The organism is Arthrobacter gengyunqii (assembly GCF_023022985.1).
GTDB lineage: Bacteria > Actinomycetota > Actinomycetes > Actinomycetales > Micrococcaceae > Arthrobacter_B > Arthrobacter_B gengyunqii.
The window spans coordinates 3,631,854-3,689,524 of sequence record NZ_CP095461.1; the positions used below are offsets into that span (position 1 = coordinate 3,631,854).

The following is a 57,671-nucleotide window of genomic DNA, read 5'->3' on the forward strand; positions in this document are numbered from 1 at the left end:
GCGATGCCGGCAGCCGTGAGGCCCAGGTCAACCCGCAGTTCCTTCTCTGCGCCGCCGGTGGCAAAGATCATGGTGGCAACACCCGCAATCACAGCCAGCACGGCAGAGAAAATGAGTGGGGCCTTCACGGAGTTCCGCTTCTGCGGCCTTCCGGATGAGCTGTTCGCCACTGTTTTTCCTCCTGCTGCGTTGATGTCCTTCGTTCTACAGTTTGTAGAACCGGAGTTGTCTAGTTTACGGCTTCTGCCGGACGGCCGGCGACGGGCGGGACTGGCTACCCTGTGACCGGGCGTCCCAGCGGGCACCGAGTCCGGACGTGGCCAGCATTACGGCGATGATGATGGCTGAACCGCCGGTTACCCCGAGCATTGCATGGGCCCCGAGATCCATGAGCTGAACGGCAAGCAGGATGACGGCTGTTCCCAGGCTGACCACACCGGTGATCAGCCAGTCCCGTGCCGGCAGGAACGTCTTGCGGGACGTGGTCCAGAGATAGAGTTCCACGGCGCCGCCCACCACCAGGGCAAGTCCTGCTGCAACCAGGAACCCTTCGACCGACCGCAGTGCCAGGACGGCGATTCCGGCAAGCGCGTAGGCTGCCGCTTCCAGCAGCTGGAGGCTACGGATTCGCTGTTCGCCATCGGTGCCCGCGAGGACGGCCATCCGCCAGACGGACACCGCCGTCAGCAGCAGGTACAGACCGCCGGCAACGGACAGTACGCCGACTCCGGGGGACTGCCAGAAAACCGTCAGGATGCCGAAGGCCGCCGCCGTGGCGGACCGTAGGAGGATGGGTACCCACGGGGTGCCGTGGTTGGAATCGCCCACTGCCGAGCCTCCGCTTTCGTATCTGCGCGTCATGTGGCCGGTTGGCCACCCACCAGCTTAGTCGCTCGCGGTGCCCGGTGCCGCCCCGGTGACCATCCATGCGTCCCGGCGTACGCGCCAGGTCAGCGTCACCGCCCGGGCGCTCATGTATCCCAGGGCAAAAGCGGCCCACAGCCAGGCAATGCCTCCGGGACCGTCCAACCCGGCGAGATGCACCCACCAGAGCAACGGCAGATAGGCCACCAGATTCAGCATGCCCGTCAAGGCCAGGTACCGTGCGTCGCCCGCGCCGATGAGCACGCCGTCGAGCACAAACACCAGCCCACAGATCGGCTGGGACGCGGCCAGCACCCACAATCCCGCGGTGAGTGCGGACTGCACTCCGGCGTCCGGCGTGAAGATCCAGCCGGCGAAGGGTGCGGCGGCGGCCAGCAGCACTCCGGTGATCACCCCGAAGCCCACCCCCCAGCGGATCATCCGGCGGGTCAGCTCCCGGGCCATGGTCCGGTTGCCGGCGCCGAGTTCCTTGCCGATGAGTGCCTGCGCGGCAATGGCCAGGGCGTCCAGGGCAAAGGCCAGGAAAGTGAAGACGGTCATGACCAGCTGGTGGGCAGCCAGGGACTGCGGTCCCTGCGCGGTGGCCACGAACACGGCGGCCAGCACGGCCAGGCGCAGGCTGAGGGTGCGCAGCATCAGCCAGGAGCCCACGTGCGCGGTGGCGCGGATCCCGGCGGCGGCGGGACGCAGCGGAACTCCGGCACGGCGCGCCATCCGGCCCACCAGCACCAGATAGACGGCGGCCATCCCCCACTGGGTGATGCTGGTGCCCAGCGCGGATCCGGCAACGGAGAGGTTGAAACCGTACACCAGCAGATAGTTCAGGCCGATGTTCACTGCGCAGCCGACGCCGGCCACCATCAGCGGCGTGCGGGTGTCCTGCAGTCCGCGCAGCACTCCGGTGGCGGCCAGGACCACGAGCATGGCGGTTAGGCCCGGCATTGAATACTGCAGGTAGTCCACGGCGAAGGCGTGCACGTCACCGGTGGCGCCCAAGGCCGTGGCGAGAGCGGGTGCGGCGAGAATGCCGGCGGTGGAGAGCAGCACCCCCAGAATCAGGGCCAGGCCGATCCCGTCCCTGCCGGCGGCCACGGCCTCCCGGTGGCGGTTGCCGCCCAGATGGCGCGCCACGGTGCCGGTGGTGGAGTAGGCCAGGAACACCATGAGGCCGACGGCGGTCTGCAGCACCGTGGATGCCAGACCCACGCCGGCCAGCTCGTTGACGCCCAGGTGGCCCACGATGGCCGAATCCGCGATCAGGAACAGCGGCTCGGCGATCAGCGCACCGAGTGCGGGTATGGCCAGGGCGAGGATGCGCCGGCCGAGGTTCGAGCTGGAGATTTGTGCTGAAGTGCCCACCTTCACAGCTTACGGTCCCGGTTGCGCCCCGGCCGCCCCGGGACCTGCGGCGGGATCTGCGGCGGACCCGGCGCCTGGGTCCGCCGTGAGCACCGCGGCAGCTGTTCCTGCGGCGAGCGCCATCAGTACACCCACATAGGCGCTGAGTCCGGCCCATCCGAAGGCCTGGAAGAAGATGCCGCCGATCCAGCCCAGCAGGCTCGACCCGGCGTAGTAAAAGAGGTTGTACAGCGACGAGGACTGCGCCCGTCCCTCAGTGGCGAGGAACGGGGCCCAGCCGGAGGCAATGGAATGGGCGGCGAAGAACCCGCCAGTGAACACCACCAGCCCGGCAATCACTGCGGGCAGCCATGCCGCAAGCGTGAGGGCCAGCCCGGCAGCCATGACGGCGGTGGAACCCAGGAGCACGGTTTTGCGTCCGCCGCGGGTCTCAAGCCGGCCGGCGAGTGCTCCGGCGGACCTGGAGGACCAGGTACCGGCGAGGTAGGCCAGGAACAGGAAGCTGGCCACGCTCTGCGGCAGCGAAAACGGCGCAGCACCCAGCCGGAAGCCCAGATAGTTGTAGACCGCCACAAAGCCGCCCATCAGCAGGAACCCCTGCATGTACAGGGTGAGCTGCCGCGGGTTGCGCAGGTTGGCCAGCAGCCGCCCGCCCAGTCCCGGACCCGGATCCGACCGGCGCAGCGGAACAAATCCCTGCTGTTTCGGTGCGGTCAGCATGAACACGATTCCGGCTCCGGCGGCGAGGAGGCTGACGACGCCGACGCCGACGCGCCAGTCCGCAGCATCGGCCACGGGGGCGGCCACCAGGCGTCCGGCCAGCCCGCCGATCGTGGTGCCGGAGACGTAGCTTCCGGCAGCGACGGCGGCGTGGACACGTGACACTTCCTCGTTGAGGTAGGCCAGGGCGACCGCGGGAATCCCGCCCATGGCGGCACCTTCGGCGAACCGCAGAGCCAGAAGCACCGGAAGGTCGGGGCTGAACGGAACCAGCAGCCCCAGCACCACCGCCGCGACGATCGCCAGCCGCATCACCGGCAGCCGGCCGAACCTGTCGGCGGCGGCGGCCCAGGGGATAACTGCTGCGGCCAGGCCCAGGGTGGCGGCCGAGACCGTGAGGGCGGCCGAGGACGCCGTGATGTCCAGGTCCCGGGCCATTCCGGGCAGGACGCCCTGCACCGAATACAGCTGGGCAAACGTGGCCATGCCGGCCGCGGCCAATCCAATGAGCACGCCCCGGTACCCGTGGCTGCCTTTTGCATGTCCGGTCCACGGCTCATCCCTGCGGTTCCCCGCCCCTGCTGCTGTCTCCTTGCGCACGATCAAACTCTAGGCCTTCGGGCTCCGGGCCCGCACCGCCGTCAGACCCGTCAGGCCCGCTGCGGCAGTTCCAATTCGGACATCAGATTGGCCCGCGCCCGTTCTTCCCACCGGTCGCGGGCCTGCGGCGTGGAAAAGATCGGATCGAGATTCAGCAGGCCGGCCACCACGCGGCGGCGGCCCGTGCCGAAGACTGCATCATCCACATTTGGATACTCCCGCCGGACCTCGGCCACGTACCGGCGGTAAGCCTCCGGGCTTCGGCCCAGAACGGACAGGTCCGCGTCGCAGAGCAGTGCTCCGGCTGCATCCCCGGGTTCCGGCCGGTGCCCCGCAGTCAGCCGGACCAGGCGCTGGACCTCGCGGATCTCGTGGCCCGGACTTTCGGTTTCCGCGAGCAGGGCCGCGGCGAGGGAAGCTGAGTCCTCCTCGTCGTCGGCGGTTCCGCGGTACACGGCGTCGTGAAACCAGGCCGCCAGCAGCACGGTCCGAGGCGGCGGCCCGTCCGAGAGCTGCTCCGCGGCTTCCACCACCGCCAGCAGGTGCCGGCGGTCGTGGTAGCGGCGGTGCGGTTCGCCCCATCGGTTGAGCAGTTCCGCCCCCACCTCGCGGCAACCCGGGACCAGTGCGTCCCAGCGGGCAAGAAGCGGATGCACGAGCGAGGAATTCCGCTCCCGTGCCCTGATCCGCAACCCGCTGCGGATGAGCAGTCGCACCAGCGTCCCCCCGTCAACTTCGACAGCACCCCTGGCCACCAGGTCCCGGTAGCGGTGCCGCGGTACGTCGTAGTGGTCCAGATCGAAGGCACGGGAGCTGATTCCGGCGGCAGCGGCAAAGCCATGCAGCTCGGCCAGTGACGTGTCCGAAACCAGATGCGAAAACACCGTGCCGTGGGCCGGCCACCGGGGCGGGTCAATGTAGATCATCCGACGGCAGGCCGGGACGAAGACGGGAAAGGCATAGTCCATACCTACCGGACGCCGGCCGGGATTTCCACGCAAACCTTTTTCGGCACACCCTTGTCCGTGCTCCGTGCCCGTGGTCCAATACCTGCATGAATGAAGGGGACACTGCTGTCCTGGCCATCGGAACACGCAAGGGCCTGTGGCTGGCGACCAGCAACGACAGACAAAACTGGACCCTGTCCGGCCCGCACTTCCTGATGGATGAAGTGGCGTCTGTGGCCATTGACACCCGTCCCGAGGTTCCCCGGATCCTCGCGGGGATCATGAACTGGCACTGGGGCCCGTGCGTCGTCCACTCCGATGACCTCGGCCGCACCTGGAGCGAACCGGAAGACGGCGCCGTCCGATTCCCTTCAGACACCGGAGAGGCGCTCACCAGGGTCTGGCAGGTGCAGCCGGACAGCGCGGGCCGCCCGGGCGTGGTGTGGGCCGGGGCCGAACCCATTTCCGTGTGGAAGTCCACCGACGGCGGTGAGCACTTCGAGATGAACCAGCCCTTCTGGGAGCATCCGCACCGCAGCGGGTGGGGTGCCGGTTTCGGCGGCGCAGCGGCGCACACGGTCCTGCCCAGCCCGGAGGATGACACCGTGCACGTGGCGATCAGTGTCGCCGGCGTCTACCGGACCGACGACGGCGGAGCGTCCTGGATGCCGCGCAACACCGGCATCAGCGCCTATTTCCTGCCGGACCCCAATCCGGAGTTCGGCCAGTGCGTCCATAAAGTGGCGCGGGACGCCGGCGATCCGCGGCGCCTGTACGCCCAGAACCATCACGGCGTGTACCGCACTGACAACTCCGGTGATTCATGGCAGTCCATTGCCGACGGGCTGCCGGCGGATTTTGGCTTCGTCATGCTGGCGCATCCCACCCGTCCCGACACCATCTGGACCATCCCGTTAAAGGCCGACGGCGAGCGCATCGCCCCCGACGGACATTTGGCGGTCTACCGGAGCACGGACGCCGGGGACTCCTGGACGCGGCTTGACGAGGGCCTCCCGGACACGGATTTCAACGCAGTGCTGCGTGATGCCGCTGCCGTGGACAGCGCCGATCCTGCCGGCGTGTACTTCGGCACCCGGGGCGGGCAGGTCTTCGGCAGCGCGGACGAAGGGAACACTTTTTCGCTGGTCGCCGGCAATCTTCCCGATGTGCTGTGCGTGCGGGCGGGCATCGTGCCGGCGGGATCTTTCGGATGAGCGCGGCCCCGGTGCGGCTGGTCCTGCCGGCGGCATTGTCAGCAGATGCCGGGGGTGTCCGCGAACTGGTACGCGACTCCCGCCCGGACCTGACAGCAGCCGGGCTGCTGGACGGACTGGCCGCCGAGTATCCGCGGCTGGAGCGCCGGATCCGGGATGAGGCCGGTCAGCTGCGCCGCTACGTAAACGTGTATCTCGACGGAGAAGAACTGCGTGCCCTCAACGGCCTGGCCAGCCTGGTACCCCCGGGGTCCGAGGTTTTGATCCTGGCGTCAGTGGCCGGCGGCTGAACTGAAAAACTGAAAACGACCAACGCAGCGGTTTAAAGGCTGCAGGCGCCCCGCCGGTGGCGGAGCGCCTGCACTATGTGGTTTTCCGGTTCCGCAGCTTTGCCGGGAATTCGGATTAGACCTTCATTAGGCCGGCAGCTGCAGGACCTGGCCGGTGAAGATCAGGTCATGGTGGATGATCGAGTCGGCGTTGGCGTTGTACAGCGCCTGCCATCCACCTTCGATACCCAGCTTCTCGGCGATGGTGGAGAGCGTGTCGCCGGGCTGGATGATGTAGGTCTCACCGCTCACCGCAGGAGCAGGGGTCTGCACCGGTGCGAGCTCCTGGACCTGGGCTTCCGGCAGCACCGGAGTCTCAGGCACGACAGCCTCGGGGGCAACCTGGACTTCAGGCTGAACCGGAGCCTCCGCCACGTATTCCTGCGTGGGCTGCGGAGCGGTGTACTGCTGGGTCTGCTCCGGAGCGGTGTACTGCTGGGTCTGCTCCGGAACCGTGGTCTGGCTCTGGGTGCTCACAGAACCGGTGGCACCGCCGGACAGGCCAAGCTTGGCGGAGCAGGCGGGCCATGCACCCCAGCCCTGGCCGGCGAGGACGCGCTCGGCCACTGCGATCTGCTGTTCGCGGCTGGCGGAGGCGGGGTCGCCCGTGCCGCCGTAGGCTGCCCAGGTGCTCGGAAGGAACTGCAGGCCACCGGAGAATCCGTTGCCCGTGTTGATGCCCCAGTTGCCGCCGCTCTCACACTGTGCCAGTGCATCCCATGTACTTGTGTCGGCAGCCTGGGACGGTGCTGCGGTCAGTGCTACTCCTGCACCCGAGATGGCGGCTACTGCGAGTCCCCGGCGCACGATTCGGCTGATCTTAGACTTGGTCATTGGTATTGGCTGCTCCTAGGGTCCACCTGCGTTCCACCCTTCCCAGGGCTTCGTTACGCCGTCGCCAACCCCTTTGACGTATCGAGGTCATGGTGCGGTGCCTGACGATGTGGCGACGTGAGGTGGCTCGAGGCACCGAGCGCTTTGCGGCGGCACCTGGAACGGCGCCCGCCTGATGCCGGGACTTGGATGCCCGGCGGGGTTCGTTTTTCGAACCGTTAACCACGGTAAGGGAAGCTCCAGCAGATAACAAACGGATATCGATCACACAAGTCTGTGACCCGGGACGCGCCGTAGCCGAGCGTGTTTGCCACTCCCCGGCCGGGCCAGCTGCGAATTCTAGACAGCGCACCGGCGGCAGGTCTAGGGTTTGACCTCGTGCTGACATTCTTCAATGCGCTCAAACGCATTCTGGTCGGGCGCCCCTACGGCAACGAACGGCTGGCGCACACCCTTCTGCCTAAGCGCATTGCGCTGCCGGTCTACGCCTCCGACGCGCTCTCATCCGCAGCCTACGCTCCGGACGAAATCCTCCTGACCCTTGCCCTTGCCGGTGTCACTGCGGTGACCCTGTCGCCCTGGGCCGGGCTCGCTGTGATCATCGTCCTGCTGACGGTTGTGGCGTCCTACCGGCAGAACGTCCATGCCTATCCCTCCGGCGGCGGTGACTACGAGATTGCCAGCACCAACCTGGGCAAACCCGCCGGGCTGACGGTGGCCTCGGCGCTCCTCGTGGATTATGTGCTGACGGTCGCCGTTTCCATGTCTTCCGCCTCCCACTATCTGATAACGGCGGTGCCGGGCCTGAACGGCCTGCAGGCGCCCATTGCCGCCGTCGGCGTAGCTGTTCTGGTCCTGGTCAACCTGCGCGGCATCCGGGAGGCCGGGGCGGTGTTCGCGGTGCCCACCTACGTTTTCATGGCCTCAGTGCTGGGCATGTGCGCCATTGGTGCCTTCCAGGCAGCGACCGGCAATCTGGCCCAGGCGCCGTCGTCCGGCTTTGACCTGGTGCCGGAATCGGGTCTGGACAGCGGCCTGGTGGGATTGGCAGGCGCGTTCCTGCTGCTGCGGGCCTTCTCCTCGGGGGCTGCGGCGCTGACCGGTGTGGAAGCCATCAGCAACGGGGTTCCCACCTTCCGCAAGCCCAAGAGCACAAACGCGGCCAGCACGCTGCTGCTCCTGGGCGGAATATCGGCGGCAATGCTGGCGGGCATCCTGGTGCTGGCCAATGCAACCAATGTCCGCGTCGTTCAGGATCCCGCCACCCAGCTGACCGTCAACGGCAGCCCCGTCGGACCCGAGTATGTGCAGCATCCGGTGATCAGCCAGCTCGCGGAAACCATCTTCGGTGACGGCAGCCTCGCCTTCTACATCGTGATTGCCGCCACCGGACTGATCCTGGTCTTCGCCTCCAACACTGCCTTCAACGGCTTTCCGGTGCTGGCGTCCATCCTTGCCAAGGACGGCTTCCTGCCGCGTCAGATGCGCACCCGCGGTGACCGACTGGCCTTCAGCAACGGAATCGTCGCCTTGGGCGTGGGCGCGCTGGTCCTGATCCTGCTTTTTGACGCCGATGTCACCCGCCTGATCCAGCTCTACATTGTCGGGGTGTTCGTCTCGTTCACCGCCAGCCAGCTCGGCATGATCCGGCACTGGACGGCGCGGCTGCGCACGGAACGAAGCCGCGACGCGCGGCTGCGAATGAAACGCTCGCGGGTCATCAACGCCGTGGGATTCGGCATGACGGCTCTGGTTCTGGCTATTGTCCTGGTCACGAAGTTCACCCACGGCGCCTGGATTGCCCTGCTGGCGATGGGCGTCCTGTACCTGCTGATGTTCCTGATCCGGTCGCACTACGATTCGGTGGCCCGGGAACTTGCGGTGGATGACAACGTGCAGGGCCTTTCCCTGCCGTCGCGGGTCAACGCCGTGATCCTGGTGTCCAAGGTCCACAAACCGGCTCTGCGGGCACTGGCCTACGCCCGGGCTTCGCGCCCTTCCAGCCTGAACGCCATCATCGTGGACATCGATCCCGAAGACACCAAGCGCGTCATGGAGCAATGGGACCGAATGCAGATCCCGGTGCCGCTGACCGTTCTCTCGTCGCCCTATCGCGAGACCGTCTCCCCCGTGCTCACGTATCTGCGTGAGGCCCGGCGGAACGCCCCCCGCGAACTGTTTGTGGTCTACATCCCGGAGTACGTCGTCGGGCGCTGGTGGGAGCAGCTCGTGCATAACCAGACCGCACTGCGCATGAAGGCCCGGCTGCACTTTGAGCCGGGCATCATGGTGGCCAGCGTCCCCTGGCAGCTGGCGTCCAGCCGGGATCGGGGCGCCACGCCGACGCCGGGTTCGGGACTGTAGACCAAGGGTCCTGGGGAAACCCCTGCCGGATCAGGCGTCCGGGTTAGCCCGTGGGTCGGTGGTCTCTGCGGGAGCGGACAGTCCCCTGCCGGCCAGGACGGACTGGTACGCGTAATCCGTGAGCCTGCCCTCGGCGTGGGCCTGCACCACGGTCTCAAAGGACCGCGGACCCGATTCCTCGCTGTACGGGAAGTGGATCAACTCTGCAATCAGTTCCCAGTCTTCGGCAATGGTGTCGATAAGGTCCCCTGGGGTTTCCTCCGGGCCGGGACCGCCGCCCAGGACAGTCCAGGTTTCCTTCGGCACACGGTAGGCCTCCAGCCGGTCAAGGTCGGCAACGAGTTCTTCCAAGGACCCGTATTCGGTCTGGGCTTCGGGCGGAACGGAGCCGTCCGGCGTCGCCAGCTGGCTCACGAATCCGGTTTCCAGCGGGAAGACGGACGTCGGCACGGGCTCGCCCTCCTCCAGGTAGGCGGGCAGCTGTGACGGCATCCAGTACCAGGCGTCGCCGTCGAGCGCCCCGCCGGGCTGGTTCCGCTCGCTGATCCAGCCGCGGGACGTCAGCAGAGCCTCACCCTCGTCACTGGTAAAGGATTCGGTGTTGCCGAAAATCCGGTTGGTTTCATGCTCGGCGCGGCGGGCCTGCTTCTTCTTGGCGACTGCCTTCTTGCGGGGCTTTGACTTAGGCACGGAACTCCTTGGATACGGCTGGTCGGGGATGGCACCGTGAGCGGCCATGGCGCCGACCGGCAGCACCAATTCTAGTCGGCGGGCGGCTAGAAGCCGGAGCCGCCCTCCACTGCCATGTTGGAGAAGCGGGAGTAGTGGCCCTGGAAGCCCACCACGATGGTTTTGGTGGGACCGTTACGGTGCTTGGCAACAATGACGTCCGCTTCGCCGGCACGCGGGGATTCTTTGTCATAGATGTCTTCGCGGTGCAGCAGGATGACCATGTCGGCGTCCTGCTCAATGGAGCCGGATTCACGAAGGTCGGACACCATGGGCTTTTTGTCGGTGCGCTGTTCAGAGCCTCGGTTCAGCTGCGAGAGGGCAATCACCGGCACCTCGAGCTCCTTGGCCAGCAGCTTCAGCGCACGGGAGAACTCCGAAACTTCCTGCTGCCGGGACTCCACCTTTTTGCCCGAGGACATCAGCTGCAGGTAATCCAGCACCACGAGCTTGAGATCGTGGCGCTGCTTCAGCCGCCGACACTTGGCCCGTATTTCCATCAGGGACATGTTCGGGCTGTCATCGATGAAGAGCGGGGCGTCATTCATCCGGCCCATGGTGGTGGCGATCTTGCCCCACTGCTCGTCCTTAATGGTTCCCTTTCGCAGGTCCTGCAGCCCGATGGTTGCCTCCGCGGAAAGCAGGCGCATGGCAATCTCGTTGCGGCCCATTTCCAGCGAGAAGAAGACGGTGGTCATGTTGTTCTTGATCGCCGCGGAGCGGGCGAAGTCCAGCGCGAACGTGGACTTACCGACGGCGGGACGGGCAGCAATGACGATCATCTGTCCGGGGTGCAGGCCCTGGGTGAGTTCGTCGAGTTCGTAGAACCCGGTGGGCACACCGGTCATGCCTTCGCCCCGGTGGCCGGCGGACTCGATCTCGTCCACCGTTCCTTCGATGATGTCCTTGAGCGGAACGTAGTCCTCGGCAGTGCGGCGCTCCGCCACGGCGTACACCTCGGCCTGGGCCGCATTGACGATGTCATCGACTTCCATGCCGTCGCTCGAGTAACCGAGCTGGACAATCTTGGTACCGGCGTCCACGAGGCGGCGCAGGACGGCGCGTTCCCGGACAATCTCTGCATAAAAACCTGCATTGGCAGCGGTGGGAACCGACTGGATCAGGGCGTGCAGGTAGGCGGGGCCGCCGATGCGGCCGATTTCACCGCGCTTGGTGAGCTCATCAGAGACCGTGACGGCGTCCGCAGGCTCGCCGCGGCCGTACAGGTCAATAATGGCTTCGAAAATTGACTCGTGCGCGGGGCGGTAGAAGTCGATGCCGCGCAGGACCTCGACGACGTCGGCGATGGCGTCCTTGGAAAGCATCATGCCGCCCAGGACCGACTGCTCGGCAACCAGGTCCTGCGGGGGTGTCCGCGTGAAGTCGGAGCCCGAGCTCGATGCCGGTGAGTCAGTATGCGTGAGCGACACTGTGTAACCCTTTCCCAAGGTACTGCTGTGGTGCGATCCCTGCCCGGTGGGCAGCTGATTCAGGTCTATCCCGCCGCGGTGACACTTTCGTGTGCGGCGGCTGCCGGTTCAACGGCACCGTCCCGGTGACGGGCAAGGAGTCGAATAGGAGGGATTCACCCGCAACCGTAGTCCTGAAACCGCCTGCTCCCAAACGAGTTATCCACAGCCCTTGTGGACAAGGTGTTCATAACTGGGCGTGTCTTGTGCACAGGTTGGGTATAAGGGTGTGGATAAACTATTGATTTCTGGCCAAACATGGCTCTGACGTGGGAAAACATTCGTCCACACCTGTGTATAGAAGTTATTTTTCCCCAACATTCACCACCTGGTTTCAGGTTGACAGATGGTAAAAACAGGCCTATGGGGCGAGGTTATCCCCGACAAGTCGGCAATTTTCCACAGCCACTATCCACAGCGGGATTGAGCTTCACCGCCCGACGCCGCCGGCACACGCAAAAGCGCCCCCCGCCAAAGGCGGAGGGCGCGGATGCTTAACACGCCCGCAGGCGTGTCAATGGCCGTACTAGCTGGCTACGACGTTGAGGTCGATGACAGCAGCAACGTCGTCGTGCAGACGGACGTTGGCCTGGAAGGAGCCAACCGACTTGATGTGAGTCGGCAGTTCAACCTTGCGCTTGTCGATGGTGCCGAGGCCGGCGGCCTCAACAGCAGCGGCAACGTCGGCGGCCTTGACCGTGCCGAAGAGGCGTCCGGACTCGCCGGCCTTGACGGTCAGAGTGACCGGCTTGGCGGAGAGTGCAGCGGCCTGCTTCTGAGCATCTTCCAAGGAAGCGTGCTCGCGGGCAGCGCGGGCAGCCTTGATGGACTCAACCTGCTTCTCGCCACCCTTGGTCCAGGTCAGAGCGAAGCCACGGGGCAGCAGGAAGTTACGTGCGTAACCGTCCTTTACCTCGATGACGTCGCCGGCAGCGCCGAGACCGGTTACTTCGTGGGTCAGAATGAGCTTTGCCATGTGTTTAGGTTCCTTTCCTTAGCCGCGGCCAGCGCCGGAGTACGGCAGGAGAGCAACTTCACGGGCATTCTTGATTGCCTGTGCAATTTTGCGCTGTTCCTGCACGGTTACGCCAGTTACGCGACGGGCGCGGATCTTTCCGCGGTCGGAAATGAACTTGCGCAGCAATGCTACGTCCTTGTAGTCGATGACAGTGATGTCAGCGGCCTTCAAGGGATTGGACTTTGGTTTGGGCTTGCGAAGTTCAGCCTTAGCCATCGTGGAGCTCCTTATGTCTGGTGGAGCCCGTGGATCATTCCACGGGATGGGCTCGACGGCGAATGCCGTCTGAGGTTGCGCCCGAAGGCGCAGGGGTGAAGTGCTGCACGCTTACCGCGAGGCAAACGTGCCGCTCCTCGGTTGAGATTAGAAGGGAGGATCGTTGGAATCCGGTCCGTTGCCCCAGCCGCCGGCGTTTCCGCCGCCTGCAGGAGCACCCCAGGGATCGTCAGCCGGCGCAGCCTGTGGCTGCTGCTGGCCGCCGCCCCATGCGGGGTTGGAATTGCCGCCGAAGCCGCTGTTTCCGGAGTTTCCGCTGTTGCCGCCAAAGCCGCCGCCACCGCCGCCGGAGCGCTGGGTGCGGGTGACCTTCGCGGAAGCATACCGAAGCGAGGGGCCGATCTCGTCGACCTCAAGCTCCATTACGGTGCGCTTTTCGCCTTCTTTGGTTTCGTACGAACGCGACTTCAGGCGGCCCTGGCAAACAACACGCGTCCCCTTGGTCAGGGATTCGGCCACGTTCTCTGCAGCTTCGCGCCAGACAGATGCACGGAGGAACAGCGTTTCGCCGTCCTTCCAGTCATTTGACGTGCGGTCGAAAGTCCGCGGAGTCGAGGCAATGGTGAAGTTGGCCACTGCCGAACCTGACGGCGTGAACCGGAGTTCCGGATCATTCGTTAGGTTGCCGACGACGGTAATAGTTGTCTCGCCTGCCATGTTGCCTCCTGATATCGGTTTGGTTTGCAGAAATTACTCTGCGGAAACCTTTGCAGCTTCAGCCTTTGCGGCCTTCTTGGCATCCTTCTTCGAGATCTTCTGCTCTTCCGGGCGGATGATCTTGGTGCGCATGATGGTCTCGTTCAGGCTGAGCTGGCGGTCAAGCTCAGCAGCAGCTGCAGGCGTCGCGGTGAAGTTAACCACTGCGTAGATGCCTTCAGTCTTCTTCTGGATTTCGTAGGCGAGGCGGCGACGGCCCCAGATGTCCACCTTGTCGACGGTTCCACCGTCGTTGCGGACAACATTGAGGAACTTGTCGAGCGAAGGCTCGACTGTACGCTCTTCTACCTCGGGGTCGATGATAACCATCAGTTCATAAGCACGCATTTGTGAACCCACCTCCTTTGGGCTATACGGTCACGGCATTTCCGTAACAGGAGGTTCTTTTGCGTTGTCGTCCCGCCGGACCTGGGTGACCAGGGGGCAGGAAAAGCGTCGGCAAGGCCGACAGCACAGACCTAGCTAGTCTACCGGACACCGGCAGGTGCTTCTGACGCTCCGGCTCCGACACCGGCACAGCACAGGCGTCGGAGCCCTTCCGGTGTCAGCGGATAAAGAACACTTCACTTACCTTCGCCAGATGGAACGGGTCCTGTACGCCGGCCATCTCACGGGCCGAATGCATGGACAGCAGCGGTATACCGACGTCGACCGTGCGGATGCCCAGACGGGTGGCGGTCAGCGGCCCGATGGTGGACCCGCAGGGCATGGAATTGTGGGACACGAATTCCTGGTACGGGATTCCGGCGTCGAGGCAGAGCTTCGCCCAGCGGGCCGCCCCGGGTGCGTCCGTGGTGTAGCGCTGGTTGGCATTGATTTTCAGCAGCGGTCCGCCGTTGAGCACCGGGTGGTTGGCCGGATCATGGCGTTCAGCATAGTTGGGGTGCACCGCGTGGCCGGCGTCGGCGGAGATGCAGAAGGACGCCGCAAAGGCTTGCTGCCGGTCCGCTTCTGATCCGCCCAGCCCGGCAGTGATCCGGTTCAGCACGTCTTCCAGGAACGGACCTGCGGCACCTGACCGGCTCCCGCTGCCCACTTCTTCGTGGTCGAAAGCAGCCAGCACGGCGATGGAGCCATCCGTCTTCTGCTCTGCGGCGTCAATCAGCGCGGCAAGACCGGCGTGGACCGAGGACAGGTTGTCCAGCCGCCCCGAGGCGAAGAACTCATTCTCCGCACCAAAGGTCCGCGGCTCCTGGGTGTCTGCCGCCACGATGTCGTAGCCGCCGATATCCTCCGGGTTCAGGCCAGCCTTGGCGGCCAACAGGCCCACCAGGTCCGCGGCCGAGGGGTCCCCCAGGCCCCAGACCGGGTTCATATGCTGCTGCTTATCCAGTTTCAGGCCCTCGTTCACTGCGCGGTCCAGGTGGATGGCCAGCTGCGGGAACCGCATCAGCGGACCCGTTTCCACCAGCCGCTCCTCACCGTCCAGAGTGACCATGCGCCCGGCCAGCTGGAGTTCACGGTCCAGCCAGGAGTTCAGCAGCGGTCCTCCGTACACCTCCACGCCGGCCTGCAGCCAGCCAAACTTTCCAGTGGTGGGGCGGGGCTTGAGCTTGAAGGAGGGCGAATCCGTGTGGGTGCCCAGGATAGAGAAGCCCGTTCCGGTGCCGGCACCTTCGGGAACGATCCAGGCGATGAAGGCTCCGTCCCGCACCACGACGTACTTTCCCGGGTCGGCGGGCCATTGCCGGTCTTCGCCGAGCTCCGTGAACCCGGCGGCAGCGAGGCGGCGTGCACCCTCCCGCGCTGCGTGGAAGCTGGAGGGGGAGGCACTGACAAAGGCGCCAAGGTCGTGGATGTGATCCAATGCATCAGACATGCTTCGATTCAACCAGAGCCAGCTCCGAGCGCGTAATAGCTGCCCGAATCCGTGCCCCGCGACCCGGTTAAACACAAAAACTCCCCGCTGTGGAGGAGTTTAGGTGCCCGGGAACGGGGATCCGGGGACGGAGGCTGCGGCCGTTCTTCCGCAGCCTCCGTCCCCGAAGAATGGAGTCCCTAGACGTCGCTGCGTTTGGCCACGAACAGGGAGATGATCAGCAGCGCCACAGCCCAGGCCGCCATGACCAGGCCGCCTTCGAGGGCGGTGAGCTGCCCGGCTTCATCAGCTGGAATCAAAAGCATCCGATCCCCGGCGTTGGTGGGCAGGAAGCGGGCGGCGTCAGGAATCCAATCGGCCAGCCCCTGAATGAGGTTCACGATGATCACGGGAAAGACGAAGAACAGTCCAATGGCCGTCACCACGCCGCCGGCAGTGTTGCGCAGGAGCGTGCCGATCCCCATGGAGATCACGGCGATGAACGCCAGATAGGTTCCGGTGTTCAGGACAGAGCGCAGCACTCCGTCGTCGGTCAGGGCAAACTCCATGCTTTCCGCGGCGAGGATTGGCTGGGCAATGAAGTAGGAGATAAATGCCGCGCCGGCACCCAGGACAAAGGCGATGAGGGCAATCACGAGGTTCTTGGCCAGCAGGGCCGGAATGCGGGCGGGAACGGCCACCATGGTGGACCGGATCATGCCGGTGCCCCACTCAGAGGCGATCAGGACAACCGCCAGAGAGGCAATCAGCAGCTGGCCGAAGATATAGCCACTGGCCGGTGCCATCAGCGCCTGCTCCCGGAGCATGTCCATACTGCCGCCCATCTGGCCCTGCATTTCCGGAGAAGCGTCCGCCATGAAGTCAACGGACACTGCTAACTGCCACGCATAAAGGGCGCTGAGCCCCACCATGACAACGAGCGTGATGGCCAGGAGGATCACGGTGGACGGCACGGTGGTGACCTTGATCCACTCCGAGCGCAGGATCCGCGCGAAGCTCAGGCCCGAGCCGTCCCGGCTTCGAGCCGGAGCCGGAGCCGGTGTTGGTGCTGTTTGGATGCTCATGCTTACTTTCCTCCGCCGCTGATCAAAGTGGCCTCTGCTGCGGGCGCCGGGGACTGTGGCTGCTCGATGGCCTGTGACTGATATTCGACCTGGTCCCGGGTCAGTTCCATGTACGCCTCTTCGAGGGAGGACTGGCGGGGTGTCAGCTCATAGATCAGGATTTGCCGGGCCAGGGCGGCCTCGGCGATGCTGCGCGGGTCCCGGCCGGTGATCTCCATCAGGTCCGGTTCCAGCTGTGTGAACGTGGTTTCCCGGTTCTCCAGTTCACGGCGCAGCTCGTCCGGCTGGTCGGTGCGCACCAGCGTGCGGATTTTGTCCTGCCCGGCGATGATCTCGGTGATCGGAGCGTCGGCAATGATCCTTCCGCGGCCAATAACGATCAGGTGATCCGCGGTGACGGCCATTTCACTCATCAGGTGCGAGGAGAGGAAGACCGTGCGTCCTTCCGCAGCCAGGCCCTTGGCCAGGTTGCGGACCCAGAGGACACCCTCCGGGTCCAATCCGTTGACCGGCTCGTCAAAGATCAGTGTCTGGGGGTCACCCAGCAGCGCGACGGCGATGCCCAGCCGCTGCCCCATGCCCAGTGAGAAGCCGCCCACCCGCCTCTTGGCCACCGGGCCAAGCCCGGTCAGTTCAATGACTTCGATAACCCGCTTGTTGGAAATCCCGTGGGTAGCGGCCAGGGCGCGCAGGTGGTTGTACGCCGAGCGCTTGGTGTGCACGGCCTTTGCATCCAGCAGGGCACCGACTTCGTGCAGGGGTGCCTTGTGCTGCCGATAGGGTTTGCCGTTGACGGTGACGGCGCCGCCGGTGGGACGGTCCAGGCCCACGATCATGCGCATGGTGGTGGATTTTCCGGCGCCGTTCGGGCCGAGAAAGCCGGTGACCTTGCCCGGCTGGACGGTAAAGGAAACGGTGTCGACGGCAGTTTTGGTGCCGTAACGTTTCGAGAGGCCTTGTGCCTCGATCATGGTGATCCTCACATATTGGGCGGAGTTCATTGGGCGGAGCAGAATTCTGGGGGGCTTCCCCTACCCTATGGGAGCGCAGGACCGCAGGCACCGTCCTAGAGGATGATCTCAGTGCTTTTCCGGGTCCTCCCGGAGGATGACTCAGGGAGGACCCTGAGGCCCCGGCGGCCCGGAGTCCGCCTGCGGTCAGACGTCCCGTTTTTTGAGGACGACGACGGCGGCGGCCAGGAGAACGACCGCCCAGCCGGCGAGGATCAGGCCGCCTTCCGCCTGGTTGAACTGGTCCGGCTGGACCTGTGTGGCCACCAGGGCCGTGGCGGCGTTGCTGGGTAGGAACCGGGCCGCGTCTTCCACCCAATCGGCGAGGCCGGAGAGCAGTCCGAGGATGATGGGCAGGACAAAGAGTGCGCCGACGAGGGTCACCACTCCCCCGGCGGTGCTGCGCAGCAGGGCACCGATGGCCACGCCCATGACGGCGATCAGGGCCAGCACCGTTCCGGTGTTGATGATGGAGGGCAGCACCCCCTCGGCGTCCAGCCCGAAGTCCAGGTCGGATCCGGACAGGATCGGCTGAGCTACCAGATAGGTGACGAAGGCTGCCGCAATGCCGAGAACGAAGGCAATGAGGGTGATCACCAGGGTCTTGGCCAGCAGCGCGGGAGTGCGGGTGGGCACTGCCACCATTGTGGTGCGGATCATGCCGGTGGTGTACTCCGATCCAATCAGCACCACGGCCAGGGCGGCGATCAGCAGCTGGCCGAACGGCAGCCCGGACGCCGGAATGTCATAGGCCAGACTCTGTGCCGAAGTTCCGAATCCCTCGGGCGGTCCGGCCGCCGGATCATTCACCAGTTGGACCGTGCCCCAGGCGACCAGGGCGCCCAGGCCAACCATCACTGCGAAGCTCACCGCCAGCAGGATAACGGTGGAGGGGACCGTGGCGGTCTTGATCAGCTCGGAGTGCAGCACCCGCGCAAACGTGATCCGTCCGGGGCCGGAACTCCGGGGACTCCGTGCGGCCGTTGCTGCTGTGCTCATGGCTGTTGTCCTTCTCCGGCCGGCAGATAGGGTGCGGTCCTCTGCTGTGACTGGTACTCAACCTCGCCGCCGGTCAGCTCCATGTAGGCGTCCTCCAGGGAGACCTGCTGCGGGGTGAGCTCGGTAATGAGGATTCCCCGGGAAAGCGCCGCTTCCGCAATGCTGCGGGTAGTCAGGCCCAGGATCTCCAACTGGTCCTCGGCCTGCCTGTGCACTTCCACTCCCGCCGACCCCACGGCGGCCGTCAACGCATCGGCGTCATCGGTGCGCACCAAAATGCTCTCCCGGGTACTGCCGGCAATCACCTCGTCGATGGGAGCATCGGCCAGGATCCTCCCGCGGCCAATCACGATCAGATGGTCTGCGGTCACCGCCATTTCGCTCATCAGATGAGAGGAGATGAAAATCGTGCGGCCTTCGGCGGCCAAGCCCCGGACCAGGTAGCGCACCCATTTCACGCCTTCCGGATCCAGTCCGTTAACCGGTTCATCCAGGATCAGGGTTTGCGGGTCCCCCAGCAGCGCCGCCGCAATGCCCAGCCGCTGTCCCATGCCCATCGAGAACCCGCCAACCCGTTTCCTGGCCGCAGATCCGAGGCCGGTGAGTTCAATGACCTCGTTGACCCGTGAAGTGGGGATGCCCTCGGTGGCGGCCATCGCCCGCAGATGGTTGTAGGCGGTGCGCTTGGGGTGGACTGCCTTTGCCTCCAGCAGGGCGCCCACCTCATGCAGCGGCGACCGGTGCCTGGCATACGGTTTCCCGTTGACGGTCACCGAGCCGCCGGTGGGCAGGTCCAGGCCGACAATCATCCTCATGGTGGTGGATTTCCCGGCACCGTTGGGTCCAAGGAATCCGGTGACCCTTCCCGGCTGGACCGAAAAGGTGATGCCGTCGACGGCGGTCTTGTTCCCAAAGCGCTTGGCGAGTTCGCGTGCCTCAATCATGGTGTGTCCTCACACTTGGTGTCTCCATCTTGGAGCCTCGGGCTCCTAGCGGGAACTCACCGACTCAAACTTCCTCACGGCAAGCGGAACAAAAATGAGCAGCATCACTGCCGATCCGATCAAAACCGTGGCCACCGCGTGCTGCATGGGCCAGGTGTCGGGTACCGGCGTGGTTCCAAGGTTGCCAAACAGCTCGCGCACAGCCTGCACCAGGGCTGAGACGGGGTTCCAGTCCGCGAAGATGCGCAGCGGCGTGGGCAGCGTGGAACTCTGCACGAAGGCATTGGAAATAAAGGTGATCGGAAACAGGATCATGAAGGAGGCATTGTTGATGGTTTCCGGGGTGCGGACGGCCATGCCGAGAAGGGCCATGACCCAGCTGAAGGAGTAAGAGAAGAGCAGCAGGAGTCCCACCGCAGACAGGAAGGACGGGAAGGACGTGTTGACCCGCCAGCCCACCAGCAGCCCTGTGCCCATCATGATCAGCACGGAAATCCCGTTGAGTGCCAGGTCAGAGTTGGTCCGGCCGATCAACACCGCGGACGGGCTCATGGGCAGGGTGCGGAACCGGTCAATAATGCCTTCCTTGAGGTCTTGGGCCATGGCGGCGCCGGAGAAGGTGGAGCCGAACACCACGGTCTGGGCAAAGATTCCGGCCATCAGGTACTGCGTGTAGTCGGTCCCGGCGACGCTGATGGATCCGCCGTAGACCTGGCTGAACAACAAAACAAACATCACCGGCTGCAGGACGGCGAAGATGATCATGTCGGGAGACCGCTTGATCTTGATCAGGTTGCGCTTGGTGACCGTCCATCCGTCCCCGGCCCAGTTGGCTGCGGCTGAGGTGCCGCGGCCCGCCGCGGCGGGAAGCCGGGTTGTTGCCGCACTCATTGGCGCGCTCCTTCCTTGTGCTTGGCTCCGGTTCCTGCCGGATCCGGCACTTCCTCGGCGGGCCGGCCGGTCAGCTGAAGGAACACGTCGTCGAGGGTGGGCCGCCGGATGCCGGCGTCGTGCAGTCCGATGTCCTGGGACTGAAGATCGGTGAGGACGAGTTGCAGGGAGGCCGGGCCGTTCTGAACCGCCACTTCCAGGGTCCGGCCGTCCTCGGCGGTGTGCGGTGCAGCGGATCCGTGCCGGGCGAGAATGGCCCGCGCCGCGCCGGCGTCATTCCCGTCCATCAGCGCCACCGCCACGCTGTGGCCGCCGATCCGGGACTTCAGCTGGTCCGAGGTGCCCTCGGCTATCACCACGCCGTGGTCGATGACGGCCACGGAGTCCGCAAGCTGGTCCGCTTCTTCAAGGTATTGCGTGGTCAGCAGCAGCGTGGTGCCGGCGGCAACGAGGTCCTTGATCACCTGCCACAGGGCCAGGCGGCTGCGCGGGTCCAGGCCGGTGGTCGGTTCATCCAGGAACAGGACCCGGGGACTGTTGACCAGGGCGCCGGCCAGGTCCAGCCGCCGGCGCATCCCGCCGGAATAGCCCTTCACCGGCCGGTTGCCGGCATCCGTCAGTTCGAACATGTCGATCAAATCCGCGGCCCGTGTCCGGGCCTCTTTGGCGGACAGGTGGTAGAGCCGGCCCACCATCCGCAGGTTTTCCTGGCCGGTGAGGTTTTCATCAACGGCGGCATATTGGCCTGAGACGCCAATGATGCGCCGCACTTCCTTGGGCTCGGACAGCACGTCGATGCCGTCGATGCTCAGCGTCCCGGCATCGGGTTTGATCAGGGTGGTGAGGACCTTGACGGCCGTGGTTTTTCCGGCACCATTGGGACCCAGCAGCGCCATGACGGTGCCTTCCGGCACGGCAATGTTCAGCCCGTCCAGTGCGCGGACCGGTCCTGACTTGGACGAATAGACCTTGGTGACACCCTGCGCCGAAATCAGCGGGGGGACGGGGGAAGGCAGCCCCGAAGGAGTCGGAGGGGAAGTGGACATCGTTCGAAACTAGACCCTACGTCAGCCTTCGGAACCCCCTTTGCGGACAGGTGCGGTCCGCGGGTGAACCTTCCCTTTGCACGGCATCACGAAGCCTTGGCTGAGACCTTCTCCTCTTCCGCTGCGGCCGGGGCGAAGATGATGGAAACCAGCATGGCTGCGCCCACCAGCAGGAGAGAGTTGCGGATGCCCCAGTGCTCGCCCAGGAAGCCGAGGACCGGTGGTCCCACGAAGAAGGCGGTGTAGCCGATGGTGGAAACCACCGAGACCCGGGCGGCAGCGTGGGCGGGGTCTTCGCCGGCGGCGGACATGCCCATGGGGAAGCCCAGTGCCGCCCCGATCCCCCACAGCACGGCGCCGGCGGCAGCCAGCGGAAGGTTCGGTGCCAGGACGAAGACCAGCAGGCCCACCAGCGAGGCGCCCGTGCAGATACGCAGCGCCGGCACGCGGCCCAACCTGTCGATCAGCCGGGTGCCGAACCACCGCGTCAGGGTCATCGCGGCCACAAAGACGGCGAACATCACGGCGCCGGTGGACTCGCTGGTTCCCAGCCCGTCCACGGTGGCCTTGGCCACCCAGTCATTGGCGGCCCCTTCGGTCAGCGCTGCACCCAGGACCACGACGCCGATGAGCAGCGTGCGTCCTTCTTTCCAGGCGCCGAAGCGGGACGGCAACACCCGCGTGCCGGCCGAGTCGGTGTGAGGGGGCTCGTGCGGAATCTGCAGGAAGTTGCGCGGCACGATCAGCACCACGACGCAGACGATGGTCAGGATGCCCAGCAGATGCAGGGACAAGGAGACGCCCAGGGCGGACAACCCGGCGCCGATCAGGGCTCCCACAAAGGATCCTCCGCTGAAGGCGGCGTGGAATCTGGGCATGATGTTCCGCCTCAGACGGCGTTCGACGTCGGCACCCTCAAGGTTCATGGCCACGTCCCAGCCGGCAATCCCCACGCCAAAGATCAGCAGGCCGGCCGCGGTCAGCGGAATGGAGCCAAGGTACAGTCCGGCGGCAATGATCAGGGAAGCGGCCGACGTCGTGATGCCCCCGGCGCGGACAGTGCCGGCGGTGCCGATCCGCTGTGCCACCGACCCTGCCAGCGGAAGTGCCGCCACAGAGCCGATGGCAGAAAAGAGCAGCAACAGCCCCACGCCGGCCGCACCGATGCCGAGGTCCTGGGCGGCGGCCGGAATGCGTGCCGCCCAGCTGGCAAAGACGAGGCCGTTGAGGCCAAAAACCACGAAAACGGCAATCAGTGCCTTATTGAGGACGGTCTCTGTTCGGACAGTGTTTGTCGGGTTCTTTTCGGTCACGGCAATATTGTCCCCTACCTCGCGCGGACGACTCGCTTTTCATCCCAGACCGGAGTCTCGGATTCGTAGACCTTCCCGTCGGAGCCGAACACCAGAAAGCGGTCGAAGCTGCGGGCAAACCAGCGGTCGTGGGTGACGGCGAGGACGGTTCCTTCGAACGCCTCGATGGCCTTTTCCAAGGCTTCGGCGGAGTGCAGGTCCAGGTTGTCGGTGGGCTCATCCAGCAGCAGCAGCGTGGCGCCGGAGAGTTCCAGCAGCAGGATCTGCAGCCGCGCCTGCTGCCCGCCCGAAAGCGAATCGTATTTCTGCTCGGAGGACGCCGCCAGGCCGTAGCGGTCCAGGGCTCCCGCCGCAGCTTCGCGGCCCAGTCCGGACCGGTGCTCGTCGCCGCGGTGCAGGATGTCCAGCAGGGTTTTGCCAAGCAGGTCCGGGCGCATCATGGTCTGGGCGAAGAACCCCGGCCGGATCCGGGCGCCCAGCTTGACCGATCCCTCATGCGGAACCGGGGCAATCTCCACCTCGGAGACCGGCTCGTGTTCCTTGTCCGGGTCGGTGCCGCCCAGGGCCAGCAGCCGCAGGAAGTGGGACTTGCCGGACCCGTTGGAGCCGAGCACGCCCACCCGGTCGCCAAACCAGATTTCCGTGCTGAAGGGCTTCATCAGCCCGGTGAGCTCCAGCTTCTGCGCCACGACGGCGCGCTTGGCGGTCCGTCCGCCGCGCAGCCGCATCTTCACGTTCTGCTCGATCGGCAGCGCCTCCGGCGGGCCTGCCTCGAGGAACTTCGCCAGGCGGGTCTGGGCGGCCTGATAGCGGTTGGCCATGTCGGAGCGGAACGCCGCCTTGTTCTTGTACATGTTCACAAGCTCTTTAAGCTTGAGGTGCTCCTCATCCCAGCGCCGGCGCAGTTCCTCGAACCGGGCGTTGCGGTCCTCGCGCGCCGTGACGTAGCTGCTGAATCCGCCGCCGTGGATCCAGGCCGATGCTCCGTTGATTCCCGGTTCCAAGGTGACGATGCGGGTGGCGGCGTTGTCCAGGAGTTCCCGGTCGTGGCTGACAAACAGTACGGATTTCTTGGACTCGGCCAATTTGGCTTCCAGCCAGCGCTTGCCGGGAACGTCCAGGTAGTTATCCGGTTCGTCCAGCAGCAGCAGCTCATCCGGACCGGAGAACAGTGCCTCCAGGACCAGGCGTTTCTGCTCGCCGCCGGAGAGCGTGGATGCCTTGCGGTACTGGGCCCGGTCAAAGGGCATGCCCAGCGCGGCCATGGTGACCTCATCCCAAACGGTCTCCTGCTCATAGCCGCCGGCATCTCCCCAGTCCGCGATGGCCTGGGCGTAGCGCATCTGGGTGGGTTCGTCGTCGTGCTCCATCATGGCCAGCTCGGCGTCGTCCACGGCTTTGGCGGCCGCGGCCAGCGCGGGCGGGGCGGCGGAGACCAAAAGGTCACGGACCGTGCTGTCGTCGCGGACCTGCCCGACGAACTGGCGCATGATGCCCATGGATCCGGACTTGGCCACCGTGCCTTCGTCTGCCTTGATGTCTTCGGCGATGATGCGCAGCAGCGTGGTCTTGCCGGTGCCGTTGGGGCCGATGAGGGCAGTCTTGTGCCCGTCCCCCACCTTGAAGCTGACGCCGTTAAGCAGCTGCCGGCCGTCGGAGAGGAAGTAGTCAATGTTGGATACGTCGAGGTGTGCCACGCTTCCATCCTCCCATCCGCTGCGGGTGGGATGGACAGCCGTCGCAGGGACCTGCCTACGATGAAGACCGCGTGTTCCCGGACGGGGCACCGCAGTACCACCACCCAACGAGGAGCGATCATGATCTTCATTACCGTCAAATTCAATGTCAAGCCCGAATGGGTGGACCGCTGGCCGGAACTGACCAAAGATTTCACCGCCGCCACCCGTGCCGAGCCCGGCAACCTGTGGTTCGACTGGTCCCGCAGCCTGGAAAACCCCAACGAGTTTGTCCTCGTGGAGGCTTTCAAGGACGACGCCGCTGAGGCTCACGTGGGCAGCGATCACTTCCAGCAGGCCATGAAGGACATGGTCCAGGCGCTGGTGGAGACCCCGCAGATCATCAACACCGTCATTGAGGGCGATGAGTGGTCGCGGATGGGTGAACTGACCGTCGAATAGCGGCGACCGCCCCCGGGGCAGGGGGCCGGACCTACTTGGTTTCCAGCGTGTAGCCGGCCCGGGTCAGCATTTTCCGCAGGTCCACGACGGTCTGCTCGTCAATGTCCTTGCCCCGGGGCGGCTCAATAAAGTCCTTTTCACCGGCCAGGGTGACTTCATACTTGCCGTTGTGCTCCCTGGTGGTGTCAGCCACTTCGTCCAGCAGCGAGCGGACCCTCTTCCACTCGATGTTTGAACTGGTGGGATGCCGCAGGATCTGGTCCAGGGTGTCACGGTGATGGTTGTTCAGGTGCTTGGTCATCGGTAAACCTCCTGGCTCCAGTTCGCCACGCCGGAGTGCGGAGCGCAAGGGATGCACCGGCCTCCGGGGGCCGCCGGCCTCAGTTCCCGCGGGCGCCGATGACAAACCTGCGGATTCTCCGGGGCACCAGGTGGGCCAGCTGCGGGGCCAGCGTACGCGACCCGGCTTCCACCACCACTCCCCAGCCGGCCATGACCAGGAACGTCCACCACGCGGGGCCGACGATTCCGGCTCCCGGACCCGAGGCATTGCCGCCGGCGATGCCCTGTCCGGCCGCCACCAGGCTGAGGATCTGCAGTGCCGCACCCCCAAGACCGAAGACCACAGGCAGGGTCAGCCACGCCCGGCGGCCGTGCGGCTCCTTCCGGCCACGGCTGAGGAACCAGAAAACGGACGCAGCAGCGGCCAGCAGCAGCCCCAGGACTCCGACGGCGGCACTCGCCCACATGGGCAGGTTTCCCACGGTCAGCGGATAATCTCCCGGCAGGGGCAGTCCCAAGTTTGCGACCGCGGAGAGATGGCCGGCGGCGAAGGCCCAGGCCGACGCCGTGGGCAGCCAGAGCGGCGCGGCGAAGGCCACGGCTGCTCCGCCGTGCAGCAGTGCAGTGATAAACAGTGCTGTTCCGACTGCGAAGGTGTAGGCGAGATAGTGGCAGCCGGTGACGCGCAGCGCTGCCCGAAGACCCGGAAGGGCTGCCTCAGCCCGCCCGATCCAGCGGAGGCCTGTGCCGGCCTCACATTTGCGTCCCGCCCAGCTGGCCGCCGTTCCCAGCAACACGGCACCGGCCACCAGGCTCGGCGAGGCAGCCGTCAGGAAGGCGGCACCGTCGTCGGTGGTTCCGCGCAGTGAAACCAGCAGGCTCAGCGACACGGAAACCGCTGCCAGCGCCAGCCCGGTGACACCCGCATAGAGCCAGCGGAGCCCGTCGGATTCCAGTGCGGATTTCCGTTCCGCCCGGCGGCCGAGGCGCCACAGCGACGTCGTTGCCACAGCAGTGAGCAGCAGGGGAAGGGCGCCCACCCACACGCTCACCAGCGGGGCACCAAGGCTCGCATAGGCTGTGGAGGACACGGTCAGGACCGTTGTTCCGCCCAACGCCATGGCGGCCAGGAAAAACGGATAGATGGCCAGCGCCGAGGGGCCGTCAAGCCGCGCGCCCATGCTGCCGGCCGAATCATTCATCACGTTCAGCGCGCCGGCTCCGCCCAGGAAAAAGCCCAGAACCACCAGCGCCATGGTCACGAGGGCGGCACCCACGGTCAAGCCGTAGGCAATCAGCGCGGACTGCACCGCCAGCCACCAGCGCGGACTGCTGCTCGCGGGCGGGGACGGCAGAGCAAGGGTATCCGGACCTGCCGGCTTTCCGTTGTCCTGGTTATGCATCCATTCCCCCTGCAGAGCGTGAGCGGCGTTGCGCCGGATTCAAACATACAAGCTTCCGGCGGCGTCCTTTTCCGACCGGTTCCCTTCCAAAGCCCACAGCCCGTCCGGTTCCTTCTCTCCTCCTAGCCGTCAATCCCCAGATCCGGCAGCTGAAGGCCGTACCCGCGGCGCAGCGCGAGCTCTGCGGCGTGGTAGCCGCCCATGCCGTGCACTCCGGGTCCGGGCGGCGTGGACGCCGAGCAGAGGAAGACGCCCGGCACCGGAGTCTGCCACGGATTCACCGCCGGCACGGGGCGCGCCGCCATCTGCCACAGGTTCACGGCGCCGCCGCCAAAGTCCCCGCCCACATAGTTTTCGTTGTACCGTTCCAGGTCCGCCGCCGTCGTCACCTGCGAGCGCACGACGACGTCGCGGAAGCCGGGTGCGAAGCGTTCAATCTGCGCGGTGACGGCTTCGGTCATGTCCACCGTGGAACCGGCCGGAACGTGGCAGTAGGTCCACAGAATGTGGCGGCCCGCCGGTGCCCGGGACCGGTCAAAGCTGCTCGGCTGGGACAGCAGGACGTAGGGTTTCTCCGGATGCGTTCCGGCTGCCACCTGCGCCTCCGCCGCCGCAAGCTCGGCGCGGCGTCCGCCCAGATGCACCGTGCCGGCCCGGCCCACGTCCCCGTTGGCCCACGGCACCGGCCCGGAGAGGATGAAGTCCACTTTGCAGGCCGCGTTGCCGTACCGGAACCGCTCCAGGGCCCCCGCATAAGCACCCGGCAGTTCCGGTCCGGCCAGCTCCAGCAGGGTCCGGGGAGAAACGTCGAGCAGGACTGTCTTGGAGCTGCGGACCTCGTCCAGCGAGGACACCCGGTGGTCCGTGACCAGCTCGCCGCCGTGCGCCTGCAGGTCACGGACCATGGCATCGGCGATGGTCTGGGATCCGCCCTCGGGCACCGGCCAGCCCACGGTGTGGGCGAGCAGTGACAGCAGCAGGCCGCCGCCCGCCGAGGGCAGCGAGGGCATGCGCCCCACCGGATGAGCCGCTACGCCGGTGAGCAGTGCAGGTGCCTTGTCCGCGGAGAACCGCCGGTTCCACAGCGGGGTGCCCTGATCCAGGGCGGCCCGGCCAAAGGCCAGCGCTGCCGCCGGATGGCGGTAGCCCCGGATCAGCGGCGACATCAACAAATCGGTGATTGCTTCGCTGCGCTGCACCAGCGGGGCCAGCAGATTCCGGAAGGCGGGTCCGTCCGGACCCAGTCCCTCGACGGTGCGTTCCAGGTCCTTGTAGGCCAGTCCGGCGTCGCCTCCGTCCAGGGGATGTGCGTAGGAGATCTCCGGCACCGTGAGCTTGATCCGTTCGGCCAAGTCAAAGGCGCGGAAGAAGGGGGATGCCAGGGCCATGGGATGCACGGCCGAGCACACATCGTACCGGTGTCCGGGTTCCAGCAGCTCCTTGGTGCGGCTGCCGCCGCCGGCGGTGGCTCCGGCTTCAAAGACCCGTACCGACAGCCCGGCGCGGGCCATGATGACGGCCGCTGCCAGTCCGTTGGGTCCGGCGCCGACCACTGACACCTCGGTCATGGCGTTCCTGCTTCCTCGATCGTGGCTGTCGGCCTCCGGCGGCGGAGCCGGAACCGGTCCGGCGCGTGGTCAAAGGGCCCGCCCTGCGGATCATCGATGCCCAGGCGCCGCACCGGGTCACGCGCCGGCACCAGGATGTCGCTGGCCACTTGGGCCATCAGCCACGCCGTGGCCAGGACGTGGCCGGCCACGGCCCACACGTAGTAAGGGGCGTCGATGTTGTTTTGGGCGGGACCGCCGGAAGTCAGGGCTCCCAGATACATCCAGATGGCCCACCAGTGCAGCACTTCGAAAAACTGCCAGATCAGGAAATCGAGCCACCGGGGCCGGGCCAGGGCCACCAGCGGGATCAGCCAAAGCACAAACTGGGGCGAATACACCTTGTTGGTCAGGATGAAGGCCGCAACGATCAGGAAGGCCAGCTGCGCCAGCCGGGGGCGGCGCGGCGCGGCGAGCCCCAGCAGGGCAATGCCCGCGCACGCTGCCGCGAACAGGAAATAGGCCCAGAAGGTGATGAACCCTGCATCCGCCTGCGCCGCTCCCCACCGCTCGGCCAGCACGTTCCACGCGAACCATACGGAGGAGTATCCAGCCGGCCGTTCTTCGGTGAATGTGAGGAAGTATTTCCAGCCGGTGAAGTCGGCAGCCATGAAGGGCACGTTCACCACCAGCCAGGCGGCCGCGGCCCCGCCCAGGGCCTGAAACGCCGGGCGCAGCCGCATGGTCCGCAGCGCCAGGACCAGCACGGCACCGAGGATCAGCACCGGATACAGTTTCAACGCGGTTCCCAGTCCCAGCAGCACTCCGGCCAGGACCGGCCGGCTGCGCGCAAAGGCCAGCATGCCCAGGGCAGCCAGCAGCACGGCCCAGATGTCCCAGTTGATGAAGACCGACAGGATCATGGCGGGAGCCAGCGCCACCATGGCTGCATCCCAGGGCCTGCGGTTGGCCATCCGCAGGGTGGCAACAACGGTGGCGATCCAGGCCAGGACGGCCAGGACCGCGTTGATGTCGAAGTAGGCCAGAGCCCGTTCCTGCGACCCGCCGCCGGGCACCAGCAGCGCAACGGCGCCGGCCAGCAGGCCCAGCAGCACCGGATACTCAAAGGCGGCGTCCGGAGTCAGGAACGGAAACACTCCCTGCGCCAGGCCGCGGGACTCGAACAGGACCGGCCAGTCCGAATAGCAGGCCTGATAGAAATGGTCCGGCGAAGTCCAGCCGCCGGTGCGGCACGGCATTTTCACCAGCACCGCCAGCAGCGCCGCGGCGGTGGTCAGCAGGATCAGGACACGCTCCACCGTAAAGAACCCCGGCGTCACGACTCCCGGGGCGGTGTGGCGGCCCAGCGGGCCGCCGATGCCCTCGGTGAGGTTCCGCAGCAGCGGATCGTTGCGGCTGGGGACCACTATGCGCAGCGGCTGGCGTCGGGGCTTGGGCTCCATGCTTACCAGTATGCCGCGCCGGCCGGCGCGGCTCCCTTTCCGGGCGCGGCCGGCACCTCCGCATCCGGTCCGCTGCTGTGATGCCTAACACTAATCATTCAGGTGCAGGCCGTAGACTGGGGCCGGTCTTGCCGCATCAGGTGCGGCAATTGGATAACTTGTCTTCAAAGGAGAACCGTGGCTAAGAACCCCATTCGGGTCGCAATCGTTGGTGTGGGAAACTGTGCGGCGTCGCTGGTGCAGGGCGTGCAGTATTACCGCGATGCAGATCCGGACCTGACGGTCCCCGGCCTGATGCACGTGAAGTTCGGCAACTACCACGTCAACGACGTGCAGTTCGTGGCCGCCTTCGACGTCGACAGCAAGAAGGTCGGCCTGGACCTGGCGGACGCCATCGGTGCCAGCGAAAACAACACCATCAAGATCGCCGACGTCCCGCAGACCGGCATCACCGTGCAGCGCGGCCACACGCTCGACGGCCTGGGCAAGTATTACCGGGAGACCATCGTCGAGTCCGACGCCGAAGCCGTGGACATTGTTTCCGCGCTGAAGGACAACGCCGTTGACGTGATGGTTTGCTACCTGCCCGTGGGCTCCGAGCAGGCTGCCAAGTTCTACGCGCAGTGCGCCATTGACGCCGGCGTTGCCTTCGTGAACGCCCTGCCCGTCTTCATTGCCGGCACCAAGGAGTGGGCGGACAAGTTCACCGCGGCCGGCGTGCCCATCATCGGTGACGACATCAAGAGCCAGATCGGTGCCACCATTACGCACCGCGTCATGGCCAAGCTGTTCGAGGACCGCGGCGTCATCCTCGACCGCACCTACCAGCTGAACGTTGGCGGCAACATGGACTTCAAGAACATGCTCGAGCGGGAGCGCCTGGAGTCCAAGAAGATTTCCAAGACCCAGGCCGTCACCTCCAACACCTCGGCCAATTTGAAGGCCGACGACGTCCACATCGGCCCCTCGGACTACGTTGCCTGGCTCGATGACCGCAAGTGGGCCTTTGTCCGCCTGGAGGGCCGCAACTTCGGCGATGCCCCGGTGTCGCTGGAGTACAAGCTGGAGGTCTGGGACTCCCCCAACTCCGCCGGCGTCATCATCGATGCCATCCGGGCCGCCAAGATCGCCCTGGACCGCGGAGTGGGCGGACCGATCCTCTCGGCGTCGAGCTACTTCATGAAGTCGCCGCCGGAGCAGTACAACGATGACCTTGCCAAGGAAAAGGTGGAGCAGTTCATCCGTGGCGAGGTCGAGCGCTAAGACCGGCGCTTTTCCTCGTTCCGGCGTCCCCGGCGGACGGCAGGTCCGGTTCCCCCGCCGGGGAACCGGACCTGCCGCCGTTGCGGGAGGCCGCAGGCGGCTATGACAGGCCGGAGGGTGTTCCGTCCGCGCTAACGTCCATGCGCATGGCTGCCGGCGTCTTGGGCAATCCGGGCATGGTCATCACGGCGCCGGTGAGTGCGACGACGAACCCCGCCCCGGTCTTCAGGATCAGGTCCCTCACGTGCACGGTGAAACCGGTGGGAGCTCCGAGCAGTGCTGCATTGTCGGAGAACGAGTACTGGGTCTTGGCCATGCACACCGGCAGTCCGTCCCATCCCCCGGCCTTGATTTCCTCCAGCCGGCGCAGGGCCGGCAGCGCGAATTCGACGTCGTCGGCACCGTAAATGTCGCGGACCACCGTCCGGATCTTCTCCTCAACCGGCATGTCCAACGGGTACAGGTGGCGGAAATCCGCGGGCTTTTCCAGAGCTGCCAGCACCTCTGCGGCCAGGGCATCGCCGCCGCTTTCGCCGCCGCCATTGGCCCAGACGTCGGCCGCGGCCGCCGCGACCCCCTCGGCTGCGCACCACTGCAGCAGCCAGTCCACCTCCTCCTGCGTGTCCGTGGTGAAGGTGTTGACCGCCACCACGGGGCTCAGGCCGAACCTGCGAATGTTCCCGATGTGCCGGCGCAGGTTGGCGGTTCCGGCTTCAAGGGCGGCCGGAGCCGGCTCGCCGAGCCGATCCTTCGGCACGCCGCCGTGCATCTTCAGCGCACGGATCGTTGCCACCAGGACGACGGCGTCCGGGGCCACATCCGCGGCCCGCGAGGTGATGTCCATGTATTTCTCGGCGCCAAGATCGGCACCGAAGCCGGCCTCGGTGACCACGATGTCGCCAACGGTGCGGGCCAGTTCGGTGGCGATCACCGAGTTGCAGCCGTGCGCGATGTTGGCGAACGGTCCGCCGTGGACCAGGGCGGGCGTCCCGGCGAGGGTCTGGACCAGGTTCGGTTTCACTGCGTCTTTGAGCAGCAGCGTCAGTGCGCCCTCCACGCCCAGGTCCCGCACCGTGACCGGCCGCCGGTCGTAGGTGTACCCCACGGTGATGCGGGCCAGCCGCTCCTTGAGGTCGGCGAGGTCGCGGGCAAGGCAGAAGACGGCCATGATCTCGGAAGCTACGGTGATATCAAACCCGTCTTGGCGCGGAACGCCCTGCGCCGGCCCGCCCAGGCCGATCACGATGTCCCGCAGCGAGCGGTCATTCATGTCCATGACCCGGCGGAACGTGATCCGGCGCGGATCGATCCCCAGCTCGTTGCCCTGGTAGATGTGGTTGTCCACGAGCGCCGTCAACGCGTTGTTGGCGGTGGTGATGGCGTGGAAGTCACCGGTGAAGTGCAGGTTGATGTCCTCCATGGGCACCACCTGCGACCAGCCGCCGCCGGTGGCCCCGCCCTTCATGCCCAGCACGGGTCCCAGCGAGGGCTCCCGCAGGGCTATGACGGTGTTTGCCCCGGCTTTGGCCAGCGCATCGCCCAGCCCCACGGTGACCGTGGACTTGCCTTCACCGGCGGGGGTGGGACTCATGGCGGTAACCAGCACCACCTTGCCGCGGGTGCTGCGCGCGGGAACCAGTGCAGGGTCAACCTTGGCTTTGTACCGCCCGTACAGGTCCAGGGCTTCTTCCGGGATGCCGGCCGCACGGGCGATGTCCGTGACGGGCTTCATCACCGCCCGGCGGGAAATTTCCAAATCACTGGACATGTCAGCGGCAGCGCGCATGGTAGCGGTCCTTCCGGTTCCCGCCGATGGTTTTCATCGACGGTGGTGACGTACGAAACAAGCTATCAGCGCACGGAGTGCGCCGAGAACTGTTCAGCGGCCTGCAGATAGCTGTGCGCCGTGAGTGTGGCCGTGCGCTTCCAGCCAAACTCGGAGGCGTGCGCTGCGGCACCGTAGCCCAGCGCCCGCCGCAGCCCGGCGTCGTCGTACAGCCGTTCCAGCTCTGCGGACCAGCGCCCGCTCTCGTGGCCATCCACCAAAAGGCCGGTGCGGCCGTGCTCCACCGCCTTGGGCAGTCCGCCGACGTTGGCGGCCAGCACCGGAGTGCCGCAGGCTTGAGCCTCGAGGGCCACAAGGCCGAAGGACTCGCTGAAGGAGGGCACCGCAACGACGTCGGCAGCCCGGAACCACTCAGCCAGGACGGCGGCATTCACGGGCGGCCGCAGGGACACCTGCCCGTGCAGCCCCAGCGAATCCACCAGCGGCTGCAGATCCAGGACCTCGGCGCCGCTCCCGGCGCCGAGCACGGTGACGTGCAGCGGGATGTCCGGACGGCGGGCGTGCAGTTCAGCGGCGGCCCTGATCAGCACCTGGGGGCCCTTCATCCGCTGGATGCGGCCGGCAAACACGATGTGGAACACGCCGCGGGGTACGCCCATGCGCACACGGGACGCGCCGGAGTTCCGGCTGGAGAAAACCTGAAGGTCAACGCCGGGCGCCACAACGTCCACCGCGCGCGGATCGGCTCCGTACAGCGACTCCAGCTCGGCCGCTTCGGTGCTGGTATTGGCGATCAGGCGGGTGGCGCCATCCACGATGTCCTGTTCGCCGTCAATGCGCACCCGGGGCTCGGGCTTCTCGCCGGCCTGCAGACGGAGGTTCTTCACCCGGGCCATGGTGTGCATGGTGTGCACCAGCGGGAGGTCCCAGGCCCGCGCAACAGCGAGGCCGGCCGTGCCGGAGACCCAGTAGTGCGAATGGATAACGTCGAAACGCCGGTGGGACCGGTAGGGATGGATGCCTGTGACGGCCGCTGCAAGGTCCGCTTCCAGTTCCGGCAGAGCTTCCTTGGCGATCTTCCGGCGCGGTCCCGCGGCGACATGGCGAACCGTGACACCGGGACACAGCTCCGCGGCCGGAGGCTGCTGCGGGTCCGACGCACGTGTGAAAATCTCGACTTCAACGCCTGATGAAGCCAGCTCGACAGCTACAGAGCGCACATAAACGTTCATGCCGCCGGCATCACCGGAGCCTGGCTGCTCCAACGGTGACGTGTGCAAGGAGAGCATGGCGACACGCTTTACCTGAAGCAACAGCACTCCCTTCCTGGCCGGCCGCTGTCCTTGTCCCCTACTGACTTTATAACGACACGGCACAGAGCATGGTTTCCGTGCCGTAAGGGGAGGCCCCGGCAACAACCGGGGGTGCCCGCACGATACAGCGCGGACACCCCCGTTTTTGTTCCCGGCGGTTCGGTGGGCTGCTTCACCGCCAGGTGTTCTGACCCATCAAATGCCAGTTTGGGCCGTTCCAGCACTGGTCCAGGCGGGCCTGGTGAACGGCGTCGGCGCGGGCGAAGGACGCGAGCAGTCGGTTAAGCATGGCGAACACCTCCTTTCCGGGCGGCGTAGGGACGCGGGGTGTTTCGGGGGTTTCGGGCACTTCAGGGGTTGCCCGTGTTTCAGGGACTCCGGGTGCTTCAGGGGCCGCCGAGGCTTTTATCGGAACGGAAAAGGGCAGGGTGGATTTAGGCACAATAAACTCCGGAAAAGGGCGCACCATTTTTGGGTGCGCAAAAAGAAACAACAATGAAAAGGAAAGGTTCACGGAACCAATAAGGAGGCCGGACAAAACTATCCGGGCAAGAACGTCCCGGAAAAGAATGCGCCCCAGGCCATTTCCCGAGGGGACTCTCCCGGCGGGACAGTCTCAGCATCGGGATCATCCGGCACCGTGTCCTGGGACCGGAATGCCGTTGGCTCGCCAGCCGTCCGCCCTCGGCCCGCACTTCAAGTCCCGCGGCGTGGCCGCACCAGGGGCACACCGCGCAGCGGCCGCCCAAGGAAACTTAGTGGGGTTTGAGAGGAAAGATCAGCACCGGGGGCTGCGGCTAACCGCTGCCCAACAGGCGGGGCAGGTTACCCGCGGCCGCCGTCGAACGGGCGCCAAGTGATTCCGAAGCCGGCCGTGCCGGCAGCCGTACCGCTGCCGGCCACCCGTCGTCCAAGGGTCCGCATAAGCGGAGCAGTCGAAGGGACAGACGTGCGGGCCTGCGGGCAGGCGGCCGACGCGGCAGTGAGGAATGTGTGGATGATCATTACCCCACCTCCCTTTCATGAGTGCATGGACTTGCGGATGGACCGGCCGCGGTTCTGCGGACCGAATAACAGGACTTGATTGGCTGATGCGGAATCCACCTGTAGGAAAGTGGCCGCAGGAAAAACATACAACAGGTTTCCGTTCCCTGCCAAGACATTTACGGAAACTTTTTTACATTCTTTGAAGATCTAATAGTTCCAGCGCACGATGGCGGGGGTGTGCTTATCCCAGCCCAGAGTACAAACCGCAGCCGTTCCGAGCACAAAGTGCCGTCCCTGCTCCGCCGGAAGCCCCAGCCAGCGGGCAGCGAGAATGCGCAGGAAGTGGCCGTGTGCAACCAGGAGGACCTTTTCCACCGGAGCGGTGTCCGGGGAGCGGTCCATTGGTGTTCCGCAGCCGGCCTGCACGAGCGAAATGATGCGGTCGGCCCGCTCCGCCACCTGGTCCAGGGTTTCTCCGTTGGGGACGCCGTCATTCCAGATCAGGTATCCGGGGTTCTCGGCGCGGACCTGGGTGCTCTTGCGGCCCTCGTTGTCTCCGTAGTCCCACTCATGTGCGTGGGGAAGGATCTGCGGGTCCGGGTAACCCACCAGCTCGGCGGTGCGCCGCGCGCGAATCAGCGGGGAGGACAGTACGAGATCGAAGTCCACCGCTCCAATCTTCTCCTTGGCCGCGACGGCCTGGGCCTCGCCCGCATCCGTCAGGGGAATGTCCGTCAGACCGGTGTAGTTCCCCTCACGGGACCACTCCGTTTCACCGTGGCGCAGCAGCCACAGGCGCGGCAGCCGGGTGCCTGCCGGCGTCGTATCCGGAACCGCGGGACCGAAGTCCTCAGCGTTGCTCATTTACTTCCTTCCGCTTGTCAGGACGGGTTTCCGTCCGACTCCATTTTGGCACCGCCGCGGGCGGAGGCATCGCCGGAGCCTTCAGCGGAAGGAGCAGTGCCCGCTCCGGCGGTGCCGTCTCCGCCGTCCGGCGCGGCAGCGGAATTCTCGGGATTCTCAGGCTGGGAGGCCCACCAGCTGCGGAGCATGTCCGCCGCTTCAGCCTCGGTGGCCGGCCCCTTTTCCATCCGCTCTTCCAGCAGGAACCGGTAGGCGCGGCCCACCACGGGCCCGGGCCGGATGCCCAGCAGGGCCATGATCTGCTGCCCGTCCAGATCGGGGCGGATGGCGGCCAGTTCCTCCTGCTCGGCGAGCGCGGTGATGCGTGCCTCCAGGTCGTCATAGGCGAAGGCCAAACGTTCAGCCTTGCGCCGGTTGCGGGTGGTGACGTCGGACCGGGTCAGCCGGTGCAGCCGCTGCAGCAGCGGGCCGGCGTCGTTGACGTAGCGGCGAACGGCGGAATCGGTCCAGCCGGCATCTCCGTACCCGTAGAACCGCATGTGCAGCTCCACCAGCCGCGACACCGCCTTGATGGTGTCATTGTCGAAGCGCAGCGCCTTCATCCGCTTGGCGGTGAGTTTGGAACCCACGGCATCGTGGTGCAGGAAGCTGACCGACCCGTTGGGCTCGAACCGGCGGGTGGCGGGCTTGCCGACGTCGTGCATCAGCGCGGCGAACCTGAGGACGAAATCCGGTCCGGGCACGGCGCCGTCGGCGTCCGTTTCGTGGCTGCAGGCCTGCCGGAGAACCGTCAGCGAGTGCTGGTAGACGTCTTTGTGGCGGTGGTGCTCGTCGATTTCCAGTTTCAGGGCCGAGACCTCCGGCAGGACGTGTTCGGCCAGACCGCTTTCCACGAGCAGGTCGATCCCGGTCCAGGGTGCCTTCCCGTTGATCAGTTTCATCAGCTCGTCGCGGACCCGTTCGGCGGAGATGATGGTGATGCGGCCGGCCATGTCCTTCATGGCCTCGAAAACCTCGGGCGCCACGTCCACTTCCAGCTGGGAGGCAAAGCGGGCGGCGCGCATCATCCGCAGCGGGTCGTCGGAGAACGACGTCGACGGGGCGCCGGGGGTGCGCACGAGGCCCGCGTGCAGGTCCTTCACTCCCCCGAACGGGTCCACCAGTTCCATCGACGGCAGCCGCAGGGCCATGGCGTTCATGGTGAAGTCGCGGCGGAAGAGATCGTCTTCGAGCTTGTCCCCGAACGCCACGGCGGGTTTGCGTGAGTCCGGATCGTAGGCGTCGGCCCGGTACGTGGTGATTTCTATCTGGAAGCCGGCTTTGCGCATGCCGATGGTCCCGAAGGCGCGCCCGATCTCCCAGTAGGTGTCGCACCAGCGGCGGATGACGCCAATGATGTCGTCGGGGCGGGCATTGGTGGTGAAATCCAGGTCCGGGGACACCCGTCCCAGAAAGAGGTCCCGCACCGGACCGCCCACGAGGGAAAGCTCGTAACCGGCGTCTTGGAACAACTCCCCGAGTTCGCCGACAACGGTGGGGAGAGGTGTTTTCAGGGCCGAGCTGTCAAAAAGGTGCGCCATAGTGCTTTAAGCGTGCCAGATAAAAGACCGGAGGGCGCACAGCGGACGCCTTCCCGGAGCCGGACACGCCGGGCATTCCCGCTTCCCCTCCGGGGCGCCGCTGCACAGTCATCATCCCCGGACAAAGATCGTTAGAGTGGTCCTATGGCCCATCCCGTACCGAGCGCACCCAAGCGAACCCCGTTGACGGCGTCAATGGGCAGCGCTGCCGCGCATCCGGTGCATGCTTCCCTTCCCACGGTGGAAGAGGTCTCTGCGGGAGGAATCGTGGTTGATTCCACGTCTGCGGACCTGCCCGTGGCGATCATCGCCCGGCTAAACCGGGGCGGCCGGCTGGAATGGTGCCTCCCCAAGGGCCATCCGGAAAACGATGAGGACAGCCGCGAAGCAGCCATCCGGGAAATCGCCGAGGAAACCGGCATCGACGGACGGATCCTGACCGCCCTGGGCAGCATCGACTACTGGTTCACGGTGAGCGGGCACCGGGTGCATAAAACCGTGCACCACTTCCTGCTGGCTGCCACGGGCGGCCACCTGACCATCGAAAATGATCCGGACCACGAAGCCGTTGATGTCGCCTGGGTTCCGCTCGCGGAGCTGGGCAAGCGGCTCTCCTTCCCCAATGAGCGGCGCATCGCTGATCTGGCGCGGGAAATCCTTCCCCGGTATCTCTGACCGCGCCAGCCATCTGCGCCCGCGCTCCGACGCGGCGGCGGTGCACCCGGTTTAATTGCTGCGCCCGTGAAGTGAGAGCATAGGGACACGATGGCCGAAAACAATATTGCTCCCAGCACGGCGCGCTCCAGCGCTGTCATGGCAGCTGGAACCCTCATGTCCCGCGTCCTGGGTCTTGTCCGAACCGCCCTTTTGGCCGTGGCCATTGGCAACACGGGCCTGGTGACGGACATCTTCAGCTCCGCCAACGTGCTGCCCAACTTTATCTATCTGCTGCTGGCCGGCGGCGTCTTCAACGCCGTGCTGGTGCCGCAGATCATCAAGGCCAGCAAGCGGCCGGACCGGGGCCGGGAATTCGTCTCGTCAATCATGACCCTCAGCCTGCTCGGGCTGGCCGCCCTGGCACTGGTTGCAACGCTTGCCGCGCCGTGGATCCTGCGACTGGTGACACAGCTGGACGAGACCCAGCTCCCGCTGGCCACGACCTTTGCCTATTGGCTCTTTCCGCAGATCTTCTTCTACGGCGCCTACGCGGTCATCGGACAGACGCTCAACGCCAACGGCCGCTTCGGTGCCTATATGTGGGCTCCGGTGGTCAACAACGTGGTTGCCATCGCCGGAATCATTTTGTTCATCGCGCTGATCGGACGGGAAGAGAGCAACGCCTTCTCACCGGACAACTGGAGCACATCCGCCACGGTGCTGCTGGCCGGCAGCACCACCCTTGGCATCATTGTGCAGGCCGTCGTGCTGCTGATCCCGCTGCGCAAACTCGGATTGGGCCTGCGCTTCAACCTCCGGATGCGCGGAATCGGCCTGCGGCAGACCGGCAAGGTGGCCAAATGGACCATCATCACCATGCTGGTGGGCAACGGCGCCTACCTCGTCTACACCAAAATCGCCACCATTGCCACCGCCGCACGCCCCGCCTATGCGGCAATGAACCCGCCGGAAGTTATTGCCGGGCACCTGAACCTTGAGACGGCTTCCATGTTCTACATGATTCCGCACTCCGTCATCACGCTGTCTCTGGCCACGGTGCTGTTCAACCAGATGTCCCACGCGTACACGGAGCGGAATCTGGGCGCGGTCCGGGACACCATCTCCTCCGGGCTCCGGGCCATCGGCGTAGCCACCGTCTTCTGCTCAGCCGTCCTGGTGGTGCTGGCCGGACCCCTCAGCATGTGGTTCAGCGGCGGTTCCAATGACTCTGCCGTGGTCCAGGCCCAGGTCCTGGTGCTGCTGGCGGTCAGCGCGCCCTTCCTCAGCGCCACCTTCCTCATGAACCGCGCCTTCTACGCCGATGAAGACGGCAAGACACCGATGATCATGCAGATCATCCTCTCCGTGTTCGGCATTGCGCTGGCGCTGGGCGCCGCAGCACTGCCGCCCAACCGGATCGTCTTTGGCCTCGCCGTCGCGTATTCCCTGGGCAACATTGCCGGAGTAATCGTCAGCCACATCTTCCTGACGCGGAAGCTGGGCTCCTACGGAGCCGGGGAAATCTTCGACGTCCACGTCCGGCTGACGCTCGCAGCCTTGGGCTGCGCTGTTGTCGGGTCAGCGGCTCTGGGGGTGCTGGGCGGCTATTCGGCGGATGGGTTCGCCTGGTCGTCCCTGACCGGTTCACTGGTGGCACTGCTGGTCTGCGGATCGCTGATGGCTGCGTCCTACTTCTTCATGCTGCGTGCCTTGAAGGTCAAGGAGCTTGATGCCTTCCTCGAACCTTTCCTGGCGAAGGTTCGCCGTTAGCGCCGCGTGATGCGTCCGGACACCTGCGGCTCCCCTGAAGGGTTTCGCAATTCCCGCAGGTAGCATGGGTACAAAGCATGCGATGCAGTCTCGTCATCAAGTAAGCAGCAGGGCAGTCCGCAGTAACCAGCCACATAAAAAGTACGCACTAATTTGCCGTTTCCATGGGAGGAACACGTGCCACAGCCGGTAGACGTTGGCTCAACGCTGGGGGGCCGCTACAAAGTGACCGCCCAGGTCCTGGCCTCAGCAGAGCATGACCTGGTCCTGGACGGCGTGGACCAGGTGCTGAACCGCGCGGTAAGCATCCTCCTGGCCGCACCCGAGAACACTTCCCAGGTCAGCGCCAGCGCCCGGGAGATTGCCACCGGTGAGCGGGCCAGCAATGTCCAGGTCTTGGACCTCGGCGTGAGCGACGGCCGCACCTACCTGGTGACCAACAATGCCAATGCGGCGGACCTGTTGGATCTGGTCATCCAGCGCGACGCTCCGTACGTGGAGCCGTTCTTCACCGACACCCTCGGCTCCGAAATCTTCGGTATGCCCCGCTCGCGGGAACCCGAGACCGAGGAAGAGGACCGGTATGTGGAGGAACCGGCGGAACGAGCGCCGCGCAAACCCCTGATGTCCGGCCGTCCCCTGCCGAAGCTTCCCAAGTTCGGCCGGTCCGCCGGCGCCGGTGCCGTGATCTCGGACGCCGAAGAAGCCGCTGCCGCCCGGGACCTGGAGTTCGGCGAAGCCGAGGACGCACCCGCCGAAGCCGCCACCGGTGCGGCCGCCATGCCCCCGCCGCCTTCCGCGCGGCCCAAATCAGGCGTCAGCGCCCCGGAACGCGCCAAGGCACCGGCAACCGGCCAAACCCCCAAAGTTTCACGCTGGACCGAAACCGACTACTCCGAGGACATCCCCTCCGACGACGGCGAAGCCGACGCCCGCACTTCCGTCGAGGAAATCCCGGCGCGGGATTCAGGACGCCGGCCCTCCAGCTTCCCCAAGTCTGCGGTGGCAGCCTCTGTTGCAGGATCCGGCAACGGCTATGACGAGCATGACCCGGAGGAGGACGGATACGACGAGGATGACGATGACGCCTCGCCGCGCGGCAACCGCACCATTGGGCGTGTCCTCGTGGGGGCCGTGCTGACACTGGTGCTGATTGCCGCCGTCGTCCTGTCCGTCGGCACGCTCGGCAGGGTTGGGGGCGACGATCCCCAGGCCGGCACGGACACGCCTCCCTCGGCAGCTGCGCCGGAGCAGGCTCCGACGGCCGATGCCCCTGCTGAGGAATCCGCAGCCCCTGCTCCCGTGCCGGCCGGGGTCACCCGGCTGGTTCCCGCCAACCCCGCCCTGGATGCCGAAAACGACGGTGCGCTTCCGCAGATCCTCGACGGAAACCCGGCGTCGTACTGGTCCAGCTACGAATACGCCAACGACGCCTTCGGCGGGTACGCCCCTAATCTGGCCCTCGTTGTCGAGCTGGAGGAGGAATCTGCGATCAACAAGATCGACATCACCCAGCTCAACGGCACAGGCGGCAGCTTCTCCGTGCTGCTCAATGATTCCCCGACCCTGGACGGTGCCACCACCGTGGCGGAAACAGGCTTCACCGGCCCCACCACCAGCATCCAGGTGCCGAAGACCAACGGTGAAACGGCCACGGCGCAGTACGTGATCGTCAACTTTACCCAGCTGCCGCGCCTCAGCGGGCTGCCAGCCACCTATCCGTGGGGCCTGCGCATCGCCGAAATCGGCGTTTCTTAAAGGCGGACGCCCGCCGGGATCGGCCCCGGACACCTCCGGGGCGGTCCCCGGCGTGTGCGGGGCGTCCCTCCCGGAATAAGCTGGACCTTGCAACGGTTGTGTCCAATGATCCCGGAGTGAGCCCGCGGCACCATGGTTCATCAGGACTGCGGCCGGATCACAGAAGTTTTCAAACAGGAAGAGGAACACCTAACCGTGAGCATCGAAACCCCCGCCGCCGACGGCGTACGCGACGTCATCATTGTCGGTTCCGGTCCGTCCGGTTACACGGCCGCCGTTTACACGGCCCGTGCCAATCTCAAGCCGCTGCTGATTGCCAGCTCGGTCACGGCCGGCGGTGAGCTGATGAACACCACCGATGTGGAGAACTTCCCCGGTTTCCCCGAAGGCGTGATGGGCCCGGATTTGATGGCCCAGTTCGAAAAGCAGGCGGCCCGCTTCGGCACCGAGATCCTGTTCGAGGACGTCACCTCCCTGGAGCTCGACGGCGACATCAAGAAGGTGACCATCGGCACCGGAGAAACGTTCCAGGCACGTGCCGTCATCATTTCCACCGGCTCGGCATACCGGGAACTGGGACTCGAAGATGAGAAGCGGCTTTCCGGCCGCGGAGTGAGCTGGTGTGCCACCTGCGACGGGTTCTTCTTCAAGGGACAGGACATCGCCGTCATCGGCGGCGGCGACTCCGCCCTCGAGGAGGCACTGTTCCTTACGAAGTTCGCCTCCAGTGTCACCGTGGTGCACCGCCGGTCCACCCTTCGCGCCTCCAAGATCATGCAGGACCGGGCCCTCTCCCACGAGAAGATCCGCTTTGTTTGGGACTCGGAAGTAGCGGGCATTCACGGCGAGGACAAGGTCACAGGACTTCGCCTGCGCAACACCGTGGACGGTTCGGAGTCCGACCTCGCCGTTACCGGCGTCTTCGTCGCCATCGGCAACGATCCGCGGACCGATCTGGTCAAGGACCAGCTGGAGCTGACCAGCGAGGGCACCATCGCCGTCGCAGGACGCACCTCCAAGACCTCCCTGCCCGGTGTCTTCGCCGCCGGCGATGTCATCGACCCCACCTACCGGCAGGCAATCACCGCCTCGGGTTCGGGCTGCGTGGCCGCCATCGACGTCGAGCACTACCTGGCTGATCTGGGCGACTCGGTTTCCACCGCTGCCGAAGTACCCACCCCGCCGGCTGAAGCCGTTTCCGAAAACGCCGCCCTCTAAAGTTCGTAAAATCCGTTAGGAGCAACACATGAGCAACGCAAAAGACGTCACCGACGCATCATTCAGTGCCGACGTCCTCACCGCAGACAAGCCGGTCATCGTCGATTTCTGGGCAGAATGGTGCGGCCCGTGCCGCATGCTCTCCCCCATCCTCGACGACATCGCCGCACAGTACGCGGACAAGGTGGACGTCGTGAAGGTGAACGTGGATGACAATCCCGCCATCGCCGCCAAGTACGGCATCACTTCCATTCCCGCTGTTTACGTGTTCCAGGGCGGTGAGGTTGCTGCCACGTCCATCGGCGCCAAGCCCAAGCAGGTCCTGGAACAGGAATTTGCGGCCTTCCTGAAGTAAGTTTCCCACCATGAACCCGGCAGGAGATTCCCTGCGGAGGATGGACGCCAGCCGGCGTGTTGCAGCGCTTCGCGAAGCGCTGCTGCGCGCCGGCATCTCCATGTCCTATCTGGCTCCGGACTCCGTCAACAATCCCGACCTTTTTGACGATCATGTGGACGCCGCTGTCCGTTCCTTCCAGCAGAGCCGCGGCCTCATTGTGGACGGCGTGGCCGGACCCGACACCCTGCGTGCCCTGACCGAAGCGCAGTTCCGCTTTGGGGACCGCACCCTGGCCCTGGTTGAAGGCCAGCAGCCGGTTCGAGGCGACGACGTTGCCGAACTGCAGCGCCACCTCTCCCACCTGGGGTTCTATTACGGCCACATCGACGGCGAATTCAATGTCCGCACCCGCTATGCCGTCGCCGAGCTGCAGAACAACCTCGGAATTCCCGGCACCGGCGTCTGTGATCAGGACACCATTCGAGCCATGGCGCGGATCAACCGGGCAATCTCACCCAGCCAGGCCTTCGCGCTGCGGGATTATGAGCGGCTGGACCGTTCCACTGCCGCCCTGCGGGGACGGCTGATTGCCCTTAGCACCGGAGGTTCGGAGCTTGCCTCGCCGCACGCCGTCGATCGGCTCACGTCGCAGCCCCTGACCGAGGCACTGGTGGCCGCGGACATTGGCCGGCGGGTGGAGCGCATCCTGCGGGAGTTCGGTGCCGGAGTTGCCTCCCGCGGGTCCGCCCTTACCGGCGTGGTAGGCGACGGTGAGACCGTGCCCAGCCTCAGCCTGGACCTGCACTGCGACTGGCTGGACCAGCAGGCGGCATCGGGCATCGCTGCCTTCTACTGGGGCCTGCCCGGAACCGGTGAACCGCGTTCCCCCATTGGCCACCGCGCCGCCATCCTGCTGATGAAGGAGCTGGCTGCCAGAACCGGCATGGACAGCCTCGGTGTCCATGGACGCACCTGGGACACCCTGAAACTCTCCGGTATTCCGTCGGTGGGCCTGGACTTGGGCTACCTAAGTAACCGCGGTGACGCGGATCGCCTTGCTGATCCGGTGTTCCGTCAAACAGTTGCCGATTCCATCGTGATAGGCATCCAGCGGCTCTACCTGCTCGAGGAAGAGGACCAGCCCACGGGTACCCTTGCCCTGGACGATGTCTCCCGCTTCAATCCCGTCGACGAGCCCGCAGAACAGCGGGTGGGCGGGCTCTAGACCCCGTTCCACCGCACAGCACGGCGACGGCGGCATCCTTGACAGGGGTGCCGCCGTCGCCGTTTTTCGTTTGCCCCCAAAACGCCTGGGCCCAGCTGCCGGCAGTGCGTGCTACCTGTCCGCACCCTACCGGCCGGTACTTCAACAGGTGTCGCGCCGCGAGTTACCGGGCATAGAACCAGTACCAGCTACGCGTGCCGCGGCCAACCCCTTTTCCTAACCTGAACTAGTCGGTTCGGACATGAAGTCCAGGCCAGAAGAACCCCTGCCTCGGCGGGTACACCGGTGGCCGTTTTGGTGCGGATTTGCGCGCACAGTCTCAGACCATTTTTTGAATTCAGACGATTTTTACTGACAAGACAGGGGGTCCGGCCGTGGCTCTGCAAGAAGCCCATTTCCATCTGCCGGGAACACCACACCACCAGCCGCGTGCTTCCGGCTCCACTTCAGGAGGAGCAGCAGTCATGACTGCCACCAGAGGCGCCCCCCCTGCCCTGTCGGCCCCCGAGCCGCAGGAGCAGGCCCAGACGGAGCACGAGCTGTCCAGGGGAACCTGCCGCCGTTGCGCGGAAGTCCAGCACGGGGGTCCGTCGTGAAACTGAGCAACGACCTCCGCCGGAAGCCGCTCGCGCAGGCAGTCGAGGAGCCCCGGTCGCCTGTACGAGTGATTGCGATCATCCCTGCCCACAACGAGGAGATCGGGATCGCACAGACTATCGACAGCCTGCGTCGCCAGACTCAGGCCCCCGACCAGATCCTCGTGGCGGCAGACAACTGCACCGACGGCACCGTGGACATCGCCAAAGCCATGGGGGTGGAAGTTCTGGAAACCTGGGACAACACTGCCAAGAAGGCGGGGGCGCTCAATCAGGCGCTCGCCATGGTCCTCCCTGGTCTCCAGCCTCATGATGTCGTGCTGATGATGGATGCGGACAGCCGTCTTAATCGCGACTTCGTCGCTGCCGGCATGGCTTACTTCGAGCACTGGCCGCTACGGGGTGGGATCAGCGGCTCCTACCTGGCCGCCGACCACCCGTCACGCGTGGCCCTGCTGCAGAAGATCGAGTACACCCAGGGCCTGCGCACGGTGCACCGCCGTGCTGGGCGCATCCATGTGCTGTCGGGCGCAGCCACCATCTTCACAGTGGAAGCACTGCGCAAGGTGGCCGAGATGCGCGGTGGCAGCGTCATTCCCGGAGTGAAGGGACTGGTGTATGACGAGTCCTCCCTCACGGAGGATTACGAGCTGACCGTGGCACTGAAGCGTGTGGGCTACGACCCGCGGTGCGCCGCCGATTGCATCGTCGACACCGATGTGATGCCGACGTGGCGCGATTGGAGAATCCAGCGACTGCGGTGGCAGCGGGGGACGCTGGAGACCCTGTTCACCTATGGATTCGTGGAACACACCCGCAAGGCGTGGGCGGTACAGGCATGGACCTACTTCCGCACCATCATCCCGGTGCTGATGCTGATGATCTGGAGCTATGCCCTGATCTTCGAGGAGGTGGCTTTCCATCCGTTCTGGCTGCTCATCATTCCGGTGTTCATGCTCGACCAGTTGGTGGCCACCTGGGACGCAGGGTGGAGGGCGCGAATCTACGCCACTCTCATCATCCCGCTGTGGATCTACGAGGCCTACCAGTCGATCGCGTACTGGAAGGCACTTCACCTTGCACTGCGCGGCGGCGAGAAAGAGTGGTTGACCTGATGGACACATTCCTGGGCCTCCTCGAGGAGGTCACCCACAACGGCTTCATGGCCGGCGTGGCCGGGCTGACGGTTCTCACACTGGCGGTCCTCGGCATCGCCGTGCGCCGCATCCTGCCCAAGCACGAACACGATGCCACTCTGCCTCCGAGGAGGAAGCGCTCATGACAGACACCCTCAACCGTCCGGCCGACGGGTACCATCGGCCGACGTGGAACGAGGCCGTCAGTCAGGCCCTGCCGCCCAAGCTGCAGGTCGAGAGCACACGACGCTGGGTGGGCCGCACCCCGCTGATCGTGCTGCTGGCACTGTTGTCCGTACTCAGCCTGCGGCTGTCCAACACCGCCTTCATCGATGAAGCGCTCTACATCAACGCAGGGCACGACTACCTCAAGCACTGGTTGACGGGCGACGGCGTTGAGACGTACGGCGACTCGTTTCCCGGCGTGCCGTTCGTCTACCCCGTGTTCGCTGCCGTGCTGGACACCATCGGAGGGCTCCTGCTGGTCCGGGGCTTCAGCCTGCTCTGCGTGCTGGCGGCGACCATCCTCGTCTACCGGACGCTGGCCTACCTGGGGTACCGGAGTGAGGGCATACTCGCGGCTACCGTCTTCGCGCTGACGGGTCCCGTGGTGTTCGCAGGTGCCCTGGCCACCTTCGACGCCCTGGTCATCGCCATGCTCGCTGCCGCCGTCTGGACAGGCGTCCAGACGGACTGGATCTCAGCCGTGGCCACCGGAATCATCCTCGGCCTGGTCCCTGTCATGAAGTACTCGGGCGCGATCTTCATCCCGGTCGTGCTCGTCGTGGTGTTCTTGGCCTCGCCACGCTGGCGCACAGCGCTCGTGGGCGTCATCGCCGTGGCCGTGCCTGGTGCCGCCTGGCTCGCCTGGTCGGATCAGATCGGCGCGGGTGTCACATCCCTGACCGATCGAAGCGTGCTCAGCCCACACTCGACGGACGAGTTGGTGGCATGGCTGGTGCTCGACATCGGAATCCTCATCCTCATCGCACTGGTGGGAGGGCTGCTGCTGGCCCGCCGAGGGCCGGGGCACGCGCTGGTGGCGCTGGCGCTGTTCGGCGGCGGCCTGGCGCTACCCGCCGCGCAACTGGTCCTGGGCGAGGGTTTCTCCTTCGAGAAGCACCTGGCGTACTCCGCGCTCTTCCTGGCACCCCTGGCCGGCTACGCACTGGCGAAGCTGTCCAGGAGCACATGGAAGCTGCTCCCGGTGGTGGTGCTGCTATCTACGACGCTGCTGTTCGGGGTCTCCCGCTCGGATGCCATGTACAACTCCTGGGTCAGCGTCCAGACCGTCGTGGATGTTATCGAGGACGACGCCAGGCCGGGTGTCTACATCTCCTCGGCGGCGGACTCCTTGAAGTACCATCTGCGCGACCGCCCCGAGATCATCTGGGAGACGACCTTCTCCCTCTATCCCCAGGGCGAGGGAGCCATCAGGGTGGCTGTGGAGGATCAAAGGTTCCAGTCCGTCATCCTTCGCTCTGCCAGCACCGGGGAACCCGATCAGGACGCAGGACAGGCCGTACTGCTTCAGGCTCTCCGGGACAGCGCATACTACGAGCTCACCGCCACCATGCCTGCCGGTGCTCATTCAGACACTGACATGTGGCTCGTCTTCACCAAGAAGGAGGCAGAGTGACTCTGACACGCCGCGGGATAACTGCAGTAGCCGCTTCGGCGGCTGCTGCCGTCGCCCTCGCCGGGACGTTCCAGGTGGTCATCCAGGATCACTCCGGCTCAGCATTTGCTGCCACCACCGCCACAACCCGGAGCGCTCCGATCACGGAGCGCGCGCTGGACAACGACTGCTCGGGCGGCCACGTCACCTTCACCTTCGATGACGGCCCGCGCGAGAACACCGAGAGGGTGCTCGACGCGCTCGATGGCTTCCGCATCGACGCCGTCTTCTTCTGGAACGGTCAGAGAATCAACGGGCGCGAGCACACCGTCACCCGTGCCGTTGCCGAGGGCCATGTCATCGGCAACCACTCCTGGGACCACGCCAACATGACGACCGGAGAATCGCCCGACGGCACCAAGGAGACCTGGAGTCCCGCGTGGGTGCGTAGTGAGTTGGAGCGGACGAACGAGGCCCTGATCGCTGCTGGCGCCCCTCGCCCGACGCTCTACCGCCCGCCCTACGGTGCGATCAACAAGCAGGTGGACGGGATGGCACAAGAGCTCGGCCTGCGTCTCGTGATGCCCTGGGGGTACCACGAGGAGGACAACATCGTGGATACCCAAGACTACGAGGGCGCGACCACCCAAGAGATCGTCGATGCCACGGTCCGAAGGATGCGGGCCGACTCGATCATCACGATGCATGACGGCCAAGGACAGGCGACACTCAACTCCGTCGACGCACTCCAGCCCATCGTGGATGCGATGAATGAGAGGAGACTGTGTGCCACCACGGAGATGCGCGAAGATACTACGGGTGGCATGCTCGAGATGTACGACTGAAGAGATCCCGGTGCCCGTCCGAGCCGGAACGAGAAGGAATCTCTTGTGACCAAGCTGCCCAACAAGGTCAACGCCGTCTACTGGACGCGCTGGAACGCTGACATCCGGCTCACGCAGGTCCCGCAGTCGTACAACGTGCTCTACCTGTTCGCCGCCGGCCGGTCGGGTGACGCAGGGGGGATCGGGTGGGACATGAACGACATCGACGCTGACATCAGGACCGTCCGTGCCCGAGGTCAGCGTGTCGTGCTCTCCACGGGGGGCGCGGGCCAGGGAATTAACTTCTCCTCACGGTCGGTGAGCCAGCGCTTCGTGGACAGCGTCGTGCGCATCAACGCGGAGCTCGGTGGCACCCTGACCAGCCCCGTGATCGACGGGGTCGACTTCAACACCTTCGAGGCCGAGGCCACGCCGAACACGGCCGAGTATCTGTGGATATTCACGGAGCTGAAGCGCCGGTTCGGCCGGGACTTCGGCATCACGTCCCCGCCTGCCCCCTGGAAGGCAGATGACAAAGCGATGATCCGCGAGGCCCTGTCGAGGGACCTCATGACCTACGCCGGGCCACAGTTCTACGACGGCACGGGGCTCGCCAACCCGGAATACATCATTGCCACCACGCGCGACTGGGTGCTGAACGTGGCCGGCGGGGACGCGAGCAAGATCGTCGTGGGCTTCGGCATGGAGAACATGGAGAACTACTCCTCGATCGATCAGATCCGCACTGCCTGGCGGGCGATCGAGAAGGAGTTCCCAACGATCCGGGGGGCATTCCTGTGGCAGCACAAGACCGATTCCGACCGGGGGTGGGCCTTTGCCAGGCAGTTGGCCCCGCTCGTCCTGGACAACGTCATTCCCGAGCAGCCGATGCCCTCGGCCCTGCCGCCTGCGCTGGCTCAGCCTCCCGGCCCCGTGGTGAAGATCGGCTCGGCCTCCTATCCGCTGTCAGGCATCGACATCGCTCGCGAACTCAATTCCCTGGTGGCCTACACAGACAGGGTGCCAACCACGTCCACCAACCCGTCCGGCTGCGAGGTGACCGTGACGGGCGGCAAGGTCAGTCTGATCAACGACCGCCAGGTCGGTGAATCTGCGACCGGAACCCGCGTCCCCGAAGGCGGCTTCGTGCTCTGGGGACATGGCGAGGCACGCACATGGCTTTTGGCCAATGCCAGGGTCGGTGCGGTGGTCGAAGGCATCACCGTGACCCCCGCCCCTCACTCCTGATGTCGACCTGAGCCTACCGGCTGCTCAGCGAGGCAGAACCGAAGCGGCGGCGATGCGGACCTCGGTGGCCGTCGCCGGGCTCTCGGTGCTCGTATCTTCCGCCGGGAAGCTGGTGACGGGCGCATCGGCCGGGGCTGCACCGCAAGACAGGTTTTGTCGCACAGGGGTGAGTGGACGGTCGCTACTCCTCCTTGACCCGCCTCGTGGATGCAGGCGTCTGCCTCGTCACGCTGACTCAAGCCTGGACAAATGCAACCACCGGAGTCTGGGTAAGATCCTACCCGGTGGTTACAAGCCAGTTCTTAGGTCTGCCGGCGCTCCCCTGCCCCGTGCTCGAGGCGGCGTCCGTGCCGGCTCTTTCCGGAGTCCGCTGCGCGGCCCTACAATAAGGCTTCCTCCTGCACCGCACTCCCACCGCGAAGCGAAGCCATCTTACGGCCATGCTTTTCCGCGAAGTCGGCTATCCGCTGGGCGCGCTACGGTGGCATCTTTCCGAACGAGCACTATGTCCCGGGACCGATCTGCAGGGCGGTTCCGTAGTCCTGCACCTCCCGCCGAAGTCCCGGCACAACACTGGCCTCGGCTGATCGGACGGTGGCCAGCGCCCAAGCAGGGCAATGCGCCCGCCTCTTCGCGGCCTATTTCGAATCCGGCTTGCCGGCGGCCATGAGCCTTCCGGGCGGGAGGGCCAAGGGGCCGGGCGTGCGGGGCATGCTGGCATGCTGGCATGCTGGCATGCTGGCAACTTTAGAAGTGGACGCTGGATTCGCGCCGCGAGGAGCGGCATGACGGTTGTGACTGCCGCATCGCCGAGACATCGCAGAATGAGTAGGCACACACAGTGAGCTCATCGCGACCGTGCCCGCTTGAAAAATCACTCAGCTCCCGGGCATGGGCAAGAGTCCGGTAGGCGCTGGGAAACTATATTTCCGTAGCCAATGAGATCATTCCCAATCCTTGGACCCGCACTCGTACAGGACTGCGGCGTATGCAGCCGGGATCACGTGTTGGATGCCGCGGCAGGAACCGGCAACGCTGCGGTACCGGCCGTTGACACCGGGGGCGGAGGTGGCCGCATACGATCTGACGCTGGAGCTGATCAATGAGGGTATGCGTCTTGCTGATGCCAGGGACGCCAGCCTCCAGTGGTAGTGGCGAACTTCGCAGTCCTCCCCTTTCCCGATGCATCCTTCAACATCGTTTTCTCCCGTGTCGGAGTGATCGCTCTTCATCATCAGGAGAGGACCGATGTGCTGTTCAGGGTTTGTCGCCCCAGCGGCAGAACCTGGCTGATTAACTGCACTCCCGAAGGGTTCATCGGGCGCATATGTCAACCACGAAACCCTATGCACCTCCGCCACCGGGCGCCCAGTATCCTCCGCTGTAAGGGAAATGGGAGCATATCCAGGCCCTTTTCGGGAGCCAGGTGCAGAACCCTCAGGTTGAACGCCAGCTACTCCGCGTTGATCCGTTCAGCACCACCGAGGCGTTCTCGACATTAACAAGACCAGTTACAGCCCGTCCATTGCTGAATACAAGTTCCTCGCGGATGCCTCCGACCGCGCCGCAGCAGCTGATTCAGAGCTCCTGGGACTAGCTGAGCATTACCGTTCCGATACAAACGGCAGCAGGGAGGGCGTGCCTACTTGTGACCGCAGGACGCTCGTAGCCGGGTTTGCCGGTGGTCTTGGCGTCCTAACCGGAGACCTACGGAAGGAGCACGAGGCCGCATGAAGGGATCTTGTTTCACATGAGAATCCAGGTCTCATCGCCTTGTTTCACGTGAGACGGACAAGTCGACATCGCCGTTTCACGTGAAACAGCGGCCCGCCTGAAGTCACATCCCTGATTACCGCGTGCGATGAGCCCGGTCCATCGGCGCCGTCACGGATGTATGAGAAGTGGTGCGGAGGCTTTGGGTCGAGACCACGCTGACGCCTGCTGCGATTAATGCTTGCGTTCCCGTTCCACAGAGGGACGAGGACCGCTTGTCATCGCGAGGGAATTGCTGCGTTCCTGCTTGTTGAGGAATTTTGAGGATCTGCGATCCGGGATCAAACACGGCGAGATATATGGTCCTAAGCGCGCCACCGTAGCGGGTCAGATCTGTCCCACAAAGGGCGGCGATGTGCTGCGTGAAAGCCACTGCTGTAGCAAAGCAGGCACGATGGCGCGCATATAATCGCTACCGCCGGTTGCCCGGCCTCCCGACGAACGCCCGTGCGCCGCACACAAGTCAGTTCTCTGTTTCACGTGAAACAGACGCCCAGCTATCCACCCCGTCGCGCCTCCGGCCTCGGGTGATCTCCCTTGGGCGATCTCCCTTGGGTGATCCTTCCATGCATATCATCGCTCCGGTAGTCGCGGCGTAGTCCTGAGGCGCCGAACTCCTTTCCTCACATGTTCGCTCGTGGGGCTACTTCCGTCGCAAACTGAGAGTAGGGCTCCCGTGGCGTTTCACGTGAAACACCACGGTGGTGCCGGCATGGAAGTGGCCAAGCAACAGCAGCGCAGTCGCGGCACGGCTGACGGTCAGGGCGATGTGTACAGGCAGGACCATCAACCGAACCAGGCTCGCGGCCAACTAGATCATAGGCTGCAGCTGAACGGCGTTCGGGGTAAGGCGTCGCTCCTCTCCGAGGCAATGCGGCTTCATCCGCCAGTTTTACCCTAGTGAATTACATCCGAGGTGCTTCACCCTGGCCAAAATGATGAGGTTCCACGTGAAACATGGCGCTTCAAGCGCCGATGCGGCGCCTGTCATGCTCAATGGCGGCGATGTCCCGGAGCAGGAGGCACGTACCTTCAAATAGCACTGCCCGGGAGCTCTCATTCGCACCCACGTCGCATACGAACCGCGGCTCATCAGTTTGACTGGTATCCGACCCTGCCTCTGCGCGGACGCCCTGTCGGCCGTGGTCGAAGTCGGTGATCGTCGGAGGTTAACGATACGGGCTAAGCAACTGACGGTTCAGGCAAATCCGCCTGTGTTCCACTGCGTGAGATCACATGCTTCACGGGAAACACCAGAACCCACCAGGCCCGAACAGTTCCAACGGCTGTAAGCGAGGTGGGCACGACCTTGCAGATACAGGTGAACACTCACCGAGGTGCATGCCACCACTGGCGCATCAAGGGGCTAGACGTCCCCACAAGATCAGCTGTTCATCAGTCCAACAATTCGTAAGGGTCAACGTGGTGCGAGATCCGGTTGAAAGACGACATATGTAGGTGGCTGAGGGGCTGGCCCACGGCGACCGGGTCATAGACTCGGTATTCAGTAGCCACTGAAAAGCAGTAGGCGCTGGTGTTTCACGTGAAACACCAGCGCCTACTGTCCAAGGACGATACAAATTTTCACTACAAGCCAGGCGTTTCCAGATTCGCGCCGGCAGACAGACCGGTGTGATCCAGACAATGCCGGCCCTACACGCAGTCGTCAGCTGGTCGGCGGCGCGAGCACTCCCATAATTCGGTTCAAGTCGTCGACACTCGCAAACTCAATGCTGACTTTTCCTTTTCGAGCGCCCAGAGTGATTTTCACGTTGGTGTCGAGTCGATCGGACAGCGACGTCGCAAGGTAATCCAGGCGTTCATGCCGGGCGCCGACCTTCGGCTTGGCCTCCTTGGGTGGACGCCGCAGGCCAGCGCTCAAGGCGACGATCTCTTCGGTCGCGCGAACAGACAGACCTTCAGCAACGATCCGCTGTGCGAGCTTTTCCATCTCGGCAGCGTCCGCCAGGCCGAGGAGTGCACGTGAGTGACCAGCGGACAAAATGCCCGCCGCTAGCCGGCGCTGCACCAGTGGAGGCAGCTTCATCAACCGCAATGTGTTGGTGACTTGCGGACGCGACCTGCCAATTCGGTCCGCCAGCTCCTCGTGCGAACAGCCGAAATCATCCAAAAGCTGCTGATAGGCAGCGGCCTCTTCCAAGGGATTGAGTTCACTGCGATGCAGGTTCTCCAGCAATGCGTCCCGCAGGAGATCCACATCCTGGGTGGACCGGATGATCGCGGGCACAGTATCCAGGCCGGCTTCACGGCTGGCACGCCAGCGCCGCTCACCCATAACAAGCTCATAGGGGTGTTCGGGGTCATCCTCCGGCGAGGGGCGAACCACGATCGGCTGGAGGACACCGATCTCCCGGATGGAATGCACCAGCTCGGCCATGTCGTCTTCATCGAAGACGGAACGGGGCTGCTTGCGGTTGGGATGTATCGAATCAATCGGCAGTTCGGCAAACGTCGCCCCAGGTACAGGAACCAGGGTTTCACGTGAAACATCGGTGTCTTCCTGAGCCGACGAGACACCTCCTGCTTCGCTATCCGTCACGGGAGCCGCTGCTGGCCGGGGATCCTTGGCCTTGGGATCCTTGACCATGCCGCCCTGCTTGGCTGAAGCCTGGCGCCCCTTGGTATTCCGCGCGGCCTTTGTTGCAGCGGACCCCCCGGAGGCGCGGTCAGGGCTGTGAGCGGCTGACTTGGTCGAACTGGAGGTAGGCTCCACCACGGCGGCAGGCGCGGCCTCAGTGGCGTGTACGGCAGCGCCAGCAGTGTCTATAGCGGCCTCCTGGCGGGCCCGCGCAGCACCCTTGGCCGCCTTGGAAGCGGGTCCACGCAGGGCATCCTTGTTGATCCCTGCCCCTCTGCGCGGACCGGTCCCGGGGCGCGTGGGAGTGACCACGTCACTAGCGGAAGGAAAGAACAGGTCGACAGGACGTCCCGCCCGGGCAGGCGCTGCCGGAGCTTCCTCGACATCTGCACTGCTGGGAATCAAAGCTCCCAGTCCCCTTCCCAAACCACGACGCTTTTCGGTCACGGGTAAGTCCTTCCCTTATGCACACAGCAAGCGGCATGGATTGATTGGTGACTGTATTCTACGATTTTGCACATCATAAACGGTGCAGGCTGTGCCGGGTGTCTAGCCGCGCTGGGCGATTTCCGCCGCTGCTTCAAGATACGACAGAGCGCCACTGGAAGAAGGGTCATAGGTCATGACCGTCTGCTGATAGCTGGGCGCCTCGGAAATGCGGACCGATCGCGGGACCACGGCGCCGAGAACCTGTTCGGGGAAATGCTCCCGGACCTCAGCTGCCACCTGGGCGGCGAGATTGGTGCGGCCGTCGTACATGGTCAACAGAATGGTGGAAACAACCAAGTCTGCGTTCAGGTGCTTCTGGATCATTTCGATGTTCTTCAACAGCTGGCTGAGTCCCTCCAGTGCGTAGTACTCACACTGGATCGGAATGAGCACCTCGCGGGCAGCCACGAAGGCGTTGACCGTCAGAAGACCCAGGCTCGGCGGGCAATCGATGAAGATGTAGTCCAGGCGCTCCTGGCCCGTCCGCACACGATCTGCGGCATAGGCTTCGATCGCCCGGCGAAGCCGCTGCTCCCGTGCCACCAGGGACACAAGCTCAATCTCTGCGCCGGCGAGGTGGATGGTGGCTGGAGCGCAAATGAGGTTCGAGATGTCCGGGCACTGGGCCACTACATTCGCCAGCGGAAGGTCGTCGATCAGGACGTCGTAGATACTCTCCACTTCGGCCCGATGGTCGATGCCAAGGGCGGTGGAGGCATTCCCCTGCGGATCAATGTCGATCACCAGTACGTTGAGGCCCGCGCTAGCCAATGCGGCGGCCAGATTGACGGTTGTGGTGGTCTTTCCCACGCCGCCCTTCTGGTTGCTGACGGTCATAATGCGTGTTTCCGCCGGTCGAGGGAGAACGCGACCGCGCAGCTTTTCGCGGCGTCGGCTTTCATTTGCCAGTTCCCGGGCAAGCGGGGTGCTTTCGTCCATCAGGTCCATAACGTCTACCGACGTCGACGGAACTACCGCCGCGTCAGATACACCACCTTCGCTAGCCTCGGGGTCCGGGGCTGCGTCAGCCACGGCTTGCAGGGGGACAGTGCTGTGTTGTGTTTCACGTGAAACGGCAGTGCCAACGGGTGCAGATTCGGACTCAACAACCACGTACTCCGGCGCAGCTGGCAGCGCCGCTGCCGGCGGGATTTCAGCCTCGGTTGAAACCTTAGGCACGGGAGGGGTTGTCACAGCGGCGGGCTGGGCCGGACGCAACTCGGAACCCTCATCCGAAAGAGGCGCGGGTACATGGTTGCTTGCAAACATTTGGGGTTGGATCCTAGAAAACTGCGCGGAGAGGGCAGAACCCAAGGCTGCAAAAGGGGGAATCCGTTTTGCGGCGGAATCGCGGCGCGCACTCACCTGGACATGCTCACTTTCCAAACATAGGCATTAGTCCATCTAGCCTATCCGGTGACCGGCGAATATCCCGGATCGAAGCCGGTGTGTGCACAACGGAAAATACTTGGGCCAGCCTATCCGACGGCGATCCGGACCACAGTGGTGTGCTCTTCGAGCAGGCCCTCGCCGGCGGTGAGGATGGTTGTGTTCCGTCCACCCAGCTTGCGGATGACCTTGGCCGCCTTTTGGATCTCCTCTTCGGCGCTGCGGCCTTTGATGGCCAACACAACGCCTTTGCCCTTCAGCAGCGGGATCGTCAGCCCGGCCAGAGTGGACAGGGCCGATACCGCCCGGGCCGTCACGACGTCGGCGTTCACATCTGCGACGACCTGTTCAGCCCGGCCCCGGATAACCACGACGTTGTCGAGGCCGAGATCGGCCACCACTTCGTTGAGCCAGATAACCCGGCGTTCCAGCGGCTCGATCAGGGTCAGCTGCAGGTCCGGGCGGGCGATGGCCAGGCACAGGCCGGGAAGTCCGGCCCCGCTGCCGACATCGGCGACCTTGGCGTTTTCGTCGATCAGATCGGCGACAACGGCGCAGTTCAGGACGTGCCTGCTCCAGAGCCTGGGTACCTCGCGCGGGCCCAGCAGGCCCCGTTCCATGCCGGAGGTGGCGAGGTGTTCGACATAACGCTCAGCCAGATCCAGCCGGGATCCGAAGATTTTTTCCGCCGCTGTACGTTCAGCGGGCGATATTTCAACCACGTGGTATTTCCTTGTCTGCGGTGCAGTTTTCCAGTGTTGGACCAGCCCTAGGAGACGGGCAGTGACACCACGATGTGGCGGGCGGTCCCTTCACCCTCGGACTCGCTGATGAGTCCCAGGTCTGCCACGGCGTCGTGGACAATCTTGCGCTCATAGGCGCTCATGGGGGTCAGGGCGACCTCCTGGCCGCTTTCGCGGGCCTGAGCCACAGCCTTCTCCGCCATGACCTGCAGCTCAGCGCTGCGCTCATTGCGGTAGCCGGTGATATCCAGCACGAGCCGGGACCGGCTATCAGTGGCGGTAAGCACCGATAGGCGGGTCAGCTCCTGCAGCGCCTCCAGGACTTCACCATCCTTGCCCACAAGATTCTGCAGGCCGCTGGCGTCGCCTTCCTCCGCCACCACGGAGATGTAGGTCCTGCCGTTGCGGACCTCTATATCGATGTCGCCGTCAATGTCGGCGATGTCCAGGAGTTCCTCCAGGTAGTCCGCGGCGACGTCGCCCTCTTCTTCGAGGCGGCCGGGGCGAGGCACCCCTGCATCGGAATCAGCGACGGGTTCAATCCCCGCTGCCTCTGGAACGATATCCGGTGTTTCCGCCGCGGGCTCAGTGGTCATCGCTTTTTCCTGTTCTTCCTCTGGGGCTGCTGACGCTGGGTCCTGACGGCTACCGGTGCCGGTTCAACGGCGTCTCCCTTGCTTTCGCCGAGGAGCGGAGCCATCGGCAGGCCCTTCTTGGCACGGCGGTCAGCCAGCGCCTTGGCGGCGGGAGAACCCGGTGTGGGCATGCGGCGGATCACGAAGAACTGCTGACCCATGGTCCACAGGTTGGTGGTGGTCCAGTAGATAAGCACACCAATGGGGAAGTTGATGCCACCGATGCCGAAGACGAGCGGCAGGATGTAGAGCATCATCTTCTGCTGCTTCATGAAGGGGCTCGACAGGGCCTCTTCAGACATGTTCTTGGACATGATCTGCTTCTGGGTGATGAACTGCGAGGCAGTCATGGCCAGAATCATGACGATGGAGAGAAGGACGACGGCGAGCTGGCCGTCGCCGCCGCCGCCGTGCAGCAGCGAAGAGGACAGCGGTGCACCGAGGATGGTGGCTTCATCAAACTGCCGGATGGCTTCAGAGGAC

At 65.0% G+C, this 57,671-nt stretch carries 52 protein-coding genes (2 of these 52 cut by a window edge); 17 read left to right on the forward strand and 35 right to left on the reverse strand.

From position 1 onward, the window contains the following. From MUG94_RS16900 to MUG94_RS16920, 5 genes are all read right to left on the reverse strand, one after another. Positions 1 to 128, reverse strand: the beginning of a protein-coding gene (locus MUG94_RS16900) for a hypothetical protein (protein WP_227907285.1). The gene continues 238 nt to the left of window position 1, outside the view; only the first 128 of its 366 coding nucleotides appear in the window; it begins with the start codon at positions 126 to 128; its stop codon lies beyond the left edge, outside the window. 106 nt (positions 129 to 234) lie between these two features. Further along, positions 235 to 861: a hypothetical protein gene (locus MUG94_RS16905; protein WP_227907286.1), complete on the reverse strand. Its 627-nt coding sequence runs from the start codon at positions 859 to 861 to the stop codon at positions 235 to 237. A gap of 24 nt (positions 862 to 885) precedes the next feature. Continuing rightward, entirely contained in the window at positions 886 to 2,244 is a 1,359-nt protein-coding gene (locus tag MUG94_RS16910) for an MATE family efflux transporter (RefSeq protein WP_227907287.1), read from the reverse strand. 9 nt (positions 2,245 to 2,253) lie between these two features. Further along, positions 2,254 to 3,564 (reverse strand): MFS transporter, encoded by a 1,311-nt coding sequence (locus MUG94_RS16915; protein WP_341482150.1) that lies wholly within the window; start codon positions 3,562 to 3,564, stop codon positions 2,254 to 2,256. A 50-nt stretch (positions 3,565 to 3,614) separates the two neighbouring features. Beyond that, on the reverse strand, positions 3,615 to 4,490 hold the full coding sequence (locus MUG94_RS16920; RefSeq protein WP_227907291.1) for a DUF4031 domain-containing protein: 876 nt from the start codon (positions 4,488 to 4,490) through the stop codon (positions 3,615 to 3,617). 128 nt (positions 4,491 to 4,618) lie between these two features. Here MUG94_RS16920 and MUG94_RS16925 point away from each other — a divergent pair, with 128 nt between their 5' ends. Then, entirely contained in the window at positions 4,619 to 5,725 is a 1,107-nt protein-coding gene (locus MUG94_RS16925) for a WD40/YVTN/BNR-like repeat-containing protein (protein ID WP_227907292.1), read from the forward strand. Then, complete coding sequence (locus tag MUG94_RS16930; RefSeq protein ID WP_227890898.1) at positions 5,722 to 6,015, forward strand: MoaD/ThiS family protein; 294 nt, start codon at positions 5,722 to 5,724, stop codon at positions 6,013 to 6,015. The genes MUG94_RS16925 and MUG94_RS16930 overlap by 4 nt, the downstream gene beginning before the upstream one ends. A gap of 126 nt (positions 6,016 to 6,141) precedes the next feature. Here MUG94_RS16930 and MUG94_RS16935 read toward each other — a convergent pair whose 3' ends face one another. Next, a complete protein-coding gene (locus MUG94_RS16935) occupies positions 6,142 to 6,888 on the reverse strand; it encodes a LysM peptidoglycan-binding domain-containing protein (RefSeq protein WP_227907294.1) in 747 nt (248 codons plus the stop codon). A 378-nt stretch (positions 6,889 to 7,266) separates the two neighbouring features. On the opposite strand from MUG94_RS16935, the gene MUG94_RS16940 reads away from it, so the two are divergent. Then, on the forward strand, positions 7,267 to 9,252 hold the full coding sequence (locus MUG94_RS16940) for an APC family permease (protein ID WP_227907295.1): 1,986 nt from the start codon (positions 7,267 to 7,269) through the stop codon (positions 9,250 to 9,252). A gap of 30 nt (positions 9,253 to 9,282) precedes the next feature. Here MUG94_RS16940 and MUG94_RS16945 read toward each other — a convergent pair whose 3' ends face one another. The 15 genes from MUG94_RS16945 to MUG94_RS17015 form a co-directional block, all read right to left on the reverse strand. Further along, the gene (locus tag MUG94_RS16945; protein WP_227890901.1) at positions 9,283 to 9,942 is read right to left on the reverse strand and encodes a hypothetical protein; all 660 of its coding nucleotides are present in this window, start codon (positions 9,940 to 9,942) and stop codon (positions 9,283 to 9,285) included. Between the two features lie 86 nt (positions 9,943 to 10,028). Continuing rightward, positions 10,029 to 11,411 (reverse strand): replicative DNA helicase, encoded by a 1,383-nt coding sequence (gene dnaB / locus MUG94_RS16950; protein WP_227907297.1) that lies wholly within the window; start codon positions 11,409 to 11,411, stop codon positions 10,029 to 10,031. A gap of 565 nt (positions 11,412 to 11,976) precedes the next feature. Next, positions 11,977 to 12,426 carry a 50S ribosomal protein L9 gene (rplI, locus tag MUG94_RS16955; protein ID WP_227890903.1) on the reverse strand — a complete coding sequence of 150 codons (450 nt, stop codon included), beginning with the start codon at positions 12,424 to 12,426 and terminating at the stop codon, positions 11,977 to 11,979. 18 nt (positions 12,427 to 12,444) lie between these two features. Further along, positions 12,445 to 12,684, reverse strand: a complete 240-nt coding sequence (gene rpsR, locus MUG94_RS16960; protein WP_003800144.1) for a 30S ribosomal protein S18 — start codon at positions 12,682 to 12,684, stop codon at positions 12,445 to 12,447. A 147-nt stretch (positions 12,685 to 12,831) separates the two neighbouring features. Further along, positions 12,832 to 13,401 (reverse strand): single-stranded DNA-binding protein, encoded by a 570-nt coding sequence (locus MUG94_RS16965; protein ID WP_104053441.1) that lies wholly within the window; start codon positions 13,399 to 13,401, stop codon positions 12,832 to 12,834. A gap of 33 nt (positions 13,402 to 13,434) precedes the next feature. Then, complete coding sequence (rpsF, locus tag MUG94_RS16970; protein ID WP_227890904.1) at positions 13,435 to 13,788, reverse strand: 30S ribosomal protein S6; 354 nt, start codon at positions 13,786 to 13,788, stop codon at positions 13,435 to 13,437. 217 nt (positions 13,789 to 14,005) lie between these two features. Beyond that, the gene (locus MUG94_RS16975) at positions 14,006 to 15,280 is read right to left on the reverse strand and encodes a M18 family aminopeptidase (RefSeq protein ID WP_227907298.1); all 1,275 of its coding nucleotides are present in this window, start codon (positions 15,278 to 15,280) and stop codon (positions 14,006 to 14,008) included. 179 nt (positions 15,281 to 15,459) lie between these two features. Further along, complete coding sequence (locus MUG94_RS16980) at positions 15,460 to 16,344, reverse strand: ABC transporter permease (RefSeq protein ID WP_227907299.1); 885 nt, start codon at positions 16,342 to 16,344, stop codon at positions 15,460 to 15,462. Positions 16,345 to 16,346: 2 nt separating this feature from the next. Next, positions 16,347 to 17,315, reverse strand: coding sequence for an ATP-binding cassette domain-containing protein (locus MUG94_RS16985; RefSeq protein WP_227907560.1), 969 nt, complete (start codon positions 17,313 to 17,315; stop codon positions 16,347 to 16,349). 186 nt (positions 17,316 to 17,501) lie between these two features. Further along, positions 17,502 to 18,353 carry an ABC transporter permease subunit gene (locus MUG94_RS16990; RefSeq protein WP_227907301.1) on the reverse strand — a complete coding sequence of 284 codons (852 nt, stop codon included), beginning with the start codon at positions 18,351 to 18,353 and terminating at the stop codon, positions 17,502 to 17,504. Next, positions 18,350 to 19,297, reverse strand: coding sequence for an ABC transporter ATP-binding protein (locus MUG94_RS16995; RefSeq protein ID WP_227907303.1), 948 nt, complete (start codon positions 19,295 to 19,297; stop codon positions 18,350 to 18,352). The genes MUG94_RS16990 and MUG94_RS16995 overlap by 4 nt, the downstream gene beginning before the upstream one ends. A 45-nt stretch (positions 19,298 to 19,342) precedes the next feature. Beyond that, complete coding sequence (locus MUG94_RS17000; RefSeq protein ID WP_227907305.1) at positions 19,343 to 20,188, reverse strand: ABC transporter permease; 846 nt, start codon at positions 20,186 to 20,188, stop codon at positions 19,343 to 19,345. Then, positions 20,185 to 21,234, reverse strand: coding sequence for an ATP-binding cassette domain-containing protein (locus MUG94_RS17005; protein ID WP_227907307.1), 1,050 nt, complete (start codon positions 21,232 to 21,234; stop codon positions 20,185 to 20,187). The genes MUG94_RS17000 and MUG94_RS17005 overlap by 4 nt, the downstream gene beginning before the upstream one ends. An 86-nt stretch (positions 21,235 to 21,320) precedes the next feature. Further along, a complete protein-coding gene (locus MUG94_RS17010; protein WP_227907308.1) occupies positions 21,321 to 22,547 on the reverse strand; it encodes an MFS transporter in 1,227 nt (408 codons plus the stop codon). Positions 22,548 to 22,561: 14 nt separating this feature from the next. Next, positions 22,562 to 24,244 carry an ABC-F family ATP-binding cassette domain-containing protein gene (locus MUG94_RS17015; protein ID WP_227890913.1) on the reverse strand — a complete coding sequence of 561 codons (1,683 nt, stop codon included), beginning with the start codon at positions 24,242 to 24,244 and terminating at the stop codon, positions 22,562 to 22,564. A gap of 120 nt (positions 24,245 to 24,364) precedes the next feature. Here MUG94_RS17015 and MUG94_RS17020 point away from each other — a divergent pair, with 120 nt between their 5' ends. Continuing rightward, on the forward strand, positions 24,365 to 24,685 hold the full coding sequence (locus MUG94_RS17020; protein ID WP_227890914.1) for a putative quinol monooxygenase: 321 nt from the start codon (positions 24,365 to 24,367) through the stop codon (positions 24,683 to 24,685). A gap of 31 nt (positions 24,686 to 24,716) precedes the next feature. On the opposite strand, the gene MUG94_RS17025 is transcribed toward MUG94_RS17020, so the two are convergent. The 4 genes from MUG94_RS17025 to MUG94_RS17040 form a co-directional block, all read right to left on the reverse strand. Beyond that, complete coding sequence (locus MUG94_RS17025) at positions 24,717 to 24,986, reverse strand: hypothetical protein (protein WP_227890915.1); 270 nt, start codon at positions 24,984 to 24,986, stop codon at positions 24,717 to 24,719. Positions 24,987 to 25,065: 79 nt separating this feature from the next. Further along, positions 25,066 to 26,370, reverse strand: a complete 1,305-nt coding sequence (locus MUG94_RS17030) for a hypothetical protein (RefSeq protein ID WP_227907309.1) — start codon at positions 26,368 to 26,370, stop codon at positions 25,066 to 25,068. 122 nt (positions 26,371 to 26,492) lie between these two features. Continuing rightward, positions 26,493 to 27,938 (reverse strand): phytoene desaturase family protein, encoded by a 1,446-nt coding sequence (locus tag MUG94_RS17035; protein ID WP_227907313.1) that lies wholly within the window; start codon positions 27,936 to 27,938, stop codon positions 26,493 to 26,495. Continuing rightward, positions 27,935 to 29,380 (reverse strand): glycosyltransferase family 87 protein, encoded by a 1,446-nt coding sequence (locus tag MUG94_RS17040; RefSeq protein ID WP_227907317.1) that lies wholly within the window; start codon positions 29,378 to 29,380, stop codon positions 27,935 to 27,937. Before MUG94_RS17040 ends, MUG94_RS17035 begins: the two co-directional genes overlap by 4 nt. A gap of 177 nt (positions 29,381 to 29,557) precedes the next feature. Here MUG94_RS17040 and MUG94_RS17045 point away from each other — a divergent pair, with 177 nt between their 5' ends. After that, complete coding sequence (locus tag MUG94_RS17045; RefSeq protein WP_227890919.1) at positions 29,558 to 30,643, forward strand: inositol-3-phosphate synthase; 1,086 nt, start codon at positions 29,558 to 29,560, stop codon at positions 30,641 to 30,643. Between the two features lie 100 nt (positions 30,644 to 30,743). Here MUG94_RS17045 and MUG94_RS17050 read toward each other — a convergent pair whose 3' ends face one another. The 5 genes from MUG94_RS17050 to MUG94_RS17070 form a co-directional block, all read right to left on the reverse strand. Then, entirely contained in the window at positions 30,744 to 32,429 is a 1,686-nt protein-coding gene (locus MUG94_RS17050; RefSeq protein WP_227907318.1) for a formate--tetrahydrofolate ligase, read from the reverse strand. A 65-nt stretch (positions 32,430 to 32,494) separates the two neighbouring features. Further along, positions 32,495 to 33,742, reverse strand: coding sequence for a D-inositol-3-phosphate glycosyltransferase (gene mshA / locus MUG94_RS17055; protein WP_227907319.1), 1,248 nt, complete (start codon positions 33,740 to 33,742; stop codon positions 32,495 to 32,497). An 825-nt stretch (positions 33,743 to 34,567) separates the two neighbouring features. Beyond that, on the reverse strand, positions 34,568 to 34,747 hold the full coding sequence (locus MUG94_RS17060; protein WP_227890922.1) for a hypothetical protein: 180 nt from the start codon (positions 34,745 to 34,747) through the stop codon (positions 34,568 to 34,570). A 189-nt stretch (positions 34,748 to 34,936) separates the two neighbouring features. Continuing rightward, complete coding sequence (locus MUG94_RS17065) at positions 34,937 to 35,593, reverse strand: histidine phosphatase family protein (protein ID WP_227890923.1); 657 nt, start codon at positions 35,591 to 35,593, stop codon at positions 34,937 to 34,939. Positions 35,594 to 35,610: 17 nt separating this feature from the next. After that, a complete protein-coding gene (locus MUG94_RS17070; protein ID WP_227907321.1) occupies positions 35,611 to 37,173 on the reverse strand; it encodes a CCA tRNA nucleotidyltransferase in 1,563 nt (520 codons plus the stop codon). Between the two features lie 144 nt (positions 37,174 to 37,317). Between MUG94_RS17070 and MUG94_RS17075 the strand changes: the two genes are divergently transcribed. From MUG94_RS17075 to MUG94_RS17130, 12 genes are all read left to right on the forward strand, one after another. Beyond that, positions 37,318 to 37,848 carry an NUDIX hydrolase gene (locus MUG94_RS17075; RefSeq protein WP_227890925.1) on the forward strand — a complete coding sequence of 177 codons (531 nt, stop codon included), beginning with the start codon at positions 37,318 to 37,320 and terminating at the stop codon, positions 37,846 to 37,848. 90 nt (positions 37,849 to 37,938) lie between these two features. After that, entirely contained in the window at positions 37,939 to 39,600 is a 1,662-nt protein-coding gene (murJ, locus tag MUG94_RS17080) for a murein biosynthesis integral membrane protein MurJ (RefSeq protein WP_227907324.1), read from the forward strand. 177 nt (positions 39,601 to 39,777) lie between these two features. After that, a complete protein-coding gene (locus MUG94_RS17085) occupies positions 39,778 to 41,358 on the forward strand; it encodes a discoidin domain-containing protein (protein WP_227907327.1) in 1,581 nt (526 codons plus the stop codon). A gap of 195 nt (positions 41,359 to 41,553) precedes the next feature. Further along, the gene (trxB, locus tag MUG94_RS17090) at positions 41,554 to 42,576 is read left to right on the forward strand and encodes a thioredoxin-disulfide reductase (protein ID WP_227890928.1); all 1,023 of its coding nucleotides are present in this window, start codon (positions 41,554 to 41,556) and stop codon (positions 42,574 to 42,576) included. A gap of 28 nt (positions 42,577 to 42,604) precedes the next feature. Beyond that, positions 42,605 to 42,931 carry a thioredoxin gene (gene trxA, locus MUG94_RS17095; RefSeq protein WP_227890929.1) on the forward strand — a complete coding sequence of 109 codons (327 nt, stop codon included), beginning with the start codon at positions 42,605 to 42,607 and terminating at the stop codon, positions 42,929 to 42,931. Between the two features lie 10 nt (positions 42,932 to 42,941). Further along, a complete protein-coding gene (locus MUG94_RS17100; RefSeq protein WP_227907329.1) occupies positions 42,942 to 44,138 on the forward strand; it encodes a peptidoglycan-binding protein in 1,197 nt (398 codons plus the stop codon). A 592-nt stretch (positions 44,139 to 44,730) separates the two neighbouring features. After that, on the forward strand, positions 44,731 to 45,849 hold the full coding sequence (locus MUG94_RS17105) for a glycosyltransferase family 2 protein (RefSeq protein WP_227907330.1): 1,119 nt from the start codon (positions 44,731 to 44,733) through the stop codon (positions 45,847 to 45,849). Beyond that, positions 45,849 to 46,016 (forward strand): hypothetical protein, encoded by a 168-nt coding sequence (locus tag MUG94_RS17110; RefSeq protein WP_227907331.1) that lies wholly within the window; start codon positions 45,849 to 45,851, stop codon positions 46,014 to 46,016. The genes MUG94_RS17105 and MUG94_RS17110 overlap by 1 nt, the downstream gene beginning before the upstream one ends. Then, on the forward strand, positions 46,013 to 47,509 hold the full coding sequence (locus MUG94_RS17115; RefSeq protein ID WP_227907334.1) for an ArnT family glycosyltransferase: 1,497 nt from the start codon (positions 46,013 to 46,015) through the stop codon (positions 47,507 to 47,509). Before MUG94_RS17110 ends, MUG94_RS17115 begins: the two co-directional genes overlap by 4 nt. Beyond that, positions 47,506 to 48,333, forward strand: coding sequence for a polysaccharide deacetylase family protein (locus tag MUG94_RS17120; RefSeq protein ID WP_227907336.1), 828 nt, complete (start codon positions 47,506 to 47,508; stop codon positions 48,331 to 48,333). Before MUG94_RS17115 ends, MUG94_RS17120 begins: the two co-directional genes overlap by 4 nt. Before the next feature lie 45 nt (positions 48,334 to 48,378). Beyond that, positions 48,379 to 49,560 (forward strand): glycoside hydrolase family 18 protein, encoded by a 1,182-nt coding sequence (locus MUG94_RS17125; RefSeq protein ID WP_227907338.1) that lies wholly within the window; start codon positions 48,379 to 48,381, stop codon positions 49,558 to 49,560. A 1,011-nt stretch (positions 49,561 to 50,571) separates the two neighbouring features. Then, the gene (locus MUG94_RS17130; protein WP_247098823.1) at positions 50,572 to 50,712 is read left to right on the forward strand and encodes a hypothetical protein; all 141 of its coding nucleotides are present in this window, start codon (positions 50,572 to 50,574) and stop codon (positions 50,710 to 50,712) included. Positions 50,713 to 52,999: 2,287 nt separating this feature from the next. On the opposite strand, the gene MUG94_RS17135 is transcribed toward MUG94_RS17130, so the two are convergent. The 5 genes from MUG94_RS17135 to yidC all read right to left on the reverse strand — a co-directional run. Beyond that, positions 53,000 to 54,196 (reverse strand): ParB/RepB/Spo0J family partition protein, encoded by a 1,197-nt coding sequence (locus MUG94_RS17135; protein WP_432418095.1) that lies wholly within the window; start codon positions 54,194 to 54,196, stop codon positions 53,000 to 53,002. Positions 54,197 to 54,481: 285 nt separating this feature from the next. Beyond that, positions 54,482 to 55,369 carry a ParA family protein gene (locus MUG94_RS17250; RefSeq protein ID WP_423724302.1) on the reverse strand — a complete coding sequence of 296 codons (888 nt, stop codon included), beginning with the start codon at positions 55,367 to 55,369 and terminating at the stop codon, positions 54,482 to 54,484. Positions 55,370 to 55,899: 530 nt separating this feature from the next. Continuing rightward, entirely contained in the window at positions 55,900 to 56,532 is a 633-nt protein-coding gene (gene rsmG, locus MUG94_RS17145; RefSeq protein ID WP_227907341.1) for a 16S rRNA (guanine(527)-N(7))-methyltransferase RsmG, read from the reverse strand. A 47-nt stretch (positions 56,533 to 56,579) separates the two neighbouring features. Continuing rightward, positions 56,580 to 57,149, reverse strand: coding sequence for a Jag family protein (locus tag MUG94_RS17150; protein WP_227890938.1), 570 nt, complete (start codon positions 57,147 to 57,149; stop codon positions 56,580 to 56,582). Beyond that, on the reverse strand, positions 57,146 to 57,671 hold the 3' portion of the coding sequence (gene yidC, locus MUG94_RS17155) for a membrane protein insertase YidC (protein WP_227890939.1). 437 nt of this gene lie beyond the right edge of the window; 526 of the gene's 963 nt are visible here — the last part of the coding sequence; the start codon falls outside the window, past its right edge; it ends in the stop codon at positions 57,146 to 57,148. The genes MUG94_RS17150 and yidC overlap by 4 nt, the downstream gene beginning before the upstream one ends.

Excerpts from the sequence above, each read along its gene's own strand:
- MUG94_RS16905 (WP_227907286.1), bottom strand. The coding sequence starts at position 861 with ATGACGCGCAGATACGAAAGCGGAGGCTCGGCAGTGGGCGATTCCAAC.
- MUG94_RS16920 (WP_227907291.1), bottom strand. The coding sequence starts at position 4,490 with ATGATCTACATTGACCCGCCCCGGTGGCCGGCCCACGGCACGGTGTTT.
- MUG94_RS16925 (WP_227907292.1), top strand. The coding sequence starts at position 4,619 with ATGAATGAAGGGGACACTGCTGTCCTGGCCATCGGAACACGCAAGGGC.
- MUG94_RS16930 (WP_227890898.1), top strand. The coding sequence starts at position 5,722 with ATGAGCGCGGCCCCGGTGCGGCTGGTCCTGCCGGCGGCATTGTCAGCA.
- MUG94_RS16935 (WP_227907294.1), bottom strand. The coding sequence starts at position 6,888 with ATGACCAAGTCTAAGATCAGCCGAATCGTGCGCCGGGGACTCGCAGTA.
- rplI (WP_227890903.1), bottom strand. The coding sequence starts at position 12,426 with ATGGCAAAGCTCATTCTGACCCACGAAGTAACCGGTCTCGGCGCTGCC.
- rpsR (WP_003800144.1), bottom strand. The coding sequence starts at position 12,684 with ATGGCTAAGGCTGAACTTCGCAAGCCCAAACCAAAGTCCAATCCCTTG.
- MUG94_RS16965 (WP_104053441.1), bottom strand. The coding sequence starts at position 13,401 with ATGGCAGGCGAGACAACTATTACCGTCGTCGGCAACCTAACGAATGAT.
- rpsF (WP_227890904.1), bottom strand. The coding sequence starts at position 13,788 with ATGCGTGCTTATGAACTGATGGTTATCATCGACCCCGAGGTAGAAGAG.
- MUG94_RS16975 (WP_227907298.1), bottom strand. The coding sequence starts at position 15,280 with ATGTCTGATGCATTGGATCACATCCACGACCTTGGCGCCTTTGTCAGT.
- MUG94_RS16980 (WP_227907299.1), bottom strand. The coding sequence starts at position 16,344 with ATGAGCATCCAAACAGCACCAACACCGGCTCCGGCTCCGGCTCGAAGC.
- MUG94_RS16985 (WP_227907560.1), bottom strand. The coding sequence starts at position 17,315 with ATGATCGAGGCACAAGGCCTCTCGAAACGTTACGGCACCAAAACTGCC.
- MUG94_RS16990 (WP_227907301.1), bottom strand. The coding sequence starts at position 18,353 with ATGAGCACAGCAGCAACGGCCGCACGGAGTCCCCGGAGTTCCGGCCCC.
- MUG94_RS16995 (WP_227907303.1), bottom strand. The coding sequence starts at position 19,297 with ATGATTGAGGCACGCGAACTCGCCAAGCGCTTTGGGAACAAGACCGCC.
- MUG94_RS17000 (WP_227907305.1), bottom strand. The coding sequence starts at position 20,188 with ATGAGTGCGGCAACAACCCGGCTTCCCGCCGCGGCGGGCCGCGGCACC.
- MUG94_RS17005 (WP_227907307.1), bottom strand. The coding sequence starts at position 21,234 with ATGTCCACTTCCCCTCCGACTCCTTCGGGGCTGCCTTCCCCCGTCCCC.
- MUG94_RS17020 (WP_227890914.1), top strand. The coding sequence starts at position 24,365 with ATGATCTTCATTACCGTCAAATTCAATGTCAAGCCCGAATGGGTGGAC.
- MUG94_RS17025 (WP_227890915.1), bottom strand. The coding sequence starts at position 24,986 with ATGACCAAGCACCTGAACAACCATCACCGTGACACCCTGGACCAGATC.
- MUG94_RS17030 (WP_227907309.1), bottom strand. The coding sequence starts at position 26,370 with ATGCATAACCAGGACAACGGAAAGCCGGCAGGTCCGGATACCCTTGCT.
- MUG94_RS17035 (WP_227907313.1), bottom strand. The coding sequence starts at position 27,938 with ATGACCGAGGTGTCAGTGGTCGGCGCCGGACCCAACGGACTGGCAGCG.
- MUG94_RS17040 (WP_227907317.1), bottom strand. The coding sequence starts at position 29,380 with ATGGAGCCCAAGCCCCGACGCCAGCCGCTGCGCATAGTGGTCCCCAGC.
- MUG94_RS17050 (WP_227907318.1), bottom strand. The coding sequence starts at position 32,429 with ATGCGCGCTGCCGCTGACATGTCCAGTGATTTGGAAATTTCCCGCCGG.
- MUG94_RS17060 (WP_227890922.1), bottom strand. The coding sequence starts at position 34,747 with ATGATCATCCACACATTCCTCACTGCCGCGTCGGCCGCCTGCCCGCAG.
- MUG94_RS17065 (WP_227890923.1), bottom strand. The coding sequence starts at position 35,593 with ATGAGCAACGCTGAGGACTTCGGTCCCGCGGTTCCGGATACGACGCCG.
- MUG94_RS17070 (WP_227907321.1), bottom strand. The coding sequence starts at position 37,173 with ATGGCGCACCTTTTTGACAGCTCGGCCCTGAAAACACCTCTCCCCACC.
- MUG94_RS17075 (WP_227890925.1), top strand. The coding sequence starts at position 37,318 with ATGGCCCATCCCGTACCGAGCGCACCCAAGCGAACCCCGTTGACGGCG.
- murJ (WP_227907324.1), top strand. The coding sequence starts at position 37,939 with ATGGCCGAAAACAATATTGCTCCCAGCACGGCGCGCTCCAGCGCTGTC.
- trxA (WP_227890929.1), top strand. The coding sequence starts at position 42,605 with ATGAGCAACGCAAAAGACGTCACCGACGCATCATTCAGTGCCGACGTC.
- MUG94_RS17100 (WP_227907329.1), top strand. The coding sequence starts at position 42,942 with ATGAACCCGGCAGGAGATTCCCTGCGGAGGATGGACGCCAGCCGGCGT.
- MUG94_RS17110 (WP_227907331.1), top strand. The coding sequence starts at position 45,849 with ATGGACACATTCCTGGGCCTCCTCGAGGAGGTCACCCACAACGGCTTC.
- MUG94_RS17115 (WP_227907334.1), top strand. The coding sequence starts at position 46,013 with ATGACAGACACCCTCAACCGTCCGGCCGACGGGTACCATCGGCCGACG.
- MUG94_RS17130 (WP_247098823.1), top strand. The coding sequence starts at position 50,572 with ATGCCGCGGCAGGAACCGGCAACGCTGCGGTACCGGCCGTTGACACCG.
- MUG94_RS17250 (WP_423724302.1), bottom strand. The coding sequence starts at position 55,369 with ATGGACCTGATGGACGAAAGCACCCCGCTTGCCCGGGAACTGGCAAAT.
- MUG94_RS17150 (WP_227890938.1), bottom strand. The coding sequence starts at position 57,149 with ATGACCACTGAGCCCGCGGCGGAAACACCGGATATCGTTCCAGAGGCA.